The organism is Sphingopyxis sp. (genome assembly GCF_025869345.1).
Classification (GTDB): Bacteria; Pseudomonadota; Alphaproteobacteria; order Sphingomonadales; family Sphingomonadaceae; genus Sphingopyxis.
The window spans coordinates 1-41,840 of sequence record NZ_JAOZVW010000090.1 but is presented as its reverse complement, the minus strand read 5'-3'; the positions used below and the strand labels follow the sequence as shown (position 1 = coordinate 41,840).

Sequence of the window (41,840 nt, the reverse complement as noted above, 5' to 3'; positions counted from 1 at the left end):
ATTCTCTCAGCGCCGGATGAATGGATCCCGGATCAAGTCCGGGATGACGAGAGTTGCAAGCGGCAGGTGAACGACAGCCTTCATCCCTTACCCTCGTCATTCCCGCTTTCGCGGGAATGACGAAGAGGGGGAATGTCGACTTTCACCTCAAGCAAATCCTCATCAACCCATTTGCCATAGCCGTATTGCCCGTGTAATACGGACCCGCGCGCATGTTCGATTTCCTGAAATCCAGAGCCTCCGTTCCGCCACCGCCACCCGAAATGCCGGGTGGTCCGTATCCCGACGCCTTTGCGCCGGTCGCCCCGCCGCCGCCCGCGCCCGAAAGCCGCTTTCGCAAATGGACGCGCCGCCTCTCGCGCGGTTTCGCCATCTTTGCCGTCGCCTTCATCCTCCTCGTCGGCTGGCTCGCGCTCACCGCGCCCCTGTCCAAATCGCTGCAACCGATCGCGCCGCCGGAGATCACCCTGCTCGCCGCCGACGGCACCCCGATCGCGCGCATGGGGGCGATCGTCGATGCGCCGGTCGATGTCGCGAAGCTGCCGAAGCATGTCCCCGGCGCCTTCATCGCGATCGAGGACCGCCGCTTCTACAGCCATTGGGGCGTCGACCCGCGCAGCGTCGCGCGCGCCGTCTGGGCGAATCTGACCGGCGGCCGCAAGCAGGGCGGCAGCACGATCACCCAGCAGCTCGCCAAATTCACCTTCCTGACCCCGAAGAAAACTCTCGGGCGCAAGGCGCGCGAGGCGCTGATCGCCTTCTGGCTCGAAGCGTGGCTGACCAAGGACGAGATTCTCGAACGCTATCTTTCCAACGCCTATTTCGGCGACAACACTTATGGCCTGCGCGCCGCCTCGCTCCATTATTTCTCGCGCCAGCCCGAGGAATTGACCCCGGCGCAGGCGGCGATGCTCGCGGGGCTGGTCCAGGCGCCCTCGCGCCTTGCGCCGACGAAGAATCCCGATCTGGCGGAAAAGCGGATGAAACTGGTTGTCGCCGCGATGGCCGACACGGGCTATCTGACCGCCGCCGAGGCCAGGGCGCTCCGCGCTCCGCGCATCGACGTGCGCAGCCGCAACACGCTGCCCACCGGCACCTATTTCGCCGACTGGGCGCTGCCCGAGGCGCGCCAGCTCAGCGACGTCGGCTATTCGCGCCAGACGATCCGCACCACGCTCGACGCGCGGCTGCAGGGGATCGCGCGCCGCGTCACCGCGCGCGCCGGGCTTGGCAAGGCACAGGTCGCGATGGTCGCGATGCGCCCGAACGGAGAGGTCGTGGCGATGGTCGGCGGCCGCGACTATGCCGCCTCGCCTTTCAACCGCGTGACGCAGGCGCGGCGCCAGCCGGGATCGACCTTCAAATTGTTCGTCTATCTCGCCGCGCTGGAGGATGGGAAGACGCCGGACGATACGATCGACAACCGCCCGATCGACACCGGCGCCTATCAGCCCAAGAACGCCGGCGGCGCCTATTCGGACACGATCACCCTCGAAGATGCCTTTGCGGCCTCGAGCAATGTCGCCGCGGTGCGGTTGTTCCGCGAGGTCGGCGACGACAAGGTGATCCGCATGGCGCGCGACCTCGGCGTCACCGCGCCGCTCGCGAAGGGCGACCCCAGCCTTGCGCTCGGCACGTCGAGCATGACCTTGCTCGAACTCACCGCCGCTTATGCCGCGGTTGCCGCGAACAGCTATCCGGTCGTCCCGCACGCCTTTACGGAAGAGGAGCCGGGCTGGTTCGCGCGCTGGGTGTGGGGACCCGACCATTTCTCGTCGCGCGTCCACGACGATATGGAGCAGATGCTGCGCGCCGCGGTCAATCGCGGCACCGGCCGCGCCGCGCGGCTGCCGCAGGCGAATTTCGGCAAGACCGGCACCACCCAGGACAGCCGCGACGCGCTGTTCGTCGGCTATGCCAATGGGCTGGTCGTCGGCGTCTGGATCGGCAACGACGACAATAGCCCGCTCCACGGCGCCGCGGGCGGCGGCCTCCCGGCGCGCATCTGGCGCGATTTCATGCTGCAGGCGAGCGGCCGTGCCGCCGCCCCGGCGCGGAAGGCGTGGCCGGCGGCCGACCCGGGCGGGCCGGTGCAGCCGCTCGACATTCCCGATATTCCGGACGTGCCGATCGCCGACAAGACCAGCGTCGGGGTCAAGGACGGCAATGCGGTGATCAGCACCGAGATCGGCGGCACGAAAATCGACCTCAAGCTGCCGATCGGCGACCGGACGCCGGTGCCGCCGCCGCAGCCCCAACCTGCTCCGCAATAGAATGCGCGCCGCGGGGATGACAGGGACTATCCTTTCGCAACGCGTCCCCCTGAACTTGTTTGGTGATTATCCCTTTCCCATCCGTATCCGTCATTGCGAGCGAAGCGAAGCAATCCAGAGCGGTTTACGCAAGCTCTGGATTGCTTCGCTTCGCTCGCAATGACGATGAACGGAGCATCTACGGATGCGAAAGGGATAACCATCAACTTGTTTCAGGGTCCATGGCCGGTCCTCCCGGTCTCCGCAGGTTTGGAAGGCGAAAGCCGGGTCATGGATGCCGAAACAAGTTCAGCATGACGAAGGAAAGCAAAGCGGCATTGCTTTTCGCTGTCCTACATTGTCCGGCCGCATTAGCGTGGCGGGCATGATGCTGTTCTACGCCGCCGATCCGACTCCGCCATCGCCCCCGAAACACCCCACGGGTATTATTATACCGAAGGGGAATGACAAGTTTGACAACTTCCGCCGATGCTGAGCGTCGAAACCCACGAAGCGAGCCCCTGGCCCGATGCGCTCGACTGGGAAGCGCGCGCCGCCGAGGCGGCCGCCGCGGCGCTCGCGCTGACGCCGTGGGCGGGGCTTGCCGACGCCGCGCCGCTCGTCGAGGTCGCGGTGCGCCTGACCGACGATGCCGAGGTTCACGCGCTCAACCGTGATTTCCGGGGCAAGGACAAGCCGACCAACGTGCTTTCCTTTCCGCAGGTGCAGGCCGACCTGCTCGACACGCTCAGCAACAGCGACGATGGCGAAATCCTCCTCGGCGACATCGTCCTCGCCCGCGAAACCTGCGCGCGGGAGGCGGCGGAGAAGGAGATTTCGATTGCGGACCATGCGACGCACCTGATCGTCCACGGCACGCTCCATCTCGTCGGCTACGACCATATGGACGATGCGAGCGCGGCGGCGATGGAGGCGCTGGAGGTGAAAGCGCTTGCATCGCTGGGCATCGCCAATCCATATGACGGTCAGGATTAACAGGGGAACAGACGCCATCATGCCCGACGACCGGGACTCTTCGAGCCGATCGGAAGACGACAGTAGATCCGGCCTGCTGGCCGGACTCAAGGCATTGCTCTTCGGCGGCGACAAGGAGCCGTCGCTCCGCGAACAGATCGAGGAGGTCATCGACGAGGCCGAGGAAGAGGGCGAGGAGCGCCGCGGCGGCGCCAGCGCGGTCGGCGACCTGTCGCCGATCGAGCGCAAGATGGTCCGCAACCTCCTGCATTTCGGCGAGCAGACCGTCGACGACGTCGCGGTGCCGCGCGGCGAGATCGTTGCCATCCCCGAAAGCGCGAGCTTCGAGGAGGTCGTCGCGCTGTTCGCCGACGCCGGGCACAGCCGCCTGCCGGTCTATCGCGAGACGCTCGACGAGGTCGTCGGCATGATCCACGTCAAGGACGTGTTCGCGGTGCTCGCGGCGGGGCAGGCGCCGCCGCCCTTGCTCGACCTGATCCGCCAGCCGCTCTACGTTCCGCAGTCGATGGATGTGCTCGACCTGCTCGCCGAGATGCGCGCGAAGCGCACCCATCTTGCGATCGTGATCGACGAATATTCGGGCACCGAAGGCCTCGTCACCTTCGAGGATCTGGTCGAGGAAATCGTCGGCGAGGTCGAGGACGAGCATGACGACGAGCCGACCGCGCTGTTCGTGCCGGGCGAGAACGGCTGCTGGGAAGCCGACGCACGCGCCGAACTCGACGACATCGGCGAAGCGATCGACCCGCGGCTCGCCGAGGTCGAGGAGGATGTCGACACGCTTGGCGGGCTTTCCGCGGTGCTCGCGGGCCATGTCCCCGAGGTCGGCGAAATCCTCCACCACCCGAGCGGCTGGCGCATCGAGGTGACCGAGGCCGACGAGAGGCGCGTCCATCATCTGCGGCTGCATCCGCCGGTCGAGATCGACCCGGAGGCGCCGCTGGACCGGCCCGACGACTTTTGACCAACCTCGTCATTGCGAGGAGCCGAAGGCGACGCGGCAATCCAGAGCGTGTGTAGACCGCCCTGGATTGCTTCGCTCCGCTCGCAATGACGAGGTTCATTGTCGTGAAGTCGTCTCCCCGCCCCCGATTGCCTTTGCCCCGCCAAGCGACTAGCGGAAGGCGGATGGAAGTTTCGGACCTTCGCATCGCCCTGTTCAGCGGCAATTACAACATGACGACCGACGGCGCGAACAAGGCGCTCAACCGGCTCGTCGGCTATCTGCTGGCTGAGGGCGCGGCGGTGCGCGTCTATTCGCCGACCGTCGACGATCCCGATTTCGCGCCGACCGGCGACCTGATCAGCGTGCCGTCGATGGCGATCCCCAATCGCCCCGAATATCGCATTCCGCTCCATTTCTCGTCGCGGGTGCGGCAGGATATCGCGCAGTTCGCGCCGAACATCCTCCACATCTCCAGCCCCGACCGCGTGTCGCGGCAGGCGGCGGCGTGGGCGCGGCGGCGCCATATCCCGGTCGCCTGCTCGGTGCATACACGCTTCGAGACCTATTTCCGCTATTACAACCTCTCCTTCCTCGAACCGATCGTCGTCGCGTGGCTGCGCCGGCTCTATCGCCGCTGCGACGCGCTGATCGCGCCGTCCGAGAGCTTCGCGCAGGTGCTGCGGCAGCAGCGGATGAATTACGACATCGGTATCTGGACCCGCGGCGTCGAGCGCGACGTCTTCAGCCCCGGCCGCCGCGACATGAGCTGGCGGCGAAGCTGGGGGATCGCCGACGATGCGCCGGTCATCGCCTTCCTCGGCCGCCTGGTGATGGAAAAGGGGCTCGACGTCTTCGCCGACACGATCGACCAGCTTCAGCGCCGCAAGGTGCCGCATCAGGTCGTGGTGATCGGCGAAGGGCCCGCCGGCGACTGGTTCGAATCGCGCCTGCCGCAGGCGAAGTTCGTCGGCTTTCAGGGTGGCGAGAATCTCGCCCGCGCGCTCGCCTCATGCGACATCTTCTTCAACCCCTCGGTCACCGAAACCTTCGGCAATGTCACATTGGAGGCGATGGCGTGCGGGCTGCCCGTGGTCGCCGCGCGCGCCACCGGCAGCGCGAGCATCGTCAAGCATGGGCAGACCGGCTACCTCGTCTCGCCGGGGGCGATCAGCCTCTTCGCCGACGATCTCGAGCGCTATTGCCGCGACGCCGACCTGCGCGCGGCGCATGGCGCGGCCGCCCGCGCCGAAAGCGGCGCCTACCAATGGGATGCGATCAACCAGTCGGTTGCCGAGACCTATTTGCGGCTGATCCGGCAGAAACAGCGGCGCGGTTAGATGGCCCGGCCCACAAGATTCGTCATTGCGAGCGCAGCGAAGCAATCCAGAGTGTGCGTAAACCGCTCTGGATTGCTTCGCTGCGCTCGCAATGACGCGGTGGGTCTATTTGAAGTCGTGAGAGGCTAGCATGGCGGATGATCTGTTCGCCGATCAGGAGCCGCCGGCTCCCGTCCCATCCGGCGATGGGCCGCTCGCCGAACGGCTGCGGCCGAAGACGCTGTCCGACGTCGTCGGGCAGGAGCATCTGACCGGTCCCGACGGCGCGATCGGCCGCATGGTTGCGGCGGGGCAGCTTTCGTCGATCATCCTCTGGGGCCCGCCGGGCACGGGCAAAACGACGATCGCGCGCTTGCTCGCCGAAGCGGTCGGCCTGCGCTTCGCGCCGCTGTCGGCGGTGTTTTCGGGGGTTGCCGATCTCAAGAAAGCGTTCGCCGATGCCGAAAAGATGGCCGCGGCGGGCCAGCGCACCTTGCTGTTCGTCGACGAGATTCATCGCTTCAACCGCGCTCAGCAGGACGGCTTCCTGCCGTTCGTCGAGCGCGGCACCGTCGTCCTCGTCGGCGCGACGACCGAGAATCCCAGCTTCGCGCTCAACGCCGCGCTGCTCAGCCGGGCGCAGGTGCTGGTGCTCCATCGCCTCGGCGAGGCGGCGCTCGGCATGTTGATCGAGCGCGCCGAGGCCGACATCGGTCAGCGCCTGCCGGTCACCGCCGAAGCGCGCGCCGCGCTGATCGCGAGTGCCGACGGCGACGGGCGCTTCCTGCTCAATCAGGTCGAGACGCTGTTTTCGGTGACGATCGAAAAGCCGCTCGACCCCGGCGAACTCGCGGGGTTCCTGCATCGCCGTATGCCGGTCTATGACAAGGACCGCGACGGCCATTACAATCTCATCTCGGCGCTCCACAAGGCGATGCGCGGGTCGGACCCGCAGGCGTCGCTCTACTGGCTGGCTCGGATGCTCGTCGCGGGCGAGGAGCCGCTCTATGTGCTCCGCCGCATCACCCGTTTCGCCAGCGAAGATGTCGGCCTCGCCGACCCGCAGGCGCTGGTGCAATGCCTCGCCGCGAAGGACGCCTATCAATTCCTCGGCTCGCCCGAGGGCGAACTGGCGATCGTGCAGGCGTGCCTCTATTGCGCGACCGCGCCCAAATCGAACGCCGCTTATATGGCGCAGAAAGCCGCATGGCGCGCGGCGCGCGACACCGGCAGCCTCGCGCCGCCCGCGAACATCCTCAACGCCCCGACCAAGCTGATGAAGGATCTGGGCTATGGCGCGGGCTATGCCTACGACCATGACGCGCCCGAGGGCTTTTCGGGCGACAATTACTGGCCCGGCGAGATGCAGCCCCTCGACCTTTACCGCCCCGTCGATCGCGGCTTCGAGAAACGGATCGCCGAGCGCATGGCCTGGTGGGACGAGCGGCGGCGCGAGGGCAGGGGCGGATAGATGGCGGCGCGCTTCGCCAATTGGGACGATGTCGTCGCTTTTGCCTGCGCGCTCCCCGACGTCGAGATGGCGTCCTTCTATGGCACGCCGTGCCCCAAGGTGAACGGCAAGGCCTTCGTGTCGCCGGGGCGCGAGGCGGGCAGCTTTCATGTCATGTGCCCGCACGAGGAAAAGGAGGTGCTGCTTGAAACCGACCCCGACAGCTTCTGGCAGACGCCACATTACGAAGGCTGGCCCGGCCTGCTCGTCCGCTATGGCTCGCACGATCCCGGGCGGATCGCCGACGTCATCCGCCGCGCCTGGTGGGACCGCGCGAAGAAGGCGCAGCGCACGGCGTTCGGCGCGCGGCCCTGAGATGCTGGCGCGGATTGCCTTCGGCCTGGCGCTCGCGGCCGCCGCGCTTCCTGCGCAGGCGGCCACCGAGATCGACCGCGCCTGGGCCGCGGGCTATCGCGCCGCCTTCACCTGTTCGTCGCTCTGGAACGGGGCGGGCAAGCCGCTGGAGGCGATCGAGCGCGACGAGCTGACCGGCATCTATCCCGAGATCGAGGCTGACGTTCGCGCGCTGAGGGCCGATGTCGACGACGGCGCGAAGACCGTCGGCGTCCGCTACCGCGACGACATGCCCCCACGCTTCGCGCAATGGGTCCCCGGCGAAGGCTGCGTCACCCTGCCGATCGGCGCGGCGTCGAAGCGCACAGCCGCCGCCGGTCGCGCCCGCCCGATGCTCGACGAGCGTCCGTGGCCGGTCGGCGACGCGCTGGCTTCCGCCTCGCTCCCGCGCGGGCAGACGCCGCTTGAGCGCGCGACGATGGCCATCGAGCGTTTCGGCGGCCGCACCAGTTCGCTGCTGATCGTCAAGAACGGCAATATCGCGGTCGAGCGCTATTGGGGCGGGCACGACGTCCACACCGCACAGCGCACCTTTTCGGTCGCCAAATCGATGGCGGCGACGCTGATCGGCCATGCGGTCCATCGCGGCTGGGTCGACGTGAAGGCGCCCGCGCTGATCGCCGAATGGCAGGCACCGGGCGACCCGCGCGCCGCGATCACGACCGAGCAGCTGATGCGCATGGCGAGCGGGCTGACCAGCGACAGCGCGGGCAACCGCAGCGACGCCATCTATATGGGCGGCGCGTCGGTGCGCCAGTGGACGACCCAGTGGCCGCTGCTGAACCCGCCGGGCACGCATTATCGCTATGCCAACAACGACACGCTGCTCGCGGTCCTGTCGCTGAAAGCGGCGCAGGCGAAGGCGGGCGCGGCGCTCGACCCCGATGTCTTTTTCGACCGCATCGGCATGACGCGCACCTTTGCCGAGCATGACAAGGACGGCGACTATATCCTGTCGAGCCAAGTCTGGACGACCGCGCGCGATCTCGCCCGGCTCGGTCTCCTCTACCAGAATGACGGGATGTGGCAGGGCGAGCGGTTGCTGCCCGCCGACTGGCGCCGCTTCGTTACCGCGCCCACCGGGCCGCAGCCCGAGGGAGCGTTCGGCTATGGCGCCTATTTCTGGCTATTGAACAAGTCCGAAGGCGTTCCCGCCGATGCCTTCGGCGCCTTCGGCAACCGCGGCCAATATCTGGTCGTCATTCCCTCGCGCCAGCTCGTCATCGTTCGCCAGGGCTATGACGACGGCAAGCAGCGGCTCGACATCGCGAAGCTGGTCGCCGCCGTCGTCGCGGCGGACGGGAAGGGGCCATAGAGCGTCGAGCCTTATATCTGACTCACCGTGCCGTTCGTGTCGGGCGAAGTCGAGACACCCATCGGTATCGCGCAAGGCCGATGGGTGTCTCGACTTCGGCCGAAGGCCGAAGTTTATCCTGAGCGCCTGCGAAGGCAGTCGAAGGGCTCGACACGAACGGATTGAGATGGAGCAGATTTTAAGCGTCGCTCTAGATAATGATCATCTTTGATAGAAAAGACCGTGTGCTCCCGCGAAGGCGGGAGCCCATCTCCTGCCGATGCAAGATGGAACCGACCGGAGATGGGTCCCCGCCTTCGCGGGGACACACTTGTGTTTCACTCACGCACGGCGCTTCAATCCATCCCCGGATAGCGATTGAACGTCGGCATTTCGTCCAGCTTCTCCATCCAGCCGATGCGCTCGGCAATCTGGATCTGCGCGCCGGCGGGGATCAGGTCGGGGTCGTCGAGCGTTGCCGACTGAACGTCGATCTGGCCCGGAAAAATCGCCTCGTTGGTATAGAAGAGGCCGGTGCCGCAATCGCCGCAGAAATGGCGCCGGCCAGTTTCGGACGAGGCATAGATTTTGGGCGTGCCGGTCACCTCCAGATCGGCCTGGCTGACCAGCGCCCATCCGACCATCGGCGCGCCGGCGTGGCGGCGGCAATCGCGGCAATGGCACAGCGCATGATGCTCGACCGCAGTCGGCATCGAATAGCGGATCGCGCCGCAATGGCACTGGCCGCTGGCTCGGGCGGGGGAATCGGTCATGATCGCTCTCCTTTGAGAGGAGAACATATCATAAACATCATTTGAGTCCAGCGCCGCCGGCCGGCGCTAGTCGCCCAGGTCGACCTTATGGGCCTTTGCCCAATCCCGATATTGGCCGCGCGGGTCCGCCGCGGGGTGGGCCAGGATCGCCGGTATATCCGCGCGCAGCGCGCCGAGGTCGAGCGAGCGGATCATCGCCTTGACCGGGCCGACCCCCGCCGGGGTGATCGACAGCCGGTCGATGCCGAGGCCGAGGAGGGCCATCGCCTCCAGCGGACGTCCCGCCATTTCGCCGCATACGCCGAGCGTGACCTTGCTGCCCGACACCAGCTTCACGACGCGCGCGAGATAACGCATGACCGTCGGCGACAGCCAGTCGTAGCGTTCGGCAAGCCGCGGATGCGCGCGGTCGGCGGCGAAAAGGAACTGGGTGAGGTCGTTGGTGCCGATCGACAGAAAGTCGAGGTGCGGCAGCATCAGGTCGAGCGTCTCGACCAGCCCCGGCACCTCCAGCATCGCGCCATAGCGGATCGCCGCCGGCAGCTTCTTGTTGTGGCTCGCGAGCCAGGCGCGCTGCCTGACGAACAGCTCGCGCGCCGCCTCATATTCCCAGGGTTCCGACACCATCGGGAACATGACGTTGAGCGTCCGGCCCGCCGCCGCCTCCATCAACGCGCGCGCCTGCACCTTGAGCAGTCCTTCGCGTTCGAGCGCCAGGCGCAGCGCGCGCCAGCCCATCGCGGGATTTTCCTCCTGCTCGGAATCCTCCATGTTCATATAGGGCAGCACCTTGTCGCCGCCGATATCGACCGTCCGGAAGATGACCGGCCGGTCGCCCGCCGCGTCGAGGACGTCGCGGTAGAGCCGCTGCTGCCGCTCGCGCTGCGGCAGCGTCGCCGATACGAGGAACTGGAATTCGGTGCGGAACAGCCCGATGCCGCGCGCGCCGGTGAGGTCGAGCGCCGCGACGTCTTCGCGCAGCCCTGCGTTGATCATCAGCTCGATCGGCACGCCGTCCCGGGTGACCGCGGGCAGATCACGCAGCGCGGCGAGGTCGGCGCGGCGCTTTTGCGTGATCTCCAGCTTGGCGTCGAACGCGTCCTGCACCGCCTGGGTCGGGCGGACGTGGACGGTGCCCGCGCCGGCATCGAGCAGCAGCAGGTCGCCGTCGCGGATCGAGGAGCGCACGTCGCGGACGCGGCCGATGACGGGCACGCCCATCGCGCGTGCGACGATGATGACGTGCGCGGTCAGCGACCCTTCCTCGAGCACCACGCCTTTCAGCCGGCGGCGATCATATTCGAGCAGTTCGGCGGGGCCGAGGTTGCGCGCGATCAGGATCGAATCCTGCCTGAGGCCCATTTGCGCCGCGGTGCCCATCTGGCCGGAGACGATGCGGATCAGCCGGTTCGACAGATCCTCCAGATCGTGCATCCGGTCGCGCAGCAGCGGATCGTCGATCTGGCGCATCCGCATCCGGGTGCGCTGCTGGACGCGTTCAATCGCGGCTTCGGCGGTCAGGCCGCTGTCGATCGCCTCGTTGATCCGGCGCGACCAGCCTTCGTCATAGGCGAACATCTTGTAGGTCTCGAGAACCTCTTCCTGCTCGCCGCCGATGCCGAATTCGGCCTGGCTCGTCATGCGGTCGATCTGTTCGCGCATCTTGTCGAACGCGGCATAGACGCGGTGGCGCTCGGCCTCGATATCGTCGGCGACCGTATGCTCGATGGTGATGCGCGGCTGGTGAAAGACCGCGATCCCCGCGCCCATGCCGTCGACGAGCTTCTGCCCCGACAGACGCTGCGCCGACTGATCTGCGGCCGCGGCGTCGATGCGCGCGGTGGTGTCGACCAGATCGGCATTGGCGATCAGTTCGGACAGCACCATCGCGACGGTCTGCAGCGTCTCTATCTCTATCTCTTCATAGCGGCGCGGGTCGCTGTGCTGGACGCAGAGGACGCCGACCGCCTGCTCGCGGCGGATGATCGGCACGCCGGCGAAGCTGTGGAAGAGTTCTTCGCCGGTTTCGGGGCGATAGGAATAGTCTGGATGCGCCGCCGCCTCGTCGAGGTTCAGCGTCTCGATCTGCGCGGCGATCGTGCCGACCAGCCCTTCGCCGAGCGCGAGACGGGTGACGTGCACCGCCTCCTGCTTGAGGCCGCGCGTCGCATAGAGTTCAAGGGTGCCGTCGCGCAGCAGATAGATCGAGCAGACCTCGCTGTGCAGGCATTCGCCGATGATGCCGACGACCTGATTGAGCTTGCTCTGTGCGTTGCTGCGCGCCGCCATCACCTCGTGCAGCCGGGTCAGGATGGTGCGTGCCGACTGGGCGGCCGAGGTCGGCGGAGGCGGTGCATTGGTCATGTCCCGTCCGTGCTAACAGATGCCATGCCCCGCCGCCAAGGGCGCGCGCGAAATTTCCTGTCGCGATCAGGCGCCGGGGGTCGGGGCGGGCGGGGTTGCCGACGTCGTCGTTGTTTCCGGCGCGACCGGTCCATAAGTCGTGCCGGGCGTAGCGGGCGTCAGCGCCGGGGCGGTCATGATCGCGGGCGGCGGCGCATATTTCGCGTCCCACGCCGCCGCGTCGAGCTGATACTGGGCATAGGCTTCATAGAAATCGAGGAAGGGCTGGTCGAGCCGCGCGAGTTGCGCGGGCGACTGCTCGATCATCTGCGCGGTCGGCGTCGACGAGACGATCTGCGCGATCTCGTTGGCGCGAGCGCAGAAGGCGCGCTGCGCGGGAGGCTGCGCGAAATAGTTGAAAAGCTGGGTCGACAGGCGGTCGCGCGGCGCGATGCCATTGTTGCCATTCTCCTTGCCGAGCTGGCTGATTACTGCCTTTTCGCTCGACCTGATGATCTTCGCGTGCGCCTTGATGATGTTGTTATAGGCCGACACCAGCGTCGCTTCCTCGGTGCCGCGGCAGCCGATCGCCGCTACGTTGAGCCCGATCTTGAGCTGCCAGAAAGCGCGGTCGCCCGAAATGTTGCTGTTCGCGGTGACGAAATGGCCGTCGATCCCGCGCCCCGGCAGGATCTGCGTCAGCGACGCATTCCCCGGCGGCAGCGGACGCGGCGGGATGACGATCTGAACCGGCGGCGGCGGCGGGGGAGGCGGCGGCGGCGGTTTGGGGGCGCAGGCGGCGACGCTCGCGAGCAGCCCGGCCATGATGATCTTGCGCGACATAGTCATGAAATTCTCCCCAACCGCGAACATGCGGCCTCAACCCCGTGCGTGCAATGCGGCTTCGGCCTGTTGCACCAAAGCCGCGATGATATCGGCAACGCTCTCCTCCGACGTTACCATACCCACCGATTGCCCTGCCATTAACGAACCGCCCTCGACGTCGCCGTCGATGACCGCGCGGCGCAGGGCGCCGGCCCAATAATGCTCGATCTGGAGCTGCGCTTCCAGCATATCGACCGCGCCCGTGTCGAGCAGGTTCGCGACCTCGCGCTGCTTCGCGGTGAAGGCTTCCGTGCCGTTGTTCTTGAGCGCGCGCACCGGGATCACCGGCAGGCGCGGGTCGATCTGCACGCTCGCGACCGCATCGCGCGCCGAGGCGCGGATGAAGGCTTTCTTGAAAGCGGGGTGGGCGATGCTTTCGGTCGCGCAGACGAAGCGTGTGCCGAGCTGGACGCCCGAGGCGCCCATCTCCAGATAGCCGGCGATCGCTTCGCCGCGGCCGATGCCCCCGGCGACGAAGATCGGCACCTCGCCCGCCAGCGTCGGCAGGATTTCCTGCGCCAGCACGCTCGTCGAAACGGGGCCGATGTGACCCCCGGCTTCCATGCCCTCGATGACCAGCGCATCGACGCCCGACCGGACGAGCTTCTTCGCCAGCGCCAGCGTCGGCGCGAAGCAGATGACCTTTGCGCCCGACGCCTTGATCGCCTCGAGGCTGCCCTTGGGCGGCAGGCCGCCCGCGAGGACGACATGGCCGACGCCATGTTTCGCGCAGACGTCGATCAGGTCGAAGAGCTGCGGGTGCATGGTGATCAGGTTGACGCCGAAATTGCGCGTTGCGAGCGTCCTGGTCGCCGCGATCTCGGCATCGAGAAGTTCGGGCGTCATCGCGCCGCAGGCGATGACGCCGAAGCCGCCCGCATTGCTGATCGCGCTGACCAGATGACGCTCCGAGACCCAGCTCATCGCGCCGCACAAAATGGCGTAATCGCTGCCGAGAAGCCCGGTTCCACGCGCCATGAGATCGTTAATTTTGCTCATCGAAAGCGCCTTTGCCAGCAGTCGCGCGCGGGCGCAATGGATTGCGATAATCGCGCTTACGGCCCGCCGCGCGCGTGAGTCGGTTCGGCGCGGCAACCGGGCCTTTCGGCGCAGAAAGCAAATCAATCATTGTCAACTAAATCACTTGGCATATGCTTATGGGGCGAATCCACAGGGAAAGGAAATTTGCATGAGTTCCTTCAAGGAGACCGCCAAAGGCGGATCCGAGCCAGTGCCCCGCGCCGTCCAGACGGTGCTCGATGCGCTTGAAAAGCTGAAGTTCGGCGCCATCCAGCTCACCGTCCACGAGGGGCGGCTGGTGCAGGTCGATATCACCGAACGCCACCGCTACCCGAACTGAGTTCATTCCCCGAAAGGGGCCGTTTTTCATAATCCATGCCGCAGACCGGACCGCCGGATGGGGCAATTTTCTTGCAACAGGAAATTGTCATGACCGCGAAATATCCGTCTGCCCGCCGGCGCCTGCCGGCCGCCTCCATCTCGCTCACCTTGCTTCTCGCGCTCGCCGCGACCCCGGCACTTGCCGCCGAAACCGCCGCCGATGCCGAGGACATCGATAGCGCCGCCGCCCCCGCCGCGCAGGTCGAGGGCGGCAGCTATGGCGGCGAGATTCTCGTCACCGCGCGCCGCCGCCAGGAAACCGCGCAGGACGTGCCGATCGCCATCTCGGTCGTCGCGGGCGAACAGATCGACAATACCGGCAGTTTCAACGTCGGCCGCCTGACCCAGCTCACCCCGACGTTGCAATATTATTCATCGAACCCGCGCAACACCGCGGTCAACATCCGCGGCATCGGCGCCCCCTTCGGGCTCACCAACGACGGGATCGAGCAGGGGGTCGGCATCTATGTCGACGACGTCTATTATTCGCGCGTCGCCTCCTCGACCTTCGACTTCCTCGACGTCGCGCAGATCGAGGTGCTGCGCGGGCCGCAGGGGACGCTCTATGGCAAGAACACCACCGCGGGCGCGATCAACATCACGACCAACCAGCCGACCTTCGATTTCGAGGGCAAGGCCGAGGTCAGCATCGGCAATCTGAACTTCAAGCAGGCGAAGGCCGCGATCTCGGGCCCGCTCACCGACCATCTCGCGGCGCGCATCGCGCTTTCGTCGACCAGCCGCCGCGGCACCATCTATAACGTCACGACCGGCCGCTGGGTCCAGAGCCAGGACAATATCGGCATTCGCGGCCAATTGCTGTGGCAGCCGAACGACGATCTGTCGGTCACTCTGTCCGCCGACTGGAACAAGCAGGATGCGGTCTGCTGCGCCTCGGTGTTCGTGCGCACCGGCGAGACGCAGCGTCCGGCGAACCGCCAATATGCCGCGCTCGCCGCGGCGCAGGGCTATGCCGTGCCGAGCACCAACCCCTATGACCGGCTGACCGCCCTCGACGCCAATCTCAACGCGGGGAACGAAATCGGCGGCGTCGCGTTGCGCGTCAAATGGGATGTCGGCCCCGGCACGCTGACCTCGGTCACCGCGTGGCGCTATTGGGATTGGCAGCCCGAGAACGACCGCGACTTCACCGGCCTGCCGATCGTCACCAAGTCGCAGAACCCGTCGCAGCAGAACCAGTATACGCAGGAATTGCGCTATAATTACACCAGCGACCGCTTCGACTTCGTGCTCGGCGGATTCTATTACTACCAGCGCATCGACACGCAGGGGACCGAACAGCACGGCCCGGCATCGAGCCGCTGGACGCTCAATCCGACGAGCGCGCTGGCGAACGATCCGTCGGTGCTCGACGGGCTGACCGCGATCAACACCCAGTTCCTCAAGAACACCAGCGCCGCGCTGTTCGGGCAGGCGAGTTGGAAGATCAGCGACCGCTTCACGATCCAGCCCGGCATCCGGCTGAACTATGACAAGAAGGAAGGCTTTTATCAGCGGCGCGTCTTCGCGGGCGACGGCACGCCGGTCGTCTTCGGGCCGACCGACGCGGTCACGCTCGCGCGGCTCGGCGTGTTCGCGCCGCAGGAATATGCGCCCGCGTTCAGCGACTGGAATTTCAGCTACGACCTGACCGCCACCTACAAGGCGGCGCGCGACCTGCTTTTCTATGCGACCTATGCCAAGACCTTCAAATCGGGCGGGATCAACCAGAATGGCGTGCCGAATGATGCGGACAATAATCCGCTGCTCGGCGCCGCGACGGTGAAGCCGGAGTCGGTCAATCATTATGAGGCCGGGATCAAGGCCGAGGTATGGGGGCGCCGCGCGACCTTCAACCTCACCGCCTTTCGCACCGACATCAGGAATTTCCAGGCCAATGTGAACAACGGTCAGTTCGGTGTGCTGCGCGGCTATCTTGCCAATGCGGGGAAGGTGCGGACGCAGGGCTTCGAGGGCGATTTCTCGATCCGCCCGAGCGAACGCTTCCGGGCCTATGTCAACGGCGCCTACACCGACGCCAAATATGTAAAATTCGTCGATGCGCCGTGCGCCCCCGAACAGTCGGGCGGGACGAACAGTCCGCCGAACTGCGACATTTCGGGTCGGCGGCTGCCGGGGGTTTCTAAATGGGCCTTTTCCTTCGGGGCCGAGGTCAATGCGGAATCGAAGCTCTTCGACCAGGAAGGGCAATTCTACTTCGGCTACGACGGCAGCTACCGGTCGGACTGGTCGTCGAACCCGACGCCCTCGGCCTATACCTGGGTCAGGGGCTATTCGCTGTCGAATTTCCGCGCCGGGTTCCGGACCGAGAATGGCCTCGACCTTTTCGCCTGGGTCCGTAACGCCTTCGACCGCAATTATATCGACCAGCTCAGCGTCGGGCCGGGCAATACCGGGCTGATCGTCGGCCTGCCGGGCGATCCTCGCACCTGGGGCGGGACGGTCAAGGTCAGTTTCTAAGCGGGCTCCCACCGCAAAGGAAAAGGGCCGCTCCCGCGAGGGGGCGGCCCTTTCTCATGCAAGCGCGCGGTCAGCGCTGCTGGCGATGGCCCTGATCGCGGTCGCGATCCTGGTCGGAGCGCTGGCCGCCGTGCTGGCGGTTCTGGCCGCCCTGCTGTTCCTGCTGGCGCTGGCCGTCCTGCTGGCGGCCACCCTGCTGGTTCTGCTGCTTGTTGGGCACTTTCCTTCTCCTGCTGCCGCGCCATGCCATCATGCCGCGACCCTTCAGCAACCCGCCGCGGGTCTAGGATGTTGCCACGCTTCGCCGAGGCGTGGCGCAGATGGGACGGGCTCGGCTTTCGCCTGCAACCGCACGCCCCGGTGATCGGTTCGTTCGATGACTATATTCAGCTTATTCGGTTAGGTCGATGGAGGGGCGCGGCATATCCTCTCCTGGTCTGAACGAAAGGATGACGCCATCGACTCGACGCCCGCCCGCGCCGACCGTTTCCGGCGAGCCCCGATGAAGGCGGCGCCCGCGTCACGCTCGCGTCATTCCGCCGCATCATGATCGCATCATATCCATAAGAGAGGAGAGACTGCATGAACGCCCCCCAGACAGGCTGCCCCTTTGGCGGCAAGGACCGTTTCCGCTCGCTGCTCGGCCGCACGAACAAGGATTGGTGGCCCGACGCGCTGCCGCTCGACATCCTGACCCAGAACGGCGCCTCGCCCGATCCGATGGGCGAGGATTTCGACTATGCCAAGGCCTTCCGGTCGCTCGACTATCAGGCGCTGAAGGCCGACATCACCGCCCTGATGACCGACAGCAAGCCGTGGTGGCCCGCCGACTATGGGCATTACGGCCCCTTCTTCATCCGCATGGCGTGGCACGCCGCGGGCACCTATCGCACCGCCGACGGCCGCGGCGGCGCCAACAGCGGGCAGCAGCGCTTCGCCCCGCTCAACAGCTGGCCGGACAACGGCAACCTCGACAAGGCGCGGCGCCTGCTGTGGCCGATCAAGCAGAAATATGGCGCGAAGATTTCGTGGGCCGACCTGTTCATCCTGGCCGGTAATGTCGCGATCGAATCGATGGGCGGCCCGGTGTTCGGCTTCGGCGGCGGCCGCAAGGACGTCTATGAGGCCGAGCGCGACATCTATTGGGGCGCCGAGGAGCAATGGGTGAGCGAAGGCGTCCAGACGCGTATCGACCCCGACAAGGAGCTCGACCTCGAAAATCCGCTCGCGGCGATCCAGATGGGGCTGATCTACGTCAATCCCGAGGGACCGGGCGGCAACCCCGACCCGCTGCAATCGGCGCGCGACATCAAGATCACCTTCGAGCGCATGGCGATGAGCCACGAGGAGACGGTGGCGCTCACCGCCGGCGGCCACACCTTCGGCAAGGCGCACGGCGCGGGCGATGCGAGCCTGGTCGGCGCGGCGCCCGAAGCCGGCGACATCACGCTGATGGGCCTCGGCTGGACGAGCAGTTTCGAGACCGGGGTGGGCGCGCACGCGATCACCAGCGGCCTCGAAGGCGCGTGGGTGAACACGCCGACCGAGTGGTCGGAGAATTATTTCCGCCTGCTGCTCGACTATGATTACGAGCTGGTGAAGTCGCCCGCTGGGGCGCAACAGTGGCAGCCGGTGAACCAGAAGGAAGAGGACATGGCCCCCGATGCCCATAATCCGGGCAAAAAGGTGCCGACGATGATGACCACCGCCGACATGGCGCTGAAGCTGGACCCCGAACTCCGCCAATATTCGGAGAAGTTCCGGAACGACCATGAAGCCTTCAAGGACGCCTTCGCGCGCGCCTGGTTCAAGCTCTGCCATCGCGACATGGGCCCGAAGGTCCGCTACCTCGGCCCCGAAGTGCCGGCCGAGGATCTGATCTGGCAGGATCCGATTCCGGCCGGGAGCAAGCCGTCGGACGGCGACGTGGCGGCGTTCAAGAGCGCGATCCTCGCTTCGGGGCTGACCGTCGGCGAACTCGTCAAGGCGGCGTGGGCGTCGGCCTCGACCTTCCGCAAGACCGACTTTCGCGGCGGCGCCAACGGCGCGCGCGTCGCGCTGGCGCCGCAGAAGGACTGGGCGGTCAACGACCCGGCCGAGCTCGCGAAAGTGCTCGGCAAGATCGATGAACTGCGCGGCAATCTGTCGCTCGCCGACGCGATCGTCCTCGCGGGCAGCGCGGCGGTTGAGAAGGCGGCGAAGGATGCGGGCTTCGACGTCGCGGTGCCCTTCACCGGCGGCCGCGGCGACGCGGCGCAGGACTGGACCGACGTCGAGAGCTTCGAGGTGATGGAGCCGCGGGCCGACGCCTTCCGCAACTATCTCGCCACCAAGCATAGCGTGAAGACCGAGGAGCTGATGCTCGACCGCGCGTCGCTGCTCGGTCTGTCGGTGCCCGAATTGACGGTGCTGGTCGGGGGCCTGCGCGTCCTCGGCGCGAACCAGGGCGGCAGTCGGAACGGCGTGTTCACGAACCGCGTCGGGCAGCTCACCACCGACTTCTTCGTCAATCTGCTCGACATGGACACGATCTGGGAAGTGGTCGATGCGAGCGGCGACGAGGAGTTCATCGGCTACGACCGCGGCGGGCGCACCGAGCGCTGGCGCGCGACGCGTACCGACCTGATCTTCGGCTCCAACTCGCAGCTTCGCGCCACGGCGGAAGTCTATGCCGAGAAGGGGCATGAGGAGAAGTTCGCGCGCGACTTCGTCAAGGCCTGGGTGAAGGTGATGAACGCCGACCGGTTCGACCTCGGTTGATCTGCGAACGCTCCGGTCCCGCATCATGCCGCGGGACCGGGTCGGTCGCCAGGACGACGGGTCGCGGGCCCGCCTCCGGGGACATGGACCCGGGGGCGGGCCTTTTCTTTTTGGACGTGGATAGAATGAGGTGGATTTAATCCACCCCGACATTGCGAGCGAAGCGAAGCAATCCAGCGTGGCGTAAACCCGCTCTGGATTGCTTCGCTTCGCTCGCAATGACGAAGAGTAAGATCATCGGGATTCTCGTTCTTTCCGCCCGCCGCAATGTTTACACCGTAAATTTCACCTTGACCCGCAGCGCCCACGCAGGCAATGTTTACGACGACAACATTGAGTCGCAAGAAAGGACGAGCCATGCGCAACCTGCTCTATGCCGTCGGGCCGATGATTTTCGATTCGCTGGGCGTGATCGTCTTTGCCGTCCTGCTCGGCGTCGGGGCGGGGATCGTTCCCGCGACGATCGCGGGGATGGTGGTCGCGGTGGCGGTGGTCGGCCATGAGCTGATGCGCGGGCGGCCGGTGGCGGCGCTCCAGTGGATCAGCCTCGCGATGGTGATCTTCTCGGCCGCCGCGACGATGCTGACCGGCGATCCGCGCTTCGTGATGGCGAAGCCCTCGGTCGTCTATCTGATCGTCGGCGCCGCGATGCTGCGCCGGGGCTGGCTCAATCGCTATATTCCGCCCGAGCAGGTCGAACTGGTCGGCGATGTCATGGACCGCTTCGGCTATGTATGGGCGGCGATGATGTTTTTCACCGCCGCCGCCAATCTGGTGATCGCGATTGGCTTCACCGCCTGGTGGCCGCTGTTCGTCGGCGTGTTTCCGCTCGCGTCGAAGGCCGCGCTGTTCGCGGTGCATTTCAGCGTCGTGCAATGGATCGGGCAGGCCCGGCTGCGCCGCCGCGCGGGCGGGTTGCAGCCGGTCGCCGCCGAATAGGGTCAGTCGGCGGCGTCGAGACCATAGGCGGTGTGCAGCACGCGCACCGCGAGTTCGGTCTCATCCTCGTCGATCAGCACGCTGACCTTGATTTCGCTGGTCGAGATCGCCTGGATGTTGATGCCGCGGTCGGCCAGCGCGCGGAACATCGTGCTGGCGACGCCCGCGTGGCTCTTCATGCCGACGCCGACGACGCTGACCTTGGCGACCTTGTCGTCGGACAGGATGCGGTTGAAGCCGATCTTCTCCTTCGCGTTTTCGAGCAGGTCGATCGAGCGGATGAGGTCGGTGGCGGGAACGGTGAAGGTCACGTCGGTCTCGCCCTTGTCGCGGCCGACGTTCTGGATGATCATGTCGACGTTGATCCCGGCCGCGGCGAGCGGGCCGAAGATGTTGGCGACGCCGCCCGGCTTGTCGGGGACGCGGGTGACGATGATCTTCGCCTCATTCTTGTCGTGGGCGATGCCGGTGATCAGCTGCCGTTCCATTTGAAGTTCCTCTATTTCCTCGTCGCTGACGATCATCGTGCCCTGCTTCGGCGCTTCGTCGCCCTCGACGAAGCTGGAGAGCACCTGGACGCGCACGCCCTCCTTCATCGCGAGGCCGACCGAGCGGGTCTGGAGCACCTTGGCGCCGACGCTCGCGAGTTCGAGCATTTCCTCATAGGTGACATAGTCGAGCTTCTGCGCGCGGGCGACGATGCGCGGGTCGGTCGTGTAGACGCCGTCGACGTCGGTGTAGATGTCGCAGCGGTCGGCCTTTACCGCCGCGGCGACCGCGACCGCGCTGGTGTCCGACCCGCCGCGGCCGAGCGTCGCGACGCGGCCGTCGTCCATCATGCCCTGAAAGCCGGGGATCACCGCGACCTCGCCCTTGCCCATCGCGGCGAGCAGCGCGCCGGTGTCGATCCCCGCGATGCGCGCGCGCGCGTGCGCTTCCTCGGTGCGGATCGGGAGCTGCCAGCCGAGCCAGCTTCGCGCCGGAACGCCCATCGCCTGCAGCGTCAGCGCGAGCAGGCCCGAGGTGATCTGCTCGCCCGCCGCGACGACGACGTCATATTCGGCGGGGTCGTAGCGCGGGTTCGCCTCGCGGCAGAAACCCACGAGCCGATCGGTCTCGCCGGCCATCGCCGAGACGACGACCGCGACCTCGTTGCCTTGTCCCACTTCGCGCGCGACGAGTTTCGCGACGGTGCGAATCCGCTCGGTGCCCGCCATCGACGTGCCCCCGAATTTCATCACGATCCGCGCCATCTCGCCCCGCCTTCTCGAAAACTGGTTTCCGCCGCAACCACTTGGATTTCTGCGGCGTCCGGCTGTTAGGGAAGGGGGAGGGCGATGGCAAGTCCGCGGGCGCGCGCGGCGGATAGAATTTCTTGCGCCGGGGAAGGCGCGGTGCCACATCGCGAGGCATGAGCGCCGCGACGATCAATCCGAATGAAGCCGCCCATTTCGGCGCGCTCGCCGCCGACTGGTGGGACCCGCACGGCTCGTCGGCGATGCTGCACCGGCTGAACCCGGTGCGCCTCGCCTATATCCGCGAGCAGGTCGACCTCCATTGGCAGGTCGATGCGCGCGACCGCCATCCGCTCGCCGGGCGGAGCGCGCTCGACGTCGGCTGCGGTGCCGGGCTGCTCGCCGAGCCGCTGGCGCGGCTGGGCGCGAAGGTCACGGGGGTCGATGCGGCGCCCGAGAATATCGCCGCGGCGCGCGATCATGCGGCGGGGCAGGGACTGAGCATAGCCTATCATGCGGGCGAACTGGCAACCTTGGATTCCCAAAATCCGTTCGCATCGAGCGAAGTCGAGATGCCCATCGGCCGGGCACGGACGCGGGGTGTCTCGACTTCGCTCGACACGAACGGAACCGGGAGAAAGGTACAGTTCGATCTCGTCACCTCGATGGAGGTGGTCGAGCATGTGACCGATCCCGCCGCCTTCGTCGCCGAACTCGCGGCGCGGCTGGCGCCGGGCGGGCTGATGATCCTGTCGACCCCGAACCGCACGCTATGGTCGAAGCTATTGCTCGTCGAGGCGGCCGAGCGCGTCGGCGCGGTGCCGCGCGGGACGCACGACTGGGACCAGTTCCTGAAGCCCGAAGAGCTGACGGGGCTGCTCGAAGGCGCCGGGCTGGAGGTGATCGACCGCACCGGCCTGTCGCCGTCGGCGGCGCGCGGGTTCAAGCTCGGCGGCAGCGAGGCGCTCAACTATCTGATCGCGGCGCGGCACAATAAATAGAGACTGTCCCTATTTATTGACTGCTTCCTTCCTCCAGAGTCCGTCATGCTGAACTTGTTTCAGCATCCATGGTCTGCCCTTTATGTCGGATGCGGCGCCATTTTATCTCACGCAAAGGCGCAAAGGCGCAAAGGAGGCGGTTCGGGCCGATAGGCCCCATATTCTTCAAGGCGATGCGGCTGCTGCAAGGTCGAGAGAGGAAAGCCGCATTGCGGCAAACGCGACCTCTTCGCGCCTTTGCGCCTTTGCGTGAGATAAAATGGCACTACGCTTGCGGAACGAGTTGGGCCATGGATGCTGAAACAGGTTCAGCATGACGAAAGATGGGGAAAGTGAGGGCCGACGTTCTGCGCGTCAGAAGTCCACGTCTTCGTAATATTTCGGCGGGGTGATGATCTCCATCCGCTCGGCGAGGAGGGGGCGGAAGCTGGGGCGGGATTTGAGGCCCGAATACCAGCCCTTGGTCTGCTCGTGCCCGGTCCAGTCGATGCCGCCGAGATAGTCGGCGACAGAGATGTGCGCGGCGGCGGCCAGATCGGCGAGGCTCATCGTCGCGCCAGCGAGCCAGGTGCGGTGGTCGATCAGATAGTCGATATAGTCGAGATGCTGGTTCGCCGCCTTCATCGCCTCGCGCAGCGCCCCGCCATCGGGCGGCTGGCGGTGGACGATGCGCTTCTGCATCCGCTCGAAGAGCAAAGGCCCCGTGACTTCATAGTAAAAGTCCTGGTCGAACCAGGCGACGAGGCGGCGGATTTCGGCGCGGCTGGCGGCGGTGCCGTTGATCATCGCCTTGCCCTCGACCGTCTCCTCGAAATATTCGGCGATCGCGTTGCTGTCGATCAGCACCTGTCCGCGGCCCTGGTCGACCATGACCGGGGTGCGCCCCGCCGGGTTCAGGTCGACGAATTCGTCGCGGCGCTCCCACGGCGATTCGCGCACCAATTCATAGCCGACGCCCTTCTCGCCCAGCAAAAGCCGGATCTTGCGCGAAAAGGGACAGAGCGGGAATTGATAGAGTTGCCACATGGGCCCGGCATAGCGGTAGGGGGGCGCCGGGCGCAACGGCTATACGAATGACGGAAGGGAGAAACTCAGCGCCGCGAAGCGGCGCGTTCGCGTTCCCATTGCGCCGCAAGATCGCGGGCCATATCCTTGAGGACAGGGGCATAAGCCGCGAGCGCCGAGGCGGCGTGGCCGGCCATGCGGGTGCCGGCGCGGACGTCGTCGCCCATGCGCTCGGCATAATGGGGATCGCGTCCGGCGATGTCGCCCACCGTGGCGTCGGGCGGGATATAGGCGGCGTCGGATTCGGGATCGACGCGCGCGACGGCTTCGGCGAGCGGGCCGACCTTCATCTGCATCAGCGCGCCGACCAGCGCGGCGACGGTGTCGGCCATGCGGTCCTGCATCGCGGGGTCGTTGAGGGTCGCGACGGCGCGTCCGGCCGCAGGGTCGGCGGCGGCGGGCAGCGGTGCGAGAAGGGCCAGCAGGGGAAGGGCAGCGATGGTCAGGCGCACGGCTTCATCCTTTCGGGATGGGGAAAGCGAAGCGTGCCTATAGAGGGAAGACGCTTTCGCTGCGCTGAACGCGTGGGCGGGCTGCGACGACAGGAGGCGGAGGCGCGACAAATGTCTGACTTGCAAAAGGAATCATCGCTCTTGACCGCCGCCCGCGTTACCGATTTATGAGCTATTCGCTGCTATGACGGCGCGGCTTTCGCATCTGCGACCGGAATGAGACGATATGAGTGTTGCCGCGCTGGTCACGATAGATACCGAATTGTCCGCCGGGCGGCAGGCGAACGGCCTGCCGGTCGAGGAGAATCTGCGGCAATCGGTGCTGGGCGAAACGGCGGCGGGCGCGTTCGGCGTCGGCTGGCAGATGGACATATTCGACCGCCACGGGGTGCGCGGGGTCTTCTTCGTCGATCCGATGCCCGGCCTCGTCCATGGTCCGGAGATCGTCGCGCGGATGATCGAGCCGATCCTGGCGTGCGGGCACGAGGTGCAGCTTCACATCCATACCGAATGGCTGGAATGGGCGAAGGATTCGCCGGTCGAGGGACGGCGCGGGCGCAATATCGGCGATTTCTCGCTGCCCGACCAGATCGCGCTGCTCGGCTGGGCGCGCGACGCGCTGGTGCAGGCGGGTGCGCCCGCTCCGGTCGCCTTTCGCGCCGGGAATTTCGGCGCCGACGACCGCACGCTTGCCGCGCTCGATGCGCTGGGGCTGCGTTGGGACAGCAGCTTCAACCCCGATTATGCCGGACGCGGATGCGCGATCAGCCTGCCGGTGGTGGCGTCCGGCCCGGTGGCGGTCGGATCGCTGATCGAAATACCCGTTTCGGGCATCGAGGATCGCCCGGGCCATTTCCGCCCCGCGCAGGTCTGCGCGTTGTCGTCGCGCGAAATGAGCGCCGCGCTCGACCATGCCTGCGGGGCCGATGCGCCGCTGTTCATGATCGTCACGCACAGTTTCGAGATGCTTTCGCGCGACCGGCAGCGGCCCAACCGCATGGTGATGCGCCGTCTCGAATCGCTCTGCCGCCATATCGCGCGCGAACCGCGGATCGAATCGCGTGGCTTCGCGACGCTTGCGGCGCCGCAGACCGGCCGGGCGCCCGCGCCGCGGCTGGGGCCGAGCATGATGCGGACCGGGCTCCGCATGGCCGAACAGATGATCGGCACATGGCGCTACGAGCGCCGGCTTCGCCCGGCATGACCCGCGATCGGGGGCTGCCCCCGGCCATCGTCCTCGGCGTCGACAGCAGTATCGGGCTGACGGTGGTGCGCGAACTGGGCGCGCACGGCGTGCCGGTGATCGCGGCCGGGCGCTCGCGCTGGTCGATCGGTGGCCATTCGCGCTACGCGCGCCAGCATGTGCTGCGGCCTCAGGGCGCTGCGCTGGCCGACTGGCTGCCCGGTGTCGTTGCGGCGAGCGGGGCGGGGGCGGTGATCGCGATCAGCGAAGCCGATCTGCTCGAACTCGCCGACATGCCGCCCGCGATCGGCGATTGCCGGATCGCCAGTCCCCGGCACGAACAGCTCGACCTCGTGCTCGACAAGCTCAACACGCTGGCGCGGGCGCGCGAGACGGGAATCGAGGTTCCCGACACCTGGCAGCCGCTGGCGGACGAGGATTTCGCGGCGAAGGCGGCGGATATCGCCTATCCGGTGATCCTGAAATGGAGCGATCCGCCCGCGATGTGGGAGCGGCTGGAGGCGGCCGGTATCGCCTTCGAAAAGGCCGAGCGCGCCGATGGTGCCGAGGCGCTGGTCGCGATCCTGCGGCGCTATGATCCGCTCGGCGTCTACCCGCTCGTCCAGAGCTGGTGTCAGGGCTATGGCTTCGGCCAGATGCTGATGATGGAGGGCGGCCGGGCGACGCTGCGCTTTCAGCATGAGCGGCTGCGCGAATATCCCGCAAGCGGGGGCATATCGACGCTGTGCCGGTCGGTGCCGCTGTCCGATCATCGCGCGCAGATGGAAAAATCGGAGGCCTTGCTGCGCGCGATCGGGTGGGAAGGGCCCGCGATGGTCGAATATCGCCACGATGCGGCGAGCGGCCGCTATTGGCTGATGGAGGTCAACGGGCGATTGTGGGGCAGCCTGCCGCTTGCGAGCCAGAGCGGGGCGCATTTCGCCTTTGCCCTCTATCGCCGCCTCGTGGACGGCGTCGCGGGCCAATTGGCGTCGGGGTATCGCGACCATCGTGCCCGCTATGTGCTGCCCGACACCAAGCGACTGTTGGGTCAACTGCGGGCCAAAGAGCTGTCGGCGGCCGAAAAATTGCGCGAAATAGCCACCTATGCGGGCGATTTTTTCCGGTTCGACACCGGCTATTATGTCGCGAAACTCTCCGATCCGATGCCGACGCTGGCCGATCTGGCCGGGATCATCGCACGGCTTTTGGGAAGCGGGAGCTGAGCCTGGGGATCGCGCTGGCGATCCGCTGTAGACAGGTGCGCGTATAGGGATCGTTCAGCCGATAGGGGTCGTGCAGGTGCGGCAGGGCCGGGCGCGTGTAGAGGCCGAGCAACGTGCGCGGCAGGTGTGCGAGCCGTTCGTCGGCGGCGATCCAGCGAAGCTGGCGCGCCTCCATCGCGAGCAGCAGGTCGCCCGGCTGCGGCTGATAGGCCTCCTTCGCCGTGGCGCGGTGCCGGTCAAGGTCGATGCCCATCTCCCCTGCGATAGCGACGACCGGCGGGTGCGCCGGGGCGCCGTGCGAGGCGGAAAGGCCGAAGGACGCTGTGACGAGGCCCGCCTCGGCCCCCGCGACATCCGCGAAGGCGCTGCGGCAGATATTGCCGTGGCAGACGAAGACGAGCCGCCGCACCTCCGCCGCCTCGGGCGCGCGGACCGAAGCCAGCCGCAGCGCCGTCTCGCCATAGGAGAGCATCAGCCGCACGAGGCCGCGCGCGGTGCCGAAGCGGGCATCGATCCAGCCCGGGGGTTCGGGCGGGAACGGGGGGGGCGTTATCGCCATAGCCGTTCCAGCCCGGCGCGCAGCCGGTGGCGTTGTCCTTCGGTCACTTCGGCCACGGCCAGAATCACGATCGTCGCTCCCATCACGATAAAGGGCGTGCGCCATATCGGGGGCAGCAAGGCGCCGGACAAGGCGATCATCAGCAACATCGTCGGTTGATGCAACAGATAGAGGGTGAAGGACCGTCCCGCCAGCCAGCGGATCGGCTTCGCCGCCCCGTTCAGCGCGATCGCGAGTTCGGGGCCGAGATGCTTGGCCGCGATCAGGTTCACCGCGATGCTGAGGCCGAGCAGGCTGTCGCTGATGACGTAGCGTGACCAGGCAAGACCATTGCGCCAGAGATCGTGGCCAAGCCAGCCTTCCAGCCAGCCGCCCGTCAATCCCATGAGCCCGAACTGCGAATAGAGCAGCAGGCACAGGACCGGCTGACAGAACGCCGCCCACACCAGCCAGCGCGGCCAGCGCGCCGACCAGCGCTCGCTATAGGCCGCCCATCCCATCAACCAGATCGGGAACAGCAGCAATATCTTCGGCCCCGCGATCAGCGCGGGCACGAGGATCAGCCAGCGCCAGCGCCCCTTCAGATAGAAGATCGCAGCGAACAGCGCGTAATAGAAGACTTCATAGGCGATCGACCAATAGGGCGTGTTCGACAGCATCTGGACCGACACCCAGGATTCGTTGAGCATCGCCGCGCCGATCGCAACGCGGAGCGCCGCGGAGCCGTCGGTGACGAGCCCCTCATAGGGGGCAAGATCGATCCGGTGACCGATCGAATCGAACAGCCAGGTCAGCAGCAGCGCCGGGATCGCCACCGACCAGACGCGCGAGATGCGGCTGATCGCGAACAGCCGCAGCGTCGGGTCGTTCTTGCCCGCGGCATGGCGGATCACGAAACCCGACAGGACGAAGAAGATGACCACCGCCTCGTGCCCGAACGCGTTCCACCACCCCTCGGGCACGCCGCTTCCCGGCAGGCGGCCCAGATGGAAGGCGGCGACCTCCAGCGCGGCGATCAGACGCAAAGCGTCCAGATAAAGCGATTGTCCCCGTTCCACCCCAACCCCTTCTTTCCGGTCCTTTTTTCGCGCATAGGAGCGATGCGTCGCCAACATGTTAACGACGGCGCCCGCTTCGCTGGCAAGGGGATTGATGCGTAGGGGTGCGGTCTATTCCGCGGCGGCGACCTCCATCGCCTCATCGGTCAGCGGATGGGCGATACGGCTGAGCATTTCCTTCGGGCAGACCTGCCAGAAATGATCGCGCCAGCGGTCCCAGTCGGCGAGGATCTCGGCCGACCATTTGCTGCCGGTGGCGTGCGCATGATCGGCGACCATATCCTTGAGCATCGTTTCCCAGTGGCTGCTGGCGAGGCGCTGCCAGACGATCGATTCGCCGTTGGCGCGGCGTTCGAAGCTGGCGTCGGTGTCGAGGATGAAGGCCATGCCGCCGGTCATGCCCGCGCCGAAGTTCGATCCCACGGGGCCGAGGATCACCGCGGTGCCGCCGGTCATATATTCGCAGCCGTTGGCGCCGCAGCCCTCGACCACCACCTTTGCGCCCGAGTTGCGGACCGCGAAGCGCTCGCCGGCCTGACCCGCCGCGAGCAGGGTGCCCGCGGTAGCGCCATAGAGGACGGTGTTGCCGACGATGCTGTTGTGCTGGCTGACGAGCGGACTCGACACGGTCGGGCGCACGATGATGCGGCCGCCCGACAGGCCCTTGCCGACATAATCGTTGGCATCGCCGAACACTTCCAGCGTGATGCCGCTGCACAGGAAAGCGCCGAGCGACTGGCCCGCGGTGCCGCGCAGCCGCACCTGGACATGGCCGTCGGCGAGGCCGTTCATCCCGAAGCGCGCGGTGACCTCCGCCGACAGGCGGGTGCCGACGGCGCGGTGGGTGTTGCGGACGTTGTAGGTGAGCTGCATCCGCTCGCCGCGTTCGAACAAAGGCTTCGCGTCGCTCAATATCTGCGCGTCGAGGCTGTCGGGCACCGGGTTGCGGAAATTCGGCCCCTGCGAGCGGCGCTGGTCGTCGGGGGCGTCGACCTTGGCGAGGATCGGGTTGAGGTCGAGGTCGTCGAGATGCTCGGCGCCGCGGCTGACCTGACGCAAGAGCTCGGTGCGGCCGATCACCTCGTCGAGGCTGCGGCAGCCGAGCTTGGCGAGGATTTCGCGCACTTCCTCGGCGATGAAGGTCATCAGGTTGATGACCTTCTCCGGGCTGCCGGCGAACTTTGCGCGCAGTTTCTCGTCCTGCGTGCAGATGCCGACCGGGCAGGTGTTGCTGTGGCACTGGCGCACCATGATGCAGCCCATCGCGACGAGGCTGAGCGTGCCGATGCCATATTCCTCGGCGCCCAAAATGGCGGCGATGACGATGTCGCGGCCGGTCTTGAGCCCGCCGTCGGTGCGCAGGCGGATGCGGTGGCGGAGGCCATTGAGGGTGAGCACCTGATTGACTTCGGACAGGCCCATTTCCCAGGGGGTGCCGGCATATTTGATGCTGGTCTGGGGCGAAGCTCCGGTGCCGCCGGTGTTGCCCGAGACGAGGATCACGTCGGCGTGCGCCTTGGCGACGCCCGCCGCGACGGTGCCGATGCCCGCCGAGCTGACGAGTTTGACGCAGACGCGCGCCTTCGGGTTGATCTGCTTCAAATCGTAGATGAGCTGCGCCAGATCCTCGATCGAATAGATGTCGTGATGCGGCGGGGGCGAGATCAGCATCACGCCCGGCGTCGAGTGGCGCAGGCGGGCGATGAACTCGGTGACCTTGAATCCGGGAAGCTGGCCGCCCTCGCCGGGCTTGGCGCCCTGCGCGACCTTGATCTCGATCTCGTCGCAGGCGCCGAGATATTCGGCGGTGACGCCGAAGCGGCCCGACGCGATCTGCTTGATATTGCTGTTGGCGTTGTCGCCGTTGGCATAGGGGTGGTAGCGCTCGCTCGCCTCGCCGCCTTCGCCCGACACCGCCTTGGCGCCGATGCGGTTCATCGCGATCGCCAGCGTCTCGTGCGCCTCGGGCGATAGCGCGCCCAGCGACATGCCGGGGGTGACGAAGCGCTTGCGGATCTCGGTGATCGCCTCGACGCTGTCGAGCGCGACGCCCTGCGCCGGGAAGTTGAACTCCATCAGATCGCGCAGATAGACCGGCGGCAGGTCGGCGACGCCGCGCGCGAACTGGAGGTAGGTCGAATAGCTGTCGGTCGCGACCGCGGTCTGGAGCAGGTGCATGAGCTGCGCCGAATAGGCGTGCGCCTCGCCGCCCGCGCGGTGGCGGTAGAAGCCGCCGACCGGCAGGGTGGTGACGCGGGCGTCGAATGCGGCCTCATGCTTCTCGGTCGCGTTGATGAACAGCGACTGATAGCCCTCGCCCGAAATCTTCGCGGGCATGCCGGGGAAGAGGTCGTTGACGAGCGCGCGGCTGAGGCCGACCGCTTCGAAATTATAGCCGCCGCGATAAGAGGAGACCACCGCGATCCCCATCTTCGCCATGATCTTGAGCAGGCCGTCGTCGATCGCCTTGCGATAGCGCAGGTGGCAGTCGCCCAGCGACAGGTCGCCGCCGAACAGGCCGCGCGCGTGGCGATCGGCGATCGCGGCTTCGGCGAGATAGGCGTGGACGGTCGTCGCGCCGACTCCGATCAGCACCGCGAAGGCGTGGGTGTCGAGCACTTCGGCCGAGCGGACGTTGATCGAGGCATAGCTGCGCAGGCCCTTGCGGACGAGATGGGTGTGGACCGCGGCGGCGGCGAGCACCATCGCGACCCCGACGCGGTCTTCGCCGATCTTCTGGTCGGACAGGAACAATTCGCTGCGCCCGGCGCGCACCGCATCCTCGGCCTCGCGGCGGATGCGCGCGATCGCTTCGCGGAGCGTCGCGGCGTCGCTGCCCGCGGCGAAGGTGCAGTCGATATCGGCGACGGCATCGCCGAAATAGGCGCGCAGCCGGTCCCAATCCTCACCGACGAGGACGGGGGAATCGATCACCAGGACGTGCGCGCTCTGCCCCTTTTCGTCGAGGATGTTGCCGAGGTTGGAGAAGCGCGTGTTGAGGCTCATCACATGCCGTTCGCGCAGACTGTCGATCGGCGGGTTGGTGACCTGGCTGAAATTCTGGCGGAAGAATTGCGCGACGTGGCGCGGCTTGTCGGAGATGACCGCGAGCGGCGTGTCGTCGCCCATCGATCCGATCGCTTCCTTCGCATCCTCGACCATCGGCGACAGGATGAGCTCCATATCCTCCATGGTCAGCCCCGCCGCGACCTGGCGGCGCAGCAGTTCGGCGCGGTCCCACGGCTCGAGCGTCGCCTTGCCGCCCTTCGGCAGGTCGGCCATGGTGCGGAAGCCCTTGACGCGCGCGGCATAGTCGGCGTCGCCCGCGATCTTGTCCTTGATCGCGCGATCCTCGTAGAGCGTGCCCTCGTCGAGGTCGACCGCGATCATCTGGCCGGGACCGAGGCGTCCTTTCTTGCGGACGCTCGCCTCGGGCAGCAGCACCATGCCGCTTTCGGAGCCGACGACGAGCAGATTGTCGGCGGTCAGCGTGTAGCGCAGCGGGCGGAGCGCGTTGCGATCCATCCCCGCGACCGCCCAGCGGCCGTCGGTCATCGCGAGCGCGGCGGGGCCGTCCCATGCCTCCATCACGCTGGCGAGGTAGCTGTACATCGCCTTGTGCGCGTCGGGGATGTCGTCGTCGTGGCCCCAGGCCTCGGGGACGAGGATCAGCTTCGCGGTCGGCGCGTCGCGCCCGGCGCGGCACAAAGTCTCGAACGCCGCGTCGAGCGCCGCGGTGTCGGATGCGCCCGCCGGGATCACCGGCTTGATGTCCTCCGAATGCTCGCCGAAGGCGAGGCTCGCCATCTTGATCTCGTGGCTCTTCATCCAGTTCTTGTTGCCGCGGATCGTGTTGATCTCGCCATTGTGGGCGAGGCAGCGGAAGGGCTGGGCGAGCCACCATTGCGGGAAAGTGTTGGTCGAATAGCGCTGATGAAAGATCGCGACCCGGCTCTCGAACAGCTTGTTCGTAAGGTCGGGATAGAAATCCGCGAGGCTCTCGGCGAGGAACAGCCCCTTGTAGATGATCGAGCGCGCCGACAGGCTGCAGACGTAGAAGTCATGGATCTGCGCCGCGATCACCTTTTTCTCGATGCGGCGGCGGACGAGATAGAGCTGCTTTTCGAACTCGGCGACCGACTGCTCGTCGGGCAGCGGCCCGGCGATCATGATCTGCTCGATCTCGGGCCGCGTCTGCTGCGCCTTGTCGCCGATCACCGACACGTCGACGGGCACCTGGCGCCAGCCATAGATGGTGAAGCCCGCGTCGATGATCTCGGCCTCGACGATCGTGCGGCACTCCTCCTGCGCGCCGAGGTCGGTGCGCGGCAGGAAGACCATGCCGACGGCGAGGCGGTTCGGGCGCACCTTGTGCCCCGAGGCCGCGATCGCATCGTCGAAGAAGCGGACCGGCAGGTCGACATGGATTCCCGCCCCATCCCCGGTCTTGCCGTCGGCATCGACCGCGCCGCGGTGCCAGACGGCACGCAGCGCCTCGATCGCCGCCTCGACGACGCGGCGCGACGGCTTGCCGTCGGTCGCCGCGACCAGCCCGACGCCGCAGGCATCGGATTCGAGGTCGGGGCGATACATGCCGCTTTCGGCGAGCCGCGCGTGATCGGGGGTGGGGTAGTGGGTCATGTCGGTTTCCTGCCGGCCGTGGCCGTGATTCAAGTGGATGGCGTCTTCTTGCGGGCGTTGGCGACCGCCTCTTCCTGTGCGTCAAAGGCGGCCGACGAGGCGCTGTTCGCCGCTTCCTCGAGCTGCTCGACGCGCTGGCGGTCGGCCTCCGACCAATTGTCGCGGTTGTAGGCTGGGTCATCGACCGTCGCTTCGGCGGCATCGGCCGCGGCCTGCGCCGCATCCGCCGCCGCATCGGCATCGGCCGCGGCGGCGTCGGCCGCATCGGCCGCCGCATCGACCGCTTCGGTGGCCTCGGTCGTTTCCTCGGCCAGGGTGTCCCATTGGTCGCGATGTTCCTTCAGCTCCTTGACGCTGACCTTCATCAGCTTGGCGAGCTTCGCGAGTTCGGCGTCGCTGAGGTCGGCGAGCTGCTTTTCCTTGGGCAGATCCTTGAACTGACCCTCGATCTCGGGGCCCCGGTCGATGAACTTGTTCACCAGCGGCGGCACCGCCTTGATCATCGCCAGCATGACTTCGGGATCGGCCTGCAAGGCCATCCATTCGGATGCGAAGGCGGTGCCTGCGGGGGTGGCGAAGAAGCCGTTCATCTGGGTGAGCTGGTCGCTGCTGAACTTTCGCGCATAGGCGTGCGCCATGCCGTCGCGCATCGGCGCTTCCAGGTCGTGCAGCGCTTCGCTGATCTGCGGCTTGATGATATTGGTGATCTGGTCCTCGCGCTGCTGGCGCCAGGGATCGAACATATCGGCGACCGCGGCCTTGCTCTTGTCATCGAGCGCGGCGATCTTGTCGCTTTCGACGCCGGTCTTGATCGACAGCGAGATGTCCGACATGCCGCCAAATTCGTCCATCAAGCCCTTGAAAAGTTTGCCATAGAGATTGTCGAGCATCTTTTCGAGGCTGCCCGCCGGGATCAGCGCGGCCGTCGTCTGCTGCGCGAGGGCGAGCTGCGCCGGGGCGACCGGCGGCAGCTTGTCGGTGCCGAAAATCTTTTCGATCATCGCGATCGCCGCGTCGATCTCCTTCTGCATCTTGGCCTTGGCGTCGGCGGCCATGGCCTCGTCGTTCATGCTGTGACCTTCATCGCCTTCGACGGCGGGGGCGGCGACGATTTCGGCTTCGGGGGCTTCCTCGGGCGCGGCGAAAGCCTGCACGGGCGCGAACGCCATCGCGCCGACGAGCAGCATGGTTTTCCAGGTCGACATGAGCAATTTTCCTTCCCTGTTGGTCATGCCGCCTTCTTTTCGCTTTTCGCTTTCGCTTTCAACCACTTTGCCATCTGATCGCTGACGTCGCGGCCGTCGCGGATGCCCCAGACGACCAGGCTGGCGCCGCGCACGATGTCGCCGGCCGCAAAGACGCCGGGCAGACTGGTCATCATCGTCTGGTGATCGACGCGCAGCGTGCCCCAGCGCGTGACGGACAGGTCGGGCGAGCCGAACAGGTGCGGCAGTTCCTCGGGATCGAAGCCGAGCGCCTTGATCACCATGTCGGCGGGCAGGTCGAAGCTGCGGCCCGGGTCGGGCTCGGGGCTGCGGCGGCCGCTCGCGTCGGGGGCGCCGAGGCGCATTCCCTGCGCCGCGACTTCTTTCACATGCGTGTCGGCGGTGAAGCTTTCAGGGGCCGACAGCCAGACGAATTCGACGCCTTCCTCTTCGGCATTGGCGACCTCGCGCTGCGAGCCCGGCATATTCTCGCGGTCGCGGCGATAGAGGCACTTCACCGACTTTGCGCCCTGACGCACCGCGGTGCGGACGCAGTCCATCGCGGTGTCGCCGCCGCCGATCACGACGACATGCTTGCCCTCGGCATTCAGGCGGCCGTCGTCGAAGGCGGGAACCTCGTCGCCGAAGCTCTTGCGGTTCGAGGCGATCAGATAGTCGAGCGCGGCGATCACGCCTTCGGCGCCGCTGCCCGGCACGTTGATCTCGCGCGCCTTGTAGACGCCGGTCGCGATCAGGATCGCGTCATGCTTTGCGCGCAGCTGATCGAGCGTCGCATCCTCGCCGACCGCGAAGCCGAGGTGAAAGCGGATGCCGCTTTCCTCCAGCCGCTCGATGCGGCGCATCACGACCTCCTTCTCCAGCTTGAAGCCGGGAATGCCATAGGTGAGCAGCCCGCCCGCGCGGTCGTGCCGGTCGTAGACATGCACCTCATGCCCCTGAACGCGGAGATATTCGGCGGCGGTGAGCCCCGCGGGGCCCGCGCCGACGATGCCCACCGACTGGCCGGTCGGCTTGCCCGCCCGGATCGGCTCGACCCAGCCTTCGGCCCAGGCGGTGTCGGTGATATATTTCTCGACGCTGCCGATCGTCACCGCGCCATGGCCCGAAAATTCGATCACGCAATTGCCTTCGCACAGGCGATCCTGCGGGCAGATGCGGCCGCAGATCTCGGGCATCGTCGAGGTCGCGTTGGAAAGCTCATAGGCCTCGCGCAGCCGGCCCTCGGCGGTCAGGCGCAGCCAGTCGGGAATATGATTGTGCAGCGGACAATGCACCGAGCAATAGGGCACGCCGCACTGCGAACAGCGTGAGGCCTGCGCGTCGGCGTCGGGCGCCGCGTAACGCTCGGCAATCTCGCGAAAGTCGCGCGCGCGCTCTTCGGGCGAGCGCTTGTCCGGATAGGATTGGTCACGCCCCACAAATTGGAGCATGCGTTCGGAAGCCATGCAGTATCCCCTTCGTTGGAAAGGGCGATGGCATGGCGCAAAACCGCCTGTCACGAGCAAAATTGCAATTAGGACATATTTACTGTCCTTAATTTGCTATCAGAACGTGCTTCCGATGGTGCTACGCAACAATATTTCGACAATTAGTATTGTTTCGGACCTATCTCGCGGCAAGCCACGCCAGCGCCGCCGTCCCGACGATGATTCGATACCAGGCGAAGGGGCCGAAGCCATAGCGGGTGACGACCGCCAGGAAGGCCTTGATCACCGCCCAGGCGACGACGAACGACACCAGCGCGCCGACCGCGATCAGCCCGATGTCATTGCGCGTGATCGCGTCGTGATGCTTGGCGAGCTGGAGCACGGTCGCGCCGGTCAGCGTCGGCAGCGCGAGGAAGAAGCTGAATTCGGCGGCGGTCTTGCGGTCGACGCCCAGTGCCATCGCGCCCATGATCGTCGCGCCCGAACGGCTGACGCCGGGGACCATCGCGAGGCACTGGACGATGCCGACGATGACCGACTGGCGCACCGATAGCGCCGCGACCCCGCCGCTCTCCTGTGGCTTCGCGAAGCGCTCGACGAGCAATATGCCGATGCCGCCGACGATCAGCGCCCAGGCGACGACGGTCGCATTCTCCAGCAGCGCCTCGATCTGGTCGCCGAAGGCGAGCCCGAGCACGACCGCGGGGATGAAGGCGAGCAGCAGGTTGCGCACGAAGGCGATGGCCTGCGGGTCGCGCCGGAAGAAACCGACCGCCATGTCCCAGAAGAGATGCCGGTAAAGGACGACGATCGCCAGGATCGCGCCCGGCTGGATCGCGATGTTGAACACCGCCCATTTCGATGCGTCATAGCCGAGCAGCTCGGTCGCGAGGATCAGGTGTCCGGTCGACGAGACGGGAAGAAATTCGGTCAGCCCCTCGACGATGCCGAGGATGATCGCGGTCAGCCAGATGCTCATGGGATTCCCATATCAAGATTGCAACGATGCGAAGGGCGCCCGACCTTCGCCGGACGCCCCTGTCCGTCGCCAGACCTACGGGGGGCAGGGCGATTTTGCCAGCGGCGATTTGATGCGGTGCGACCGTGCGGCGGTCAGGCGGCCTGCGCGAAGCGCCCGTGGCGGCGATACTGGACCAGCCAGCCGTCGGCGACCGCGTCGAGCGAGGTCGGGACGATGCCGAACGAACCGAGCCCGGCGGCGCCCTCCGCGACGACATTGTCGTGCTGCAGCATCAGCCACTGATCCTTGGTGATCGGCGCGCCCGGCGCCCAGCCGAAAGCGGTCGCGATCGCGCCCGACACCGCGTCGGGAAGCTCGACGAACAGCCGCTTGCGCCCCGTCGCCGCGGCGACCCAATGCTGGAGCGCCGCCATCGTCAGCACTTGCGGTCCGCCGAGCTCGAACGTCCGGCCCGCGGCCGTCTCATCGAGCGCCGCAACCACCGCATCGGCGACGTCGCCGACATAGACGGGCTGGAGCTTCGTCTGCGGCGCGATCACCGGGACGACCGGCGACAGGCGCATCAGCGCCGCGAAGCGATTGATGAAATGATCTTCGCGGCCGAACAGGATCGACGGGCGCAGAATCGCCGCCGCGGGGAAGCCGGCGCGCACCGCGGCCTCGCCGTCGCCCTTGCTGCGCGCATAGGCCGACGCGCCCTCGGGGTCGGCGCCGATCGCCGAGACATGGACGAGCGCGCGGACGCCCGCGGCTTTCGCCGCGGCGGCGACGTGCGCGGCACCGTCTGCCTGCACCGCCTTCATGTCATCGAAGCTGCCCGCGAGGTTGATCGCGGCATCGCTGCCCTGAACGGCGCGCGCGACGCTGGCGGCATCGCGGACGTCGGCGGCGACGAACTGCGTCTGGCCGAGTCCGCCGAGCGGCTTCAGGAACAACGCCTTGCGCGGCTCGCGCTCCGCCACGCGCACCCGCGCGCCGCGCGCGAGGAGCCGCTGCACGACATAACGGCCGAGGAAGCCGCTGCCGCCGAATACGGTGATCAACTGTCCGTCGAGCTTCTGCATGATGTCCGCCTGTATCCGATTCTCTAAAGCCGCCGGGGCGGCATCCAGGCGCTCCCCATGCCGCGAAGCGGCGCGGCGGGCAAGGGGCAGGGCGCCGGCACCGACGCGAAACTGCCGATCGCCGATAAAATATGCGTCAACAGGCCGAGCGCGGTTGACAAGCCGAGCCGAGCGCCGCTAAGCGCCCGCTCCTACCCCGTGCCCAGATGGCGGAATTGGTAGACGCACCAGCTTCAGGTGCTGGCGATCGCAAGGTCGTGGAGGTTCGAGTCCTCTTCTGGGCACCATTTGTTCTTCTCAAGACGTCCCGTGACGGTCGACAAAATGGCAGAAATATGCCATTTATAGGCCTCACCCATCCCGGGGCGTCTCAGGCGATTTCAGACCATCCGGGGCCGAATGGGGCCATGAAATGGGCCATCGATGGCACCACCGGATTTCATGGCACCACGACCCCGATTGGTCTCTTCGACAAGCGGCTCCTGGACCAGTCGAGGATTCGCCGTGCCGCTCAAAGACCTCCAGATCCGCAACCTCCGCCCCACGGACAAGATTTGCCAGCACGCCGATGAGCGGGGCCTCTATCTCGAGGTCCATCCGAACGGGTCCATGCTGTGGCGGTATAAGTATCGCTACTTCGGCAAGCAGAAGCGGCTGGCGCTGGGGCGCTATCCCGATGTCGGTCTGGCGGACGCCCGGCGTCGGCGTGATGAGGCGCGCCGAACCTTGGAGGCAGGGAGCGACCCGTTGGCCGAGCGTAAGCATGAGAAGCTGGTTGCGGCGTTCAAGGCGGCGAACAGCTTCGGCGACATCGCCAAGGAATATATCGACAAGATGGTCGCCGAGGGTCGGGCGGACACGACTACCACAAAGGCAAACTGGCTGCTGGAGCAATTGGAGCCGATCGCCACGCGGCCGGTCGCCGACCTGAAGCCGATCGACGTGCTCGCCGCGCTCAAGCGGCTCGAGGCGAAGGGTAAGCATGAGACGGCGCGACGGTGCCGCTCGTTCGCCAGCCGCATCTTCCGCTATGCGGTGGCGACCGGTCGCGGTGAGGCCGATCCGACCTCTCTTCTGCGCGGCGCCTTGGTCGCTCCAAAGGTCACCCACCACGCCGCAATCTTGGAACCGCAACAGGTGGGCGAATTGCTGCGAACGATCGATGCCTATTCCGGTCATACGGTGACACGGCTCGCAATGCAGATCGCACCACATGTGATGGCCCGGCCCGGAGAACTGAGGATGGCGAAGTGGCTGGAGTTCGATCTGGATGCCGCCGTCTGGAAAATCCCGGCAGAGCGCATGAAGATGCGTCGGCCGCACAGCGTTCCGCTGTCCCGGCAGGTGCTGACCTACCTTGAGGAGTTGCTGCCGCTTACCGGACCGGACGGTTTCGTGTTCCCGGCATTCCACACGTCGCTACGCCCGCTCAGCGAGAATACGATCAATCAGGCGTTTCGTCGCATGGGCTACGCGCAGGGGGAAGTGACCGCGCATGGATTGCGGACCACAGCGTCAACGCTTCTCAACGAAAGCGGAGAGTGGAGCGCCGATGCCATCGAGCGCTCCCTTGCTCACGTGGACGCGAATGCTATCCGCGGCATCTACAATCGCGGACGCTATTGGGACGAACGCGTCGCTATGCATCAATGGTGGAGCGACTATATGGATCAGCTGCGCGATGCAGCTAAGCCGAAAGAAGCAGCGCAAGTTATTGCTGCACCGATGCCTGCTGCGATGGCAGTGAGGCGCTGAAATGTGAAAGGTGTGATATCCCTTGCCGTTCGCGCCAAGCGGGTTCGAGACGGGCTACAGGCATTGCTGGTTTCCCTCCTCACGATAACCCACAGGATCGGCGATCCATTGATTGACGGCTGACTCACGCCAGCCCGCACCATGAATGCTTATCTTTATCTGGCGAGGAAACGTTCCTTGGCTGATCTTACGATACAATGTGGTGCGAGACAGGCCGGTTCGGATCATCACCGTTTTCAGGCGAATGATGCGCTCAGTCGATGGCACGGTCTGAATTCCATTGGCGGTATATTCAAGCATAAGACCTACTCCAACTTTTGCAGGTCCGCCCGCCAAGGCCCAATGAGTTTAATACAGTTTCCTTCGTAGGGGAAAGAGGCTTGACGCGCCGCCTTCGACATCTTCGTGCAGTCGCTCGATATTTTGTCCCATTGGGGCTCAACAAGGCTCATCTTGCACGATCGTGACCTGTTGTCGGTAAGACCGTGAGGGACAACTACCGCAGCCTAGCTGTGAGGGTAAATGTGGTCCAACGGCGTTGCCTCCGGATGGCGGTGCCAGAGCGTTTCACTGGTTGCCAAGTCATCCCGAGAGGCTCCCCAAGTCGGATTCGAACCCGCCGACCACAGAGTTAACAGTCCACGGCATTTTGTCGGACTGTCGGGGCCCTCCGAGCCCCCAAATCGCGTACTTCACGACGCTCCGACGATAACCAGAAACCCGATCAAAAGGCCCCGCACATGGAACACAGATTTGATATGTTCACCGCCATCATCTGGCAACCCGCATTGCCGGAAGACCCTGTCAGTACAGAGCTAGTGGGAGAGACCATTCGAACTTGCGTGACCGGCAGATTTTTTCCCGAGGACTGGATTTTCCGCGCTGATCTTGATCGCAAGATTCCGGCAAAAGCGACCCACCTATCGCGACAAAAGGATGTTGGGCTGAGTTGGCAGATTGAGGATGCAGCGGCTTCTCGGCCCCTTGCCGATGCTTCCGTGCAAGCACCCAGCGAGCATGGAGAGAGTTCGCCGAACATCGTACAATCCCAAGTGCTAGAGGAATATGCGGCGTTGAATGCTCAGATGTTCGCTGGAAGCTATGTGGACCTAGGAACCGCAAACGCATTGCCGGACCCGAGTTTGACGATGTTTTGCGATTCATGGGGCGCAACTCTCAGTTTCGAACACTGTTGGTAGATTTTGCCGACCGCCCCAATTTTGGTCCAGAAGACTGGGCACTTCTCGGCAGTTTTGATCTGGAAGTGCATTTCGTCAGGAAGAGGCGGATTTGGACAGAGGACGGGCACGCGACAAAAAGCACCACCAACTAGCGAACTGACATCACGAAGGCTGACTCTTCATCAGCCTGTCAATCTCGATTGTGCACCACGCTTCTGCTCATGGGTACGCCCCGCTTTTTCATGCGGGATACACAGGGAGACAAAGCATTGGCACGGCCAAGGAATACGACAAGTCGATATAAGCGAAACAGGAATGGTTCTGATGACAAGGCGCCTAGGAGAGCGGTCTTATATGCTCGGGTGTCAACACGCGATCAGGAGAGGGAAGGATATTCCATCCCCGCTCAGATCAAATTGCTGGAAGACTACGCCGCAGTCAATGGCCTGATGATCATGGGCAATTTCGTCGATGTGGAGACCGCCCGTAAGGCAGGTCGGACGGCGTTCGGCGAGATGCTCCGCGAGCTCCGACGGAACCCTGGCATCCGCGCCCTCCTCGTCGAGAAAACAGACAGGCTCTATCGCAACATCAAGGACTGGGCCACGATCGACGAGTTCGGCATCGAGGTGCATTTCGTGAAGGAGAATTTTGTCCTCTCCGACCAGTGCCGCTCCTCCGAAAAGTTCATGCACGGCATCAAGGTGCTGATGGCGAAAAGCTATATCGACAATCTGTCGGAAGAAGTTTCGAAGGGGATGTCGGAAAAGGCCAGGCAGGGAGAATGGCCTTCATACGCACCGATCGGCTACGAGAACGTCATTGGCTCTGACAGGCGGAAGACCGTCATCGTCGATCCGAAGACGGCGCCTCTCATATCCTTGTTGTTCGAGTGGTTTGCGAGCGGGACCCACTCCCTAGTCAGCGTCACCGAGCAAGCGCGCGCTGCCGGCTTGGTGGGCAGGAAGAGGGGGCAGCCAATTGGTGTTGGCACTGTCCACCGCGTCCTGCGCAACCGCTTTTATACGGGCACGTTCGAATGGGCTGGCGAAACATATAGTGGTATGCATGAGCCGCTGGTGACGGTTGCCCTTTGGCAAGCCGTGCAAGATATTCTCGACCGACGGGCGTCATCGCGACCTCGACCGGGCCGATGTCGGCCTCGACGCGGTCGAAGAGGGCGAGCATCGCCTCTTCGCTTCGGGCATCGGCGGGAAAGGCGCGCGCCTGATGCCCGTCGTCGCGGATCGACTGCGCGAGCGCTTCGAGCGCGTCGGTGTTGCGCTCGCGGCGGTTGACGCAGGCGGTGAGCCCTTCGGCGGCAAAGGCGCGCGCGATCGCGCCGCCCGTGGCGTCGCCGGCGCCGATGATAACGGCTGCGGACATAAACGAATCTCCTCTTGCGGACGATAGTAACTATGATAATCATAGTGACAAGGGATTTTTGGATATGAAGAGTAGGCCGATGATGTCGGGAACCGAAGTTTCGTCATTGCGAGCGCAGCGAAGCAATCCAGAGCGGCGTAAACCGCTCT

At 65.8% G+C, this 41,840-nt stretch carries 32 protein-coding genes, 1 tRNA gene and 2 pseudogenes; 18 read left to right on the top strand and 17 right to left on the bottom strand.

The features are described from left to right. The first annotated feature begins 263 nt into the window (after positions 1-263). The 7 genes from OJI97_RS09835 (at position 264) to OJI97_RS09805 (ending at position 8,689) form a co-directional block, all read left to right on the top strand. Complete coding sequence (locus OJI97_RS09835; RefSeq protein ID WP_297663055.1) at positions 264-2,273, top strand: transglycosylase domain-containing protein; 2,010 nt, start codon at positions 264-266, stop codon at positions 2,271-2,273. Positions 2,274-2,741: 468 nt separating this feature from the next. Next, positions 2,742-3,248 carry an rRNA maturation RNase YbeY gene (gene ybeY / locus OJI97_RS09830; RefSeq protein WP_297663053.1) on the top strand — a complete coding sequence of 169 codons (507 nt, stop codon included), beginning with the start codon at positions 2,742-2,744 and terminating at the stop codon, positions 3,246-3,248. A 19-nt stretch (positions 3,249-3,267) separates the two neighbouring features. Then, positions 3,268-4,212: a hemolysin family protein gene (locus OJI97_RS09825; protein ID WP_297663051.1), complete on the top strand. Its 945-nt coding sequence runs from the start codon at positions 3,268-3,270 to the stop codon at positions 4,210-4,212. Positions 4,213-4,376: 164 nt separating this feature from the next. Continuing rightward, the gene (locus tag OJI97_RS09820) at positions 4,377-5,531 is read left to right on the top strand and encodes a glycosyltransferase family 1 protein (RefSeq protein WP_297663049.1); all 1,155 of its coding nucleotides are present in this window, start codon (positions 4,377-4,379) and stop codon (positions 5,529-5,531) included. A 130-nt stretch (positions 5,532-5,661) separates the two neighbouring features. Continuing rightward, positions 5,662-6,981: a replication-associated recombination protein A gene (locus tag OJI97_RS09815; RefSeq protein ID WP_297663047.1), complete on the top strand. Its 1,320-nt coding sequence runs from the start codon at positions 5,662-5,664 to the stop codon at positions 6,979-6,981. After that, positions 6,982-7,335 (top strand): MmcQ/YjbR family DNA-binding protein, encoded by a 354-nt coding sequence (locus OJI97_RS09810; RefSeq protein WP_297663045.1) that lies wholly within the window; start codon positions 6,982-6,984, stop codon positions 7,333-7,335. A 1-nt stretch (position 7,336) separates the two neighbouring features. Next, a complete protein-coding gene (locus OJI97_RS09805; RefSeq protein ID WP_297663043.1) occupies positions 7,337-8,689 on the top strand; it encodes a serine hydrolase in 1,353 nt (450 codons plus the stop codon). Between the two features lie 335 nt (positions 8,690-9,024). On the opposite strand, the gene OJI97_RS09800 is transcribed toward OJI97_RS09805, so the two are convergent. The 4 genes from OJI97_RS09800 to OJI97_RS09785 all read right to left on the bottom strand — a co-directional run bounded on the left by OJI97_RS09800 (position 9,025) and on the right by OJI97_RS09785 (position 13,668). Further along, positions 9,025-9,441, bottom strand: coding sequence for a GFA family protein (locus OJI97_RS09800; RefSeq protein WP_297663041.1), 417 nt, complete (start codon positions 9,439-9,441; stop codon positions 9,025-9,027). 66 nt (positions 9,442-9,507) lie between these two features. Further along, positions 9,508-11,805, bottom strand: coding sequence for a phosphoenolpyruvate--protein phosphotransferase (ptsP, locus tag OJI97_RS09795; RefSeq protein ID WP_297663040.1), 2,298 nt, complete (start codon positions 11,803-11,805; stop codon positions 9,508-9,510). A 66-nt stretch (positions 11,806-11,871) separates the two neighbouring features. Further along, entirely contained in the window at positions 11,872-12,633 is a 762-nt protein-coding gene (locus tag OJI97_RS09790; RefSeq protein WP_297663039.1) for a hypothetical protein, read from the bottom strand. A 30-nt stretch (positions 12,634-12,663) separates the two neighbouring features. Further along, positions 12,664-13,668, bottom strand: a complete 1,005-nt coding sequence (locus OJI97_RS09785) for a nitronate monooxygenase (RefSeq protein ID WP_297663037.1) — start codon at positions 13,666-13,668, stop codon at positions 12,664-12,666. 190 nt (positions 13,669-13,858) lie between these two features. Between OJI97_RS09785 and OJI97_RS09780 the strand changes: the two genes are divergently transcribed. Further along, the gene (locus OJI97_RS09780) at positions 13,859-14,029 is read left to right on the top strand and encodes a DUF2292 domain-containing protein (RefSeq protein ID WP_297663035.1); all 171 of its coding nucleotides are present in this window, start codon (positions 13,859-13,861) and stop codon (positions 14,027-14,029) included. An 89-nt stretch (positions 14,030-14,118) separates the two neighbouring features. Further along, positions 14,119-16,551: a TonB-dependent receptor gene (locus tag OJI97_RS09775; protein ID WP_297663033.1), complete on the top strand. Its 2,433-nt coding sequence runs from the start codon at positions 14,119-14,121 to the stop codon at positions 16,549-16,551. Between the two features lie 70 nt (positions 16,552-16,621). On the opposite strand, the gene OJI97_RS09770 is transcribed toward OJI97_RS09775, so the two are convergent. After that, a complete protein-coding gene (locus OJI97_RS09770) occupies positions 16,622-16,771 on the bottom strand; it encodes a hypothetical protein (protein ID WP_297663031.1) in 150 nt (49 codons plus the stop codon). A 362-nt stretch (positions 16,772-17,133) separates the two neighbouring features. Here OJI97_RS09770 and katG point away from each other — a divergent pair, with 362 nt between their 5' ends. Together katG and OJI97_RS09760 are read left to right on the top strand one after the other, a co-directional pair. Further along, the gene (katG, locus tag OJI97_RS09765; protein WP_297663029.1) at positions 17,134-19,311 is read left to right on the top strand and encodes a catalase/peroxidase HPI; all 2,178 of its coding nucleotides are present in this window, start codon (positions 17,134-17,136) and stop codon (positions 19,309-19,311) included. A 357-nt stretch (positions 19,312-19,668) separates the two neighbouring features. Next, complete coding sequence (locus OJI97_RS09760; RefSeq protein WP_297663027.1) at positions 19,669-20,250, top strand: septation protein IspZ; 582 nt, start codon at positions 19,669-19,671, stop codon at positions 20,248-20,250. Positions 20,251-20,252: 2 nt separating this feature from the next. On the opposite strand, the gene OJI97_RS09755 is transcribed toward OJI97_RS09760, so the two are convergent. Then, positions 20,253-21,503, bottom strand: a complete 1,251-nt coding sequence (locus OJI97_RS09755) for an aspartate kinase (protein ID WP_297663025.1) — start codon at positions 21,501-21,503, stop codon at positions 20,253-20,255. A 158-nt stretch (positions 21,504-21,661) separates the two neighbouring features. On the opposite strand from OJI97_RS09755, the gene ubiG reads away from it, so the two are divergent. Beyond that, positions 21,662-22,486: a bifunctional 2-polyprenyl-6-hydroxyphenol methylase/3-demethylubiquinol 3-O-methyltransferase UbiG gene (gene ubiG, locus OJI97_RS09750; RefSeq protein WP_297663024.1), complete on the top strand. Its 825-nt coding sequence runs from the start codon at positions 21,662-21,664 to the stop codon at positions 22,484-22,486. A gap of 354 nt (positions 22,487-22,840) precedes the next feature. Here ubiG and OJI97_RS09745 read toward each other — a convergent pair whose 3' ends face one another. Both OJI97_RS09745 and OJI97_RS09740 read right to left on the bottom strand, forming a co-directional pair. Beyond that, complete coding sequence (locus tag OJI97_RS09745; RefSeq protein WP_287941026.1) at positions 22,841-23,512, bottom strand: glutathione S-transferase family protein; 672 nt, start codon at positions 23,510-23,512, stop codon at positions 22,841-22,843. Between the two features lie 65 nt (positions 23,513-23,577). After that, positions 23,578-24,003, bottom strand: coding sequence for a hypothetical protein (locus tag OJI97_RS09740; RefSeq protein WP_297663020.1), 426 nt, complete (start codon positions 24,001-24,003; stop codon positions 23,578-23,580). A gap of 226 nt (positions 24,004-24,229) precedes the next feature. Here OJI97_RS09740 and OJI97_RS09735 point away from each other — a divergent pair, with 226 nt between their 5' ends. Together OJI97_RS09735 and OJI97_RS09730 are read left to right on the top strand one after the other, a co-directional pair. Beyond that, positions 24,230-25,207 (top strand): hypothetical protein, encoded by a 978-nt coding sequence (locus tag OJI97_RS09735; protein WP_297663018.1) that lies wholly within the window; start codon positions 24,230-24,232, stop codon positions 25,205-25,207. Then, positions 25,204-26,412 (top strand): carboxylate--amine ligase, encoded by a 1,209-nt coding sequence (locus tag OJI97_RS09730; RefSeq protein WP_297663016.1) that lies wholly within the window; start codon positions 25,204-25,206, stop codon positions 26,410-26,412. The genes OJI97_RS09735 and OJI97_RS09730 overlap by 4 nt, the downstream gene beginning before the upstream one ends. Here OJI97_RS09730 and OJI97_RS09725 read toward each other — a convergent pair. The 7 genes from OJI97_RS09725 to OJI97_RS09695 form a co-directional block, all read right to left on the bottom strand. Further along, complete coding sequence (locus OJI97_RS09725; RefSeq protein ID WP_297663014.1) at positions 26,381-26,971, bottom strand: phosphotyrosine protein phosphatase; 591 nt, start codon at positions 26,969-26,971, stop codon at positions 26,381-26,383. The genes OJI97_RS09730 and OJI97_RS09725 overlap by 32 nt on opposite strands. Next, positions 26,962-28,029: an acyltransferase gene (locus OJI97_RS09720; RefSeq protein ID WP_297663012.1), complete on the bottom strand. Its 1,068-nt coding sequence runs from the start codon at positions 28,027-28,029 to the stop codon at positions 26,962-26,964. Before OJI97_RS09720 ends, OJI97_RS09725 begins: the two co-directional genes overlap by 10 nt. Before the next feature lie 111 nt (positions 28,030-28,140). Continuing rightward, positions 28,141-32,670, bottom strand: coding sequence for a glutamate synthase large subunit (gltB, locus tag OJI97_RS09715; protein ID WP_297663010.1), 4,530 nt, complete (start codon positions 32,668-32,670; stop codon positions 28,141-28,143). Positions 32,671-32,699: 29 nt separating this feature from the next. Continuing rightward, positions 32,700-33,902 (bottom strand): DUF2059 domain-containing protein, encoded by a 1,203-nt coding sequence (locus OJI97_RS09710; protein WP_297663008.1) that lies wholly within the window; start codon positions 33,900-33,902, stop codon positions 32,700-32,702. After that, positions 33,899-35,341: an NAD(P)-dependent oxidoreductase gene (locus OJI97_RS09705; RefSeq protein ID WP_297663006.1), complete on the bottom strand. Its 1,443-nt coding sequence runs from the start codon at positions 35,339-35,341 to the stop codon at positions 33,899-33,901. Before OJI97_RS09705 ends, OJI97_RS09710 begins: the two co-directional genes overlap by 4 nt. A gap of 160 nt (positions 35,342-35,501) precedes the next feature. Continuing rightward, positions 35,502-36,302, bottom strand: a complete 801-nt coding sequence (locus OJI97_RS09700) for an undecaprenyl-diphosphate phosphatase (protein WP_297663005.1) — start codon at positions 36,300-36,302, stop codon at positions 35,502-35,504. Between the two features lie 134 nt (positions 36,303-36,436). Then, a complete protein-coding gene (locus OJI97_RS09695; RefSeq protein WP_297663003.1) occupies positions 36,437-37,369 on the bottom strand; it encodes a complex I NDUFA9 subunit family protein in 933 nt (310 codons plus the stop codon). Positions 37,370-37,569: 200 nt separating this feature from the next. Between OJI97_RS09695 and OJI97_RS09690 the strand changes: the two genes are divergently transcribed. Beyond that, positions 37,570-37,656 (top strand) — tRNA-Leu (locus OJI97_RS09690). 217 nt (positions 37,657-37,873) lie between these two features. Further along, positions 37,874-39,124 carry an integrase arm-type DNA-binding domain-containing protein gene (locus tag OJI97_RS09685; protein WP_297663002.1) on the top strand — a complete coding sequence of 417 codons (1,251 nt, stop codon included), beginning with the start codon at positions 37,874-37,876 and terminating at the stop codon, positions 39,122-39,124. A gap of 54 nt (positions 39,125-39,178) precedes the next feature. Here OJI97_RS09685 and OJI97_RS09680 read toward each other — a convergent pair whose 3' ends face one another. Beyond that, a complete protein-coding gene (locus OJI97_RS09680) occupies positions 39,179-39,391 on the bottom strand; it encodes an AlpA family transcriptional regulator (RefSeq protein ID WP_297663057.1) in 213 nt (70 codons plus the stop codon). 473 nt (positions 39,392-39,864) lie between these two features. Here OJI97_RS09680 and OJI97_RS09675 point away from each other — a divergent pair, with 473 nt between their 5' ends. Further along, positions 39,865-40,323 (top strand): hypothetical protein, encoded by a 459-nt coding sequence (locus OJI97_RS09675; RefSeq protein ID WP_297663001.1) that lies wholly within the window; start codon positions 39,865-39,867, stop codon positions 40,321-40,323. Positions 40,324-40,526: 203 nt separating this feature from the next. Continuing rightward, positions 40,527-41,372: pseudogene (locus OJI97_RS09670) on the top strand (recombinase family protein); the annotation flags it as partial. A gap of 106 nt (positions 41,373-41,478) precedes the next feature. Here OJI97_RS09670 and OJI97_RS09665 read toward each other — a convergent pair. Then, a pseudogene (locus tag OJI97_RS09665) lies at positions 41,479-41,691 on the bottom strand (SDR family NAD(P)-dependent oxidoreductase); the annotation flags it as partial. Between the last annotated feature and the right edge of the window lie 149 nt (positions 41,692-41,840).

What these genes read in the sequence shown, in the direction of transcription:
- OJI97_RS09805 (WP_297663043.1), top strand. Translation starts at nt 7,337, where the DNA reads ATGCTGGCGCGGATTGCCTTCGGCCTGGCGCTCGCGGCCGCCGCGCTT.
- OJI97_RS09710 (WP_297663008.1), bottom strand. Translation starts at nt 33,902, where the DNA reads ATGACCAACAGGGAAGGAAAATTGCTCATGTCGACCTGGAAAACCATG.
- OJI97_RS09735 (WP_297663018.1), top strand. Translation starts at nt 24,230, where the DNA reads ATGAGTGTTGCCGCGCTGGTCACGATAGATACCGAATTGTCCGCCGGG.
- ptsP (WP_297663040.1), bottom strand. Translation starts at nt 11,805, where the DNA reads ATGACCAATGCACCGCCTCCGCCGACCTCGGCCGCCCAGTCGGCACGC.
- OJI97_RS09800 (WP_297663041.1), bottom strand. Translation starts at nt 9,441, where the DNA reads ATGACCGATTCCCCCGCCCGAGCCAGCGGCCAGTGCCATTGCGGCGCG.
- OJI97_RS09730 (WP_297663016.1), top strand. Translation starts at nt 25,204, where the DNA reads ATGACCCGCGATCGGGGGCTGCCCCCGGCCATCGTCCTCGGCGTCGAC.
- OJI97_RS09790 (WP_297663039.1), bottom strand. Translation starts at nt 12,633, where the DNA reads ATGACTATGTCGCGCAAGATCATCATGGCCGGGCTGCTCGCGAGCGTC.
- OJI97_RS09760 (WP_297663027.1), top strand. Translation starts at nt 19,669, where the DNA reads ATGCGCAACCTGCTCTATGCCGTCGGGCCGATGATTTTCGATTCGCTG.
- katG (WP_297663029.1), top strand. Translation starts at nt 17,134, where the DNA reads ATGAACGCCCCCCAGACAGGCTGCCCCTTTGGCGGCAAGGACCGTTTC.
- OJI97_RS09785 (WP_297663037.1), bottom strand. Translation starts at nt 13,668, where the DNA reads ATGAGCAAAATTAACGATCTCATGGCGCGTGGAACCGGGCTTCTCGGC.
- OJI97_RS09675 (WP_297663001.1), top strand. Translation starts at nt 39,865, where the DNA reads ATGGAACACAGATTTGATATGTTCACCGCCATCATCTGGCAACCCGCA.
- ubiG (WP_297663024.1), top strand. Translation starts at nt 21,662, where the DNA reads ATGAGCGCCGCGACGATCAATCCGAATGAAGCCGCCCATTTCGGCGCG.
- OJI97_RS09745 (WP_287941026.1), bottom strand. Translation starts at nt 23,512, where the DNA reads ATGTGGCAACTCTATCAATTCCCGCTCTGTCCCTTTTCGCGCAAGATC.
- OJI97_RS09835 (WP_297663055.1), top strand. Translation starts at nt 264, where the DNA reads ATGCCGGGTGGTCCGTATCCCGACGCCTTTGCGCCGGTCGCCCCGCCG.
- OJI97_RS09695 (WP_297663003.1), bottom strand. Translation starts at nt 37,369, where the DNA reads ATGCAGAAGCTCGACGGACAGTTGATCACCGTATTCGGCGGCAGCGGC.
- OJI97_RS09825 (WP_297663051.1), top strand. Translation starts at nt 3,268, where the DNA reads ATGCCCGACGACCGGGACTCTTCGAGCCGATCGGAAGACGACAGTAGA.
- gltB (WP_297663010.1), bottom strand. Translation starts at nt 32,670, where the DNA reads ATGACCCACTACCCCACCCCCGATCACGCGCGGCTCGCCGAAAGCGGC.
- OJI97_RS09700 (WP_297663005.1), bottom strand. Translation starts at nt 36,302, where the DNA reads ATGAGCATCTGGCTGACCGCGATCATCCTCGGCATCGTCGAGGGGCTG.
- OJI97_RS09725 (WP_297663014.1), bottom strand. Translation starts at nt 26,971, where the DNA reads ATGGCGATAACGCCCCCCCCGTTCCCGCCCGAACCCCCGGGCTGGATC.
- OJI97_RS09810 (WP_297663045.1), top strand. Translation starts at nt 6,982, where the DNA reads ATGGCGGCGCGCTTCGCCAATTGGGACGATGTCGTCGCTTTTGCCTGC.
- OJI97_RS09755 (WP_297663025.1), bottom strand. Translation starts at nt 21,503, where the DNA reads ATGGCGCGGATCGTGATGAAATTCGGGGGCACGTCGATGGCGGGCACC.
- OJI97_RS09775 (WP_297663033.1), top strand. Translation starts at nt 14,119, where the DNA reads ATGACCGCGAAATATCCGTCTGCCCGCCGGCGCCTGCCGGCCGCCTCC.
- OJI97_RS09820 (WP_297663049.1), top strand. Translation starts at nt 4,377, where the DNA reads ATGGAAGTTTCGGACCTTCGCATCGCCCTGTTCAGCGGCAATTACAAC.
- OJI97_RS09815 (WP_297663047.1), top strand. Translation starts at nt 5,662, where the DNA reads ATGGCGGATGATCTGTTCGCCGATCAGGAGCCGCCGGCTCCCGTCCCA.
- OJI97_RS09705 (WP_297663006.1), bottom strand. Translation starts at nt 35,341, where the DNA reads ATGGCTTCCGAACGCATGCTCCAATTTGTGGGGCGTGACCAATCCTAT.
- OJI97_RS09780 (WP_297663035.1), top strand. Translation starts at nt 13,859, where the DNA reads ATGAGTTCCTTCAAGGAGACCGCCAAAGGCGGATCCGAGCCAGTGCCC.
- ybeY (WP_297663053.1), top strand. Translation starts at nt 2,742, where the DNA reads ATGCTGAGCGTCGAAACCCACGAAGCGAGCCCCTGGCCCGATGCGCTC.